This is a genomic window from Methylomonas sp. LL1, assembly GCF_015711015.1.
Lineage (GTDB): Bacteria > Pseudomonadota > Gammaproteobacteria > Methylococcales > Methylomonadaceae > Methylomonas.
The window spans coordinates 2,131,512-2,188,900 of the sequence record NZ_CP064653.1; the positions used below are offsets into that span (position 1 = coordinate 2,131,512).

Sequence of the window (57,389 nt, forward strand, 5' to 3'; positions counted from 1 at the left end):
ATTAAACCTAGCGTGAAACGCTGCCGAGATCAGCCCGGCGGCCAAGTCATGCGTCTGCCGCCCAGCACATGTAAATGCAGATGATGCACGGTCTGCCCGCCATCGTCGTTGCAATTAAACACAGTGCGGTAACCGCTTTCGGCATAACCTTGTTGCTCGGCGATTTTGGCGGCGGTTTGCAGCAATTGCCCGCCCAGCAAGGCATCGTCCAGCCCGTTCAAATTAGCCACATGCCGCTTGGGTACGATCAACACATGCATCGGCGCCTGCGGGTGAATATCCCGAAAGGCCAACACTTGGTCGTCTTCAAAAACCACATCCGGCTTGATCTCGCCGCTTACCATTTTGCAAAACAGACAGTCTGTCATTGCGCTGCTCCTTGTGTTTGTAAATTGCTGATTTCTTGTTTCAAGGGATTTGCCGCACCAACGGCCATCTTCCGAAACCGCACGCTACCACGAGCGATGCACAAAATCCAACCCGAGCAGCCAAATGCCGTTAAAATTTGCCGGAAAACTTTAGCCCATTCATCCACATAAGGTTCTGTCCCAATATGAGAATTCTGATCGTCGGCAGCGGCGGCCGTGAGCACGCACTGGCCTGGAAGGCCAAACAATCCCCGAAAGTCACCCAGGTATTCGTCGCCCCCGGCAATGCCGGCACCGCGCTGGAAGCGGACATCGAAAACGTCGCCATCCAGGTTGAAGACATCGACGGCCTGTTGAATTTCGCCCAGGCCCGCGACATCGCCTTGACCATCATCGGCCCTGAAGTACCGCTGGTCAAAGGCATCGTCGATGCGTTTAGCGCTGCCGGCCTGGCTTGCTTCGGACCGACCGCGCAAGCCGCGCAACTGGAAGGCTCGAAATCGTTCTGCAAGGATTTCATGGCCCGCCACAGCATTCCCACCGCCGATTATGAAACTTTTACCGATACCGAACAGGCGATTGCCTATATCCAACGCAAGGGCGCGCCCATCGTGGTCAAAGCCGACGGTCTGGCGGCCGGTAAAGGCGTGATCGTGGCCCAAACCGAACAACAAGCGATAGACGCCGTGCAAGACATGCTGTCCGGCAACAGCTTCGGCGAAGCCGGCCATCGCGTCGTGATCGAAGAATTTCTGGCCGGCGAGGAAGCCAGCTTCATCGTCATCGCCGACGGTCTGCACGCCTTGCCGATGGCCACTTCGCAGGATCACAAGGCCCGCGACAACGGCGACCAAGGACCCAACACCGGCGGCATGGGTGCGTACTCCCCTGCCCCCATCGTCACGCCGGAAATTCATCAACGGGTGATGGACGAAGTCATCTATCCAACCCTGAAAGGCATGCGCGATGACGGCAACGAATACACCGGTTTCCTGTACGCCGGTTTGATGATAGGCAAAAACGGCAGCATCAAAGTTCTGGAATACAACTGCCGCTTCGGCGACCCGGAAACCCAGCCTATCATGATGCGCTTGAAAAGCGATCTGGTAGAACTATGCCAAGCGGCTTTAAATAAAACCCTGGACCAGATCGGCACCGAATGGGACGAACGACCCGCCTTGGGCGTGGTGATGGCGGCCGGCGGCTATCCGGACGAATACGCCAAGGGCCACGTTATCAGCGGCTTACCAAGCGGCGACAGCGAAGACGGCAAAATCTTTCATGCCGGCACCCGCCAACAAGATGGCCACATCGTCACCGCCGGCGGCCGGGTGTTATGCGCTTGCGCGCTAGGCGAAACGATAGCCGAAGCCCAACAAAAAGCCTATCAGCTTTGTAAACCCATCGATTGGCAGGACGTTTATTACCGCACCGACATTGGCTTCAAGGCAATCGGCTAATCTGGTTGTTGGAATTCGGCCCGCAATCACTACTCAACCACGGAGATACGGAGCATAAAACCTCCGTGCTTCAGTGGTGAAAAATGGTCAATCTAACGCTCATGAAGTCTATGCATCGCCCAGAATACCCTGGGTACTGTTGCTTGCCGGACAGAACACCGTGAATACTTCAGTATAGGCTCGACGGAGGCATCCCTGCCGCCAACGCCTGTCCAACAAGTTACAGTATCCTCCCAATTATTTACTTTCAGAGCAACCTCACTCTGCCGAACCTCTGCCCGATAATCATTGCTATTGCGCCGCCCTAACGCAGTGCGATTGAGTAAACCTCTAGCTCTTGGACGCGGGCTAGACATGCCTTTAAGCCGGTTCTCCAACAAAATGCAATCCTGTAGCTTTTACATCAATCCGTACATACTTTTGTCACAATTGTTATAGCCATGACAATGGCTTTCGGCGTGCCAATTCATTTTTACCACAAATTACAAGGTTTTAATGCACGCAACAATCCAGGCATAAATGTTGCGCTATTAACAACCGACCCATGACGGCTCCGCCATAACCCTGGGCCGAATAATAATATAGCGCGCCCTATTCGGTGTTCGAGTATCGGCAGCGCCGTACCGAAAAGCCACGGCAGTCGATTCCGGCTCGTCGCTTCACAGGTCGCAAACGCCAACGCCAGGAGATTTCATGACCGAAACCTTTTACGATGTGATGCGCCGGCAAGGCATCACCCGCCGCAGTTTTCTAAAGTTTTGCAGCTTGACGGCCGCCTCGCTCGGCCTGAGTCCGGCCTTTGCGCCCAAGATCGCCCATGCCATGGAAACCAAACCACGCATCCCGGTGCTGTGGCTACATGGCCTGGAATGCACCTGTTGCTCGGAATCGTTCATCCGCTCCGGCCACCCGCTGGCTAAAGACGTGATTTTGTCGATGCTGTCGCTGGATTACGACGACACCATCATGGCCGCCGCCGGCCACAATGCCGAAGCCATCGTCGACGAGATCGTCGAAAAATACAAAGGCAATTACATTTTGGCCGTGGAAGGCAACCCGCCGCTAGCCGAAGACGGCATGTATTGCATCATCGGCGGCAAGCCTTTCGTCGAACAACTCAAGTATGCCGCCGAAAGCTGCAAGGCCATCATTTCCTGGGGTTCCTGCGCCTCCTGGGGTTGCGTGCAGGCTGCCAAGCCCAATCCGACCCGCGCCACGCCGGTGCATAAAGTACCCGGTCTGGCCGACAAACCCATCATTAAAGTGCCCGGTTGCCCGCCGATCGCCGAAGTGATGACCGCCGTGGTGGCTTACTTATTGACCTTCGACAAACTGCCTACCCTGGATAAACAAGGCCGGCCGCAGATGTTCTACAGCCAGCGCATCCACGACAAATGCTATCGGCGGCCGCATTTCGACGCCGGCCAGTTCGTCGAGCACTGGGACGACGAAGCCGCCCGCCAAGGCCATTGTCTTTACAAAATGGGCTGCAAGGGGCCGACCACTTACAACGCTTGTTCTACGGTGCGCTGGAACGAAGGCACCTCGTTTCCGATTCAGGCTGGCCACGGCTGTATCGGCTGCTCGGAAGACGGTTTCTGGGATAAAGGCAGCTTTTACGAGCGCCTCACCGACATCAATCAATTCGGCATCGAAGCCAACGCCGACGTGGTCGGAGGTACCGCTGCCGCCGTGGTGGGCGCCAGCATCGCCGCGCATGCCGGTTTGACGGCCTTGAATCGCGCCAAACAATCCGGTGACAAACATCCAGGAGCAGAACAATAATGACAGTCCGAAACACCCCCAACGGTTTTCATTTGAACGATGCCGGCCGCCGCGTGGTGGTCGACCCGGTCACCCGCATCGAAGGCCACATGCGTTGTGAAGTCAACATCGACGAAGACAACATCATCCGCAACGCCATCTCCAGCGGCACCATGTGGCGCGGACTGGAAGTGATCCTGAAAGGCCGCGACCCGCGCGATGCCTGGGCTTTCGTGCAACGTATCTGCGGCGTCTGCACCGGCACCCACGCCCTGACTTCGGTGCGGGCGGTTGAAGATGCACTAAAGATCAAGATTCCGGAAAACGCCAATTCGATCCGCAACCTGATGCAGCTCAGCCTGCAGGTGCAGGATCATCTGGTGCATTTCTATCATCTGCATGCACTGGATTGGGTGAATCCGGTCAACGCCTTGAAGGCCGATCCGGCCGCTACCTCGGCCTTGCAGCAATCGATTTCTCCGCACAATCCCAAATCCTCGCCCGGCTATTTCCGCGATACCCAAAACCGGCTGAAAAAATTCGTCGAATCCGGTCAATTGGGCCCGTTCAAGAACGGTTACTGGACCAATCCGGCCTATCTGTTACCTCCGGAAGCGGATTTGATGGCGGTCACGCATTATCTGGAAGCGCTGGATTTTCAAAAAGACATCATGAAAATCCGCACCATTTTCGGCGGCAAGGACCCGCACCCGAACTGGCTGGTCGGCGGCGTGCCTTGCGCGATAAACATTGACGGGGTTGGCGCCAACGGCGCCATCAACATGGAGCGACTGAATCTGGTGTCGTCGCTAATCGACCGCACTATAGACTTTATCGACCAAGTTTATATCCCGGATTTACTGGCCATCGCCCAATTCTACAAAGGCTGGCTTTACGGCGGCGGCATCTCGGGGCAAAGTTTGTTGGCTTATGGCGACATTCCGGACAATGCCAACGACTATTCGGCGGCTAACCTGCTGATGCCGCGCGGTGCCATCATCAACGGCGATTTAAGCAAGGTGCACGAAGTGGACTTGACCGATCCCGAACAGATCAAGGAATTCGTGCCGCACTCCTGGTACAAGTACCCGGATGAGGCAATCGGTCTGCACCCCTGGGACGGCATTACCGAACCCAATTACAAAATCGGCCCCAACACCAAGGGCGACCGCACCCATATTCAGGAACTGGACGAAGGCGCCAAATATTCCTGGATCAAAGCCCCGCGCTGGCGCGGCCATGCCATGGAAGTCGGGCCGCTGGCGCGTTATGTGGTCGGCTATGCGCAAGGCAACAAGGAAATCACCGAGCAAATCAACTTCGTGTTGAAAACCCTGGACGTACCGGTCAGCGCACTGTTCTCAACCTTGGGCAGAACCGCAGCCCGCGGCCTGGAAGCGCAATGGGCTGCCGGCAAGATGCGCTATTTCATGGACAAGATGATCGCCAACATCAAGGCCGGCGACCTGGCTACCGCCAACGTCGAACGTTGGGATCCGGACACCTGGCCGAGCAGCGTCAAGGGCGTCGGTTTTACCGAAGCCCCGCGCGGCGCGCTGGGTCATTGGCTGAAAATAGAAGATACCAAAATCGCCAATTACCAATGCGTGGTGCCGACCACCTGGAACGGTTCGCCGCGCGACGAGCAAGGCAACATCGGCGCCTTCGAAGCAGCCTTGATGAACACCAAAGTCGAGCGTCCCGAGGAACCGGTGGAAATTTTGCGCACACTGCACAGTTTCGACCCTTGTCTGGCCTGCTCGACCCATGTGATGAGTCCGGACGGTACGGAATTGACTACCGTTAAAGTGAGATAAACCAATGTAGGGCGCATTGCGTACCTTACGGTTCTGGTAATCGAATGTAGGGGCGAATTCATTCGCCCTGCTTCTTAGGAGAACAACATGTACAAATATTTAACAATAGCCACCTTGTTATTATCTTTCGGCAAAGCCGAAGCCCACAGCCATCCCGGCATCGATGCCTTGACGCACAGCCTGGAACATATGCTGACCGCTTACTCGGCCTGGTTGCCGTATCTGTTTACAGCCGGTTTATCGATTGCGGCGGCCGCACTGCTGCGTAGCCTTTGGCTGCGCGCCAAAGCGCCGGATCGGAGCGCAAAATGAGCGCGCCGCTTGCTCCGGTTTACGTTTACGAACTGCCGGTTCGGCTCTGGCACGGCGTCAATGCGCTGGCAATCACCGTGCTGGCCGTGACCGGCTATTTGATCGCCGATCCCTTAGCCTCGCCGGCCGGCGAGGCCTCCGAACATTTTTTGATGGGCTATATCCGTTTCGCCCATTTCGCCGCCGGCTATCTGCTGGCGATAGGCTTGCTGGGGCGCTTGTATTGGGCCTATGCCGGTAACGAGCATGCTCGGCAAATCTTTCTGCCGCCGCTGCTGAGCGCGCATTTCTGGGACGGCGTGCGTCAGGAAATCCTCTGGTACGCCTTTCTGGCCAAGGCACCGCGGCATTACATCGGCCACAACCCGCTGGCGATATTGGCGATGCATTTCGTGTTGGTGTGGGGCACGCTGTTCATGATCCTCACCGGCTTTGCCCTGTACGGCGAAGGCACCGGCCAAGGCAGTTGGCAATGGGTTTTGTTCAGCAGTTGGCTGCTGCCGCTGTTCGGCGACAGCCAAAGCGTGCACAGCTGGCATCATCTGGTGATGTGGGCCATCGTCTGTTTCGTGCTGATCCATATCTATGTAGCGGTGCGCGAGGATAAGTTGTCCGGTCAAAGCATGTTGTCGACCATCGCCAACGGCTGGCGCACCTTTAAAGACGACAAGCCGGTAGACGATGCGCATTAAACGTTGCATTTTTGACGATACCCTCTAGGGCACAAGTGCGCCTCCTAACGTCGGCACATCCTATATGATTCCGCTTGCAATGATTTTATGACTTCATCGCCTCAAATCCTATTGCTCGGCATCGGCAACGTCCTCTGGGCCGACGAAGGCTTTGGCGTACGTGTCGTCGAACATCTGCAAAAACACTACCGCTTCCCGGATAACGTAACGGTGCTGGACGGCGGTACCCAGGGCATGTATCTGGTCGAACACGTGCGGGCCGCCGAAGTATTGGTGGTATTCGATGCGGTCGATTACGGCCTGCCGCCGGCCACCCTCAAACGGGTCGAAAACGACGATGTGCCCAATTTCCTTGGCGCCAAAAAAATCAGTCTGCATCAAACTGGTTTTCAAGAGGTATTGGCAACCGCGCAAATGCTCGGCCAATACCCAAAACATCTGCTGTTGATCGGCGTGCAGCCGGAAGAACTGGACGATTACGGCGGCAGCCTGCGGGCCAGCGTCAAGGCACAAATCCAACCGGCGATAGACATGGCTTTAAGCTATCTGCAAAACTTCGGCATCGTCCCCGCCGCTACCGGCGCCGCTATCGACTTGGCCGATCCTGCCCTGGACATGCAGCGTTACGAACGAGAGCGTCCCTCCTCCGCTCAAGCCTGCCGCATCGGCGACCAGCGCATCCTGGCCTCCGGCCTGTTTGAAGCGCGTCCGCCGCAAACATCCGATCAGCCCAGCCTGCGGGTCGATGTGGATTATCGAGGCAAATACTGATGTGCATTGGCATACCGATGCAAGTCATCGAGCCGCGCGGCGAATCGGCTCTATGCGCTTACCGGGGCCAAACCAGCTTGATCGACATGATGCTGGTCGGCGAACAACCCGCCGGCACCTGGCTGCTGGTTTTTCTGGACGCGGCGCGGGAAGTCATCGACGCCGAAAAAGCCCGGCAAATCGCCGACGCCCTGGAAGCCATGCGCTTGGCAATGCAGGGTGAAACCGCCTTCGACCATTTGTTCGCCGATCTGGCCGATCGTAAACCCGAACTACCGGAGTTTTTAAGATCATGAGCACAGTCATTCTGAACCAGCCACAAACCCTGCACGGCCTGCCGCTGCTGGACGCCGACAATTACGAGATGTTCGTGCACCGTCATGACAATGTGGTGCTGTTTTTCCGCAACGACCCGCTGATGTTTCCGGAAAGCCACGACGTGGCGGTGATATTACCGGAATTGTTGAAGGTGTTTGCCGACCGGCTGCAGGGTGCCGTAATCGCCCAGACCATCGAACGCGAACTACAGGCCCGCTTTCGCTTCACCAGCTGGCCATCGTTGGTGTTTTTACGGCGCGGCGAATATTTGGGCGTGATCACCGGCATACAGGATTGGGGGGAATACGGACAGGAGTTTGCCCGCATACTGGCTTTACAACCTCAGCAACCGCCGGGGTTTGATTTGGGGAAGGTTTGTGGGGGGCATGCCTAGTTTGGTTTTATTTGGCTAAAGCCGTTTGATATAAACCAATGGATATTGGTTATCCAGAAGATTAATCCCCTCTCCTGCTGAACGACTGCATGGATGCCACCACTAAAGGGTGGTCTATGGACAGAGGTAGTGCAACGTCTGGAACAGTTGCCGAGAGGGCTGGCTAGGGTGAGGAGAATCTAAACTTCATCTGCTCTTTAACAATTTGGTGTCGCTATCGCGACGAATATGCGGTTGGACGTATACTATCGACGTCAAGCCAATTCTCGCTTGACGCAATGTTTTACGCAACAGGAGTATCGCCGACATGAATCTCGCTCAACTGGAAGCCGAAATATTTTCCTTACCACTTCAAGACCGGGCTGCTTTGGCACAACGTCTGTTATTGAGCCTCGAAGAAGTTTCCGAGTCGGAATTCGAGCAGTTTTGGGGCGAAGAATCGGCGCGTCGAGTGGCTGAATACGACGCAGGCAAAGTGCAATCTGTTCCCGGTTCAGCGGTTGCCGAGAAAGCCCGAGCATTGCTACGGTGAATTACGAGTTTGTTCCCGAAGCGGAAGCTGAATATCTGGCAGCGATTCGGTTTTATCAAGATCAACAAAATCGACTGGGTGCGTTGCTAATCGACGACTTCGAAAGAGCAATAACCTTAATTATTCAAAAACCGGAAACTTGGCGGCTGGTTCATCCATCAGGAATCCGCCGCCTTGGCCTGTCGCGCTTTCCATATTCGGTGTTTTATCGAAGCGCTTCCGGTCGCATCTTGGTTACCGCGTTTGCTCATCATCGGCGTAGACCAGATTACTGGTTGGCTCGGGTTAAATAAGATGTCGCAATTGTGACGGATTATTTGTATATCGGTTTTCGGACCGACAGCCGAGATACTTTCTTTTGCGGCATCCTTGCCGCTCCCTTATCAGGATATTCTCGCCAAAAGCTGCGATGTTCGGGGCGGAATAACGGGAACAACCCCATCGCGAGATGAAAGGCTGTTAGATGATTTTGAAGGCTAGGATTGTAATTGTGTTGTAGGCTGCCGACGATGGAGGACACATCGCTCGCGACCGATGCGCGTCACTCCGTTCAGCACATCCTACCGTAATTGGAATTTTTATGCGAAAACTTAAAATAGAACAATGCCTTGAAAACATTCAAGCCACCTACCATGAACCAAGCATTTGCTGGGAGCAAGAATGCGCTGAATTTTTGCTAAATGAAAATAGCCCTAATACCGGCCGGTTAATAGTTTGGAAAGATGATGTCCCACCTGAATTAATTGGTATAGAGATAGGTGATCTAAAACTCAAAATTGATCAGTTCTTGCTAGCCATGCAAATCATGGATAACCCCAGAATGAGAAAAGGAGATGAGCCTACTATTAATTACCGCTCAAGCGATGGGAAAGAATTTAGTATTCCAACTAGGTGTCCACAAGAACTATTGAATGTTATCGAAATGCATGAACGTGGCGAGCCATATGGACGTATTTTAGGAGGAGGCTTCAATTCTACCCTCCAAGCTAAGGTAATAATGAGTCCAGTATCTTTACCCAAAACTTTCCCACAGACTTGCTTGGAATTTCAAAGGCTAATCGGAATTTTCAGCGAGGCCGAGTATTTCTCCGGCCCTTATCTGGTTGAGCATCAATTAAGAAATTATTTTTTAATAATGGAAGAATGCTGTGATACTAATAAAGGGAGGGGTGTTTCTAAGCCAGATTTTTATAATGATGTAAAGATGGCCAGAGATTTTGTATCTCATGCTATTATCGATTATCCTAATCCCAGGTCTTTTTTAGAAAAAAATTTTCCTGAATCCATAATTCATGAAAATGGCAACACATACGCCAAATTTGATAGAAGCAAAGATTCTCATATCAATTTTATTCGGATATACAGGGATAAAGCCTATCTTTGGGTAAAGGACTGTTTGAAAAATTTAAGCCATCTAGGGTAGGCATTTTGCCCACCCTTTACGACATTAATCTCTCGGATTCCAAATAATTTTCGATTGCCACATTTCCCCGCGTGGGCACGAAAAGCGTGTGCCCACCCTACATTTATCCAAGTTTCCGCCGAATTTCGGGACGGGTTTCCTCCCGTTATACCGCGCCGAGCACCGGAGGTTTTGAGCGGATCAGCCCGCAGGGGCGATGCAGGGATGCATCGCATTTTACGTAGGGGCTGGGAGGCCCCTTCGGAAAACCCCGTTCAAAAACTTCGGCGCGCAGGATCAACGCGGAATCCGGGTCGCCTTTTCTTTGGATACTTTCTTTTGGCGACGCAAAAGAAAGTATCTCGCCCGTCGGTGCGAGAACCGACTTCAAAAAACATCCTCGCGATAGATAGCGACACCAAATAAAACAAACACCTAAACATAAACAAACACCCAAAACATGACCTCAATATCCCTCCCCATTTTCGGCCAAGGCAGTCAACCCGCCGAGGAAGACGGCGTCGAGCTGGAATATCTGGCGATGCCGGAAGAAATGACCACCTACCGGATGCCGCAGATTTCGGTCGATTTGAACGCAGCGGATTTGGTGCAAGCCAAGACCGTGCTGCAGCAGCTCGAACAGGATTTGGCGGCTTACCCGACAGGCAACGCTACCATCGACCTGATCGGCCTGGATCAGACCAACCGCCGTTTCGTCGACGAACTACTCGGCGAAGGCGAGGTCAGCGTGATTTGCGGCGGCGCGCACCAACTGCGCATCCAGGAATCGGTGCTGGCCGGGGTTTGGCGCTCGCAGCAAAGCGACGGCCAACGCCTGCTCGCCGACGTGTTGGAGGTCGGCATCATGCCGCAAAGCGTCGCCCAAACGGCCTTCGCCGCTGCCGCCGAGCAAATCGATAGCGACATGAGCGCGCTGCCGGACGGGGTGATGAACGCGCCGCCGTTGCTGGCCGAGCTGAATGCCAAAATCGCCGCCTACCGGCCCGGCGACGAGGCCCATATCATCAACCTGAGCCTACTGCCGCAAACCGAGCAGGATCTGGCGTTTCTGGAGCAACGTCTGGGACAAGGCACGGTGACGATCTTGTCGCGCGGTTACGGCAATTGCCGGATCAGCGCCACCGGCAGCCGTAACGTCTGGTGGGTGCGTTATTTCAATTCGCAGGATACTTTGATCCTCAACACGCTGGAAGTCAGCGAAGTGCCGAGTGTGGCTTGCGCCTCGCCGGAGGACATTGCCGACAGCCACCAGCGTTTGCGGGAAATTTTGCAGGTGTATTTGTGAGCGAGGCGTTTTTTGCCGGCGCCTACGGTGTCGATGACTCGCGCCTGCCACCCAATGCCAAACTGGAATGCAAAATCTGCTGGCATGTTTACGACCCGGCCGAGGGTGACGAAGTCTGGCAAGTAGCGCCAGGTACCGCGTTTGCCGAGCTGCCGGATTTCTGGAGCTGCCCGCAATGCGGCGCGCCGAAACGCGACTTTCTGGTGATGGACGCCTGAGCATGCAATGGCTGGATGGCGCCCAAATCGAACAGGCGCTGGAACAAACCTTCAACCAGATTCTGACGACGCGAATGCTCGGCATGCCCTTGCTCAACCCGGCCCTTGCGGTGCGGGCGCTCGGTTTCGGCCGGGTTAACCGCGACTGGCTGGGGGTATTGATCACGCCATGGTGCATGAATCTGCTAATGTTACCGACAACGGACTCCGATTGGATAACACAGCCGCCCGGCAACAAATTCGAGCAAGCGTTTCCTTACGGCAGTTTCGAATTTACCGTGGCGTGCGAGGCGCAACTCGGCACTTACGCGCAATGTTCGCTGTTCTCGCCGATGTTTCAATTTGCAGATCAGGCCGCCGCCGTGACCGCCGGACTGTCGGCTTTGCAAGCGTTGCTAAGCCACCCGGCGCCACGCGCGGTCAGCCGGCGCGACATGCTGCGCGGCCAGTTCGGCGGTCGCTGAGTGACGGCGGTCGGGGAAATTCAGCTGGAATTGACGCATCGTGGCGGGCAAGCCAGCGCGGCGCGCATCGTCTCGACCCGACCGCAAGCGGCGGCGCAGGTGTTGCTCGGCAAAACGCCCGAACAGCTGTTGAGCACAGTGCCGCTACTGTTTTCGCTCTGCGGCAACGCCCAGTCTTATGCCGCGTTGCTGGCCTGCCGCGCCGCGCTGGGCTTGGATGCGGAGCCGGAGGCCGATGCCGCGCGGGAATGTTTGCTGAAATTGGAAACCGTGCGCGAACACGCCTGGCGGATATTGCTCGATTGGCCCGGCCTGCTCGGCCGCCAACCGGATAAAGCCGCCGTCGCCGCCTTGCTGAAACTGACCACTCGTTTCAAGCCGTGTTTGTTTGGCGACAGCGAGGCGTTTAAGCTGGATAGCCATTTGCAAATCGACTCGGACCGGCTGGCCGGCTTGCTGGCGGAATTGAACGAATTGCTCAATCAAACGATTTTCGATGGCGGCATGCGGGCCTTTCATGCCATCGCCGACGAAACGCAATTGACTGGCTGGCTAGTGGGTAACACTGCCTTGTCCGCCGACTTATTGCATGGCTTGTATCGGCTGGATTGGCAGGCGGTTGGCCGCAACGACATCGGCTGTCTGCCGGCATTGGACAACCCAAGCTTGCTGGCGCACTTACAAACACAGGATTTATCGGCCTTCTGCCGCGCCCCGCAGTGGCAAGGCCAATGCCATGAATCGACGCCGCTTGGCCGGCAGCAATCGCAGCCTTTAATCGCCGCACTACAAAACCGTTACGGCAACGGTTTGCTGGCGCGATTCGCGGCGGTTCTGTGGGAGGTAGCGGACATTACGCTAAGGCTGGAGCGATTCGGCGAAACCGAATTTATGCCGGCATCGGCTTATGGCGGCGACGGCATCGGTCTGGCGCAAGTGCCGGCGGCGCGTGGTTTATTGGTTCATCGTCTGGTATTGCGGGATGGCCGGGTGTACGATTACCGAATCGTCGCCCCTACCGAATGGAATTTTCATCCCGCCGGCGTAGTCGCACAAGGCCTAAAAGCCTTGCGCGCGGTCGACGCGGATAGTTTGCGGCGGCAGGCGAAATGGCTGATCAATGCGGTCGATCCCTGCGTGGCCTATAGTTTGATATTGAATGAAAGGTAGGTTACGCAGCGCGTACCATCGATAGCTTCAAAGGTACGCGCTGCGTACCCTACGGCTGAAATAGTTTGACTGGTAACCATCATGCACGAAATGTCGCTCTGCGAGAGCGTATTACAAATCATCGAACATCAAGCCCAAACCCAGCATTACCGCAAGGTGACAGCCGTGTGGCTGGAGATCGGCGCCTTATCCGGCGTCGAGCCGGAGGCAATGCGTTTCAGCTTTGAAGTGGTGATGCAAGGCTCGCTGGCCGAAGCGGCCAGACTGGAAATTATCGAGCTGCCGGGCATTGCCTGGTGCATGCCCTGCGGCCGGGAAGTACCGGTGCAACAGCTATACGACGAATGCCCGCACTGCGGCAGCCATCAATTACAGATCGTCGGCGGCGATCAAATGCGAATCAAGGAACTGGAGGTAGAATAATGTGCGGCATCTGCGGCTGCGGCGAGGGACATGTCCACTCGCACGACGAACAACACGATCATGAGCATCCTCACGATCACCAGCACGGCCATGAACACGGTCATCACCACCATCATGAACACGGCCCCGAACATGCGCATGCTCCCGGCCTGACCCAGGCCCGCATGGTGCAAATCGAGCAGGACATCCTGGCCAAAAACAACCGTTATGCCGACGAAAACCGTTGTTATTTCGCCGATCGCGGCATGCTGGCCTTGAATCTGGTCTCCAGCCCCGGCTCCGGCAAAACCACCCTGCTGACCGAAACCATCACCCGATTGAAGGGCGAACTGGACATCGCGGTCATCGAAGGCGACCAGCAAACCGCCCGCGACGCCGACCGCATCCGCGCCACCGGCGTGGCGGCGGTACAAATCAACACCGGCAAGGGCTGCCATCTCGATGCCCACCGTGTCGGCCATGCGCTGGAAAGCCTGAATTTGCCCAACCACAGCCTGCTGTTCATCGAAAACGTCGGCAACTTGGTCTGCCCGTCGGCCTTCGATTTGGGCGAGGCGCACAAGGTGGTGATCCTGTCAGTCACCGAGGGCGAGGACAAACCGATCAAATACCCGGACATGTTCCATGCCGCCGATTTGATGATCCTGAACAAAACCGACCTGTTGCCGTATCTGGATTTCGACGTCGAGCAATGCATCCGTTATGCGAAACAGGTTAATCCGCGTATCAAGGTATTGTCCTTATCGGCCAAGACCGGGGAAGGCATGGAGAGTTGGTTGAAGTGGTTGAAAGCGGAGTTGGAGTTGCAGCGGATTGATTATGCTTGATGGGTTATTGGTGATAGCTCGATTTGCTATCGGCGGCTAGTGATTCAGTTACCTTTCCCTGTGGGAGAGGGCGAATATAATTGGTCGTGGTGGTTCGGTATTTTGTGTCGCTGTCACGACGGATGGTTTTGAAGTCGGTTCTCGGACCGACAGCCGAGATACTTTCTTTTGCGTTGCCAAAAGAAAGTATCCAAAGAAAAGGCAACCCGGATTCCGCCTTTATCCTGCGCTTCTCGCTTTTGTCGAGGGTTTTCGGAAGGGGCTCCCAGCCCCTCCGAAAACGAGCGGCATCCCTGCCGCTCCCCTATCGGTCTATTCTCGCCAAAAGCTGCGATGCTCGGGGCGGAATAACGGGAGCAAACCCTATCCCGTTATCGATGGTAATTCAATAATTTTGTATATCGGTTAAGCTAATCTGTATTGCCCGCGATGCGCTTCACTTTGTTCATCCTACCAAGCTGAAATATTTTAATTACGGTTAAATCTGATGTCATATAGCGAAATTCGAGAATCGACAAAAGTTATGTTACTCGACAAAGTTCGAAAGCATGACTATGGCAAGTATTTGCTCAAGTCGAGTATTGCCAAAGTCCGTGGATTCACGGGTGAAGACATAACTTTTGAGTTTCCCGTTACCGCATTAATTGGACCAAATGGTAGCGGAAAATCTTCAGTTCTCGGAGCTGCGGGTTGCGCTTACAAACGGATAAAACCTGGCTTATTTTTCCCAAAGAGTGCTATTGGCGACGAGTCTATGTCTGAATGGCGAATTGAATATGAGGTTGTTGATAAAGATATTAATCAACGACAGACCGTAAAAAGGAGCAGTACATTTAGACAATCCAAGTGGGTTCGCGGTGAAGTTCTAGATCGCGATGTATTGTTTTTTGGAATTGAAAGAACAGTCCCAGCTGGCGAGAAACCACGCTTCAAGAAACTAATGCGCTCCACATATCATCATCAGGGTACTCTTTCAGACTTACCCCAAACAGTCGCACAGCAAATCGAGCATATTCTTGGTAAGTCAGTTGAAGGATTTAAAGTCACCGATGTAGGTCATGATGATGATTTTTTTATTGGACGTAACGGAGAAAATCAGTATTCAGAATTCCATTTCGGAGCTGGAGAGTCATCAATTATCCGAATGATTACTGAAATCGAAGCTGCACCAATTAATAGCCTAATTCTTATTGAAGAGATCGAAAATGGGCTTCACCCAGTTGCGACCCGGAGAATGGTGGAATATTTGATTGATGCGGCCGAAAGGCGATCAATACAAGCTATTTTCACAACACATAGTGATTATGCACTATCTCCGTTACCAAATGAGGCGATCTGGGCTTGCATTGATGGGAGGCTAAGACAGGGCAAGTTAAATGTTGAAGCTCTTCGGGCAGTTGCAGGAAGAGTGGATAAAAAACTCGCCATATTTGTTGAAGACGAGTTTGCAAAGTGCTGGGTAAATGCAATTCTACGTGAGAAGCTTGGAAATGATTACGAACAAGTTGAAGTTCATGCTGTTGCAGGCGACGGTAATGCTGTAACCACACATTGTGCGCACATGGCTAACCCTTCTATGATGTGGCTACACTAAACCGGACACACTTTTTAAAATAACCTGAAAAAGCGTGAATCCAAAATGAGCCAAGAAAAACCCAATACCTATACAGCCGAATTCAGAGCCTCAGCCGTCAAGTTGGCGAATGAATCCGATAAACCGATCAGCCAGGTAGCCCAGGATCTTGGCATTAACGTCAATACCTTGCATACCTGGATAGGAAAATACAGTCGCCCCAAAGACAGCAATAAAGCGGTCCGTACCGATGAACATCTGTACGATGAACTCAAGCGCCTTAAGAAGGAAGTGGCCCGATTGACCGAGGAGCGCGATTTACTAAAAAAGGCAGCGGCGTACTTCGCCAAGGAACAAAGATGAAGTACGCCTGGATCAAGCAGCATGCAGAGGACTTTGCGGTAGATACCCTGTGCCGGTTCATGAGGGTATCCCGAAGCGCCTACTACGACTGGCTGAAGCAAGGCCCCTCTGCGGGCGAACAAGACGATGCCGCCCTATCCGAGATGATCCAAAGCACCTTTGGCAAAAGCCGGGCAACCTACGGTACGCGCCGTCTCAAAGCCGCCTTATCCGCTCAGAACCGAACCGTCAGCCGCCGCCGTATCGGTCGTTTGATGCGGGAAGCGGGGTTGGCCTGTAAAACCAAGCGCAAATTCAAAGCCACGACGAATTCGAAGCATCATCAACCGGTTGCGTCCAATCACCTGGATCGGCAATTTGCCGTGGAAAAGCCCAATCAAGTTTATGCCGGCGACATCACCTATATCCATACGCAGGAGGGCTGGCTGTATCTGGCCGTGGTGATTGATCTCTATTCCCGGCAAGTCGTGGGCTGGTCTATGGCCGAACATATGCGGACCAAACTGGTGAACGATGCGCTACTGATGGCGGTTTGGAAGCGCAAGCCCGAGAAAGGCTTGCTATGGCATACCGATCGCGGCAGCCAATATGCATCGGACAGCCATCGAGCCTTATTAACGCAACACGGCATCCGGCAAAGCATGAGTCGTAAGGGAAACTGCTGGGATAATGCCGTCTCGGAAAGTTTCTTTCATACCCTGAAAATCGAGTTGATACATCACCAGACCTATCGAACCCGATCCGAGGCCAGGCAGGCCGTATTCGAATATATCGAAGTGTTTTATAACCGCGAGCGACTTCATTCCGCCAATGGCTACTTGTCGCCCGTTGACTACGAATTGCAGCTTAAAGCTGCTTAGCTGTGTGTCCGGAAAAGTGTTGACACATCACTATTACTTTTCGATCACTTTGCGTAATTGACGGAGACTCCAGACAGACAGAACAAAGTGATACTGGAATTTTTCGCCTTCCCGGCTCTCAACCAGAACTGACAATATTTGAAAACGCTCAAATGCGTTTGGAAACTGATCTTGCCATTCTCACTGTGTCATGCCAACGTGCTCCCGAAGCGCAAGACTTAGTTCGCCGTTCAATGGATGAAGTAATTCGGACTAATCGTGATCCACACCTGCTCTTTAATCAGTTAGGAATTAAGATTGGTTTTGTCCCTGAGGAAATTGTTCGAGGGGCATTTTTAGCACTTTGGGTACGTACTAACGAAGCGTTTTGCACAACGCTTGAATTGACAGTTCGTAAACTCATTCAGGAAAGCTAATAGACATTGTAGCTCCAACAATATTGATACTTGGCGTTGTATTTCATGATTATTCTCTCCCGTTATGCCGCGCCGAGCACCGGAGGTTTTGGCGGGATCAGCCCATAGATACTCTGTTCCAAGTCAACAAAATTCCATCACTTTTTCACTCAGCGATGATGGGTGTCGGAATGACATAAAACCGTGTGTTATCGAACGGCTGGTCGTGCTTTAGCATGCCATGGATCGCATGCAGTAATTTACGCATCACTGCGCAGACGGCCTGTAAAGGTTTCTTGCCGTTGTCGACCAAGTGCTGGAAATAAGCGCTGACATGGGGATCATGCTGTTTGGCGCTCAAGGCCGGCATATACAATGCCGAGCGAATATGCCGGTTACCCGCCTTGGACAGCCGCATTTTCTTATGTACGCTTTTGCCGGATTCAAAGGCTTTGGGATCGAGCCCGGCAAACTTGACCCATTCGCGATGCGACAGGTTGGGTGGCAATAACAGCAGTTCGCCCATCAAAGCAATGGCGCTGGTTTGGGCAATGCCTTTGATGCCGGTCAGCAACTCAAAAACACGCTTGAGTTCCGGGTGCTGGTTGATCAAGGTCATCGCTTCGGCGGCCAAGGTATCGATGCGTTTTTCCAATTGACTGATCGCCAGCTTGGCATCGCGCAGCAACGCCTTTGGAGTTTCCTGAGTCGCACTCAGTGCATGCAGATGGTTTTTCGCGGCAGCTTTCTGACCGGTCAGCGCATCAATGCGGCGGGCAAACCCGCGCAAAGCCAGGGTCTGATTCGATGGCCGGGTCCAGGCGACAAAGTCCATGCGCTCGACGTATTCGGCCAGGGTATTGGCATCAACGGCATCGGTTTTGCTGTTTCTCATCAACACCTTGGCGAAGTTATGCGAGGCCTTGGGATTGACGACCATCACGGGAATACCGGCGTCATGCAACGCAATTGCCAGGTCGAAATGGTAAATGCCGGTGGCTTCCAGGCAGACTTTGATGCCCGGCAGCTTGATCAGCTTGTTGACCAAGCGGGCACGGTCAGAGCGGGTATTGGCATATTTTTGTGGATCGAACGACTTGCCGTTCTTGCGGATCACCAGCACCAATTCATCGGCTCCGACATCCACGCCGGCAAACAGGCGGTGGATAGATTCAGCGATGGCATTGATTGGGAGGTTCGTCATAATCGTTTTTTAATTCAGTTAAAGGTTAAGTACACTATTCACCGGTTCCCGACCCTGCGCATGCACCTACCTTCCTTGTGTATGCAGGCTCTAAGCCTCGGATACTCCACGGTATGGGTGAATAGGGCGGGGGCCAATCTACAGCACAGGCTCTGGTATTTACCAGTCCTCAGGGGCGAACGGCCTCCCAATGAACGATGACAGCTTAATCGGTTCTTCTAGGCTATCGGTTGTTAAAATTCATCATACAAGGGGCGATGCAGGGATGCATCGCGTTGCTTGCAGGGGCTGGGACGCCCCTTCAAGCAACCCCTGCCAAAACTGAGGAGCACAGGATCAAGCGGCATCCGGGTCGCCTTTTCTTTGGATACTTTCTTTTGGCGAAGCAAAAGAAAGTATCCCGCCCGCCGGTGCGGGAACCGGCATTAAAAAAATCAGTCGCATAGCGACACAACATTACTCGACGCTTTGATAAAACGTAATAGGTAAACAGATGAACATAGCAGAACGTATTTACGAAACCGTCAAGACCATGCCCGACCAAACTGCCTGCGAAGTCTTGAGTTTTGCGGAAAATCTAAAGGCCAAACAAGTAGAAGAGGAACAAACGCGCCGGGAAAACGCCTTGGCTACACTGGCCAAATATCGAGGTCGTTTCAAGGCGGAAAAATTCGAGCGCAACGATTGCTATGACCGCTAGAATATTTGCCGACACTAATTTGTTTGTTTATGCCGAGTCGCAAGATCAGAGCAAATCGGAACAAGCGATTGACATCATTCAACACTCGCCGGTCATCAGTACTCAAGTCATCAACGAAACGGTTAGCGTCTTAACTAGAAAATACGGTTTTACATTGCCGGAAGCGCATGAAATTGCATCAAGCTTATTGGATCTGTGCGAGATTGTCGCAGTCGATGCGTTTACTGTTCGCAAAGCCATTGATTTGGCAGCACGTTACTCACTATCGCATTGGGACAGCCTGATAGTCGCTGCTGCGTTATTAGCGAATTGCAACATTCTTTACTCGGAAGATATGCAAGACGGACAAGTATTTGATAATCGCTTGACAGTGATTAATCCTTTTTAGCGTCATCGGCGCTATTTCGAACAACATCAGTAAAATTAAAGACAAACTTATGTGCTTAGCCCTCCCCGCTCAAATCCTGCAAATCCATTCCGACAACACCGGAATGGCCACCGTTTCCGTTGACGGCGTCAAGGTCGAAGTTTCGCTGGCGCTGGTCGACGACGTCCAAATCGGCGACTACGTGCTGGTTCACGTCGGCTATGCGCTGAACAAGATCGATGAAGACGAAGCCATCAAGACCCTGGCCCTGTTCGCCGAAGCCGGCCTGACGGCGACGCCATGAAATACATCGACGAATTCCGCCGGCACGATCTGGCTAAACAATTGGCCCAGGCCATCGCTCAAACCGTCCATCCCGAGCGGCATTACCGCTTGATGGAGTTTTGCGGCGGCCACACCCACGCGATTTTCCGCTACGGCGTGCAGGATTTGATGCCGGCCAATGTCGAGTTCATCCATGGCCCCGGCTGTCCGGTCTGCGTGCTGCCGACCGGCCGTATCGACAACGCGATTCAATTGGTCGAACAACACGACGTCATCCTCTGCACTTACGCCGACTTGGTGCGGGTGCCCGCTACTGGGCGCAACAGCCTGTTGAAAGCCAAGGCCGGCGGTGCCGATATTCGCATGGTCTATTCCACCCAGGACGTTTTGAAAATCGCCCGCGACAACTCTGATCGGCAAGTGGTGTTTTTCGCCATCGGTTTCGAAACCACCACCCCGCCGACCGCCGTGGCGATCAAGCAGGCTCGGGCCGAAGAGCTAAAAAACCTTACGGTATTCTGCAACCACGTGCTGACGCCGGCGGCGATGCAGGCGATTCTCGATGCGCCGGTGCCGGTGGCCATAGATGCCTTTTTAGGCCCGTCGCATGTCAGCAGCGTAATCGGCAGCCGGCCTTACGAAGTATTCGCCGAACAATACGGCAAACCCATCGTCATCGCCGGCTTCGAACCGTTGGATGTAATGCAATCGGCATTGATGCTGATCCGCCAACTCAACGATGGCCGGCATGAAGTGGAAAACGAATACAGCCGCGCGGTGACGCGCGACGGCAACCAAAAAGCCCAAGCCTTGGTCAACGAGGTATTGGAACTGCGTCCAGAGTTCGAATGGCGCGGCTTGGGTTTGATTCCGAATAGCGCTTTAAAGCTCAAGGCCGCTTATGCGGAGTTCGACGCCGAACAGCGTTTCGACATGCCCGCCATTCAGGCCAGCGATGTCAAAGGTTGCGAATGCCCGGCCATTTTGCGCGGCGCCAAAAAGCCGCAAGACTGCAAACTACTGGGCACGGTCTGTACCCCGGAAAACCCGATGGGTTCCTGCATGGTGTCGTCGGAAGGTGCTTGCGCGGCGTATTGGTCGTATGGTCGCTTGAGAGGCAATATCGCCACCTCTGTCGAATCACCGTAAAATGCATTGCATAATCATCACGGAGTCGGCCCATGCCCAGTAGCCAAGAAATTTATCAACAGCTCAGTCAGCTACCAGCGCTGGAAAAGTTGCAGTTGGCGGAATTGTTGCTGGCGGATTTGGATGTTCCGGATGCGGAAATTGATAGCCATTGGCGTCAGGAAGCGGCTAAGCGCTGGCAAGCCTATCGGGATGGAAAACTAAAGACGGTCGGATACGATGCGGTGATGCGGAAATATAAATGAAGGTTGAGTTTCTGGAGGCCGCCCAAGCCGAACTGGATCAGGCATTTGAATGGTATGAAACGCAACAAACTAATCTGGACAGACAATTTATAACCGAATTTGAAGCGACAATCAGACGAATCATTCGTTATCCGCTCGCTTACATCTCAATCGATCAGCAATTAAGGCGCTGTTTAATCAAGCGTTTCCCTTATGCGATTTTATACGGCATTGACGCCGACACGCTGGGTATCGTTGCCATAGCCCACTGTCATCGAAAACCGGACTATTGGCTGAAAAGAATCGCAAGCTAACTCTCATTCAGACACTTAACCCAAAGAAACGCGACAACACAGAGCCCTTTCCGTGACCAAAAAATTCACTTCAAGCTTAAATTTAAAATCCGGCCACGTCGACCTCAGCCACGGCGGCGGCGGCCGCGCCATGGCGCAATTGATCGACGAATTGTTCCTCAAGCATTTCGATAACGATTTGCTGCGCCAGCATAACGATCAGGCCTTGTTCAGCGTGCCGGCCGGCCGTTTTGTGATCAGCACCGACGGTCACGTGATTTCGCCGCTGTTCTTTCCAGGCGGCGACATCGGTTCGCTGGCGGTACACGGCACCGTCAACGATGTCGCCATGTCCGGCGCCAAGCCTTTGTATCTGGCAGCCGGTTTTATTCTGGAAGAAGGCTTGCCGCTGGCCGATCTGGAACGCATCGTCATCAGCATGGCCGCCGCCGCCCAAAAGGCCGGCACGCCCATCGTCACCGGCGATACCAAGGTGGTGGAACGCGGCAAGGGTGACGGGGTGTTCATTACCACCACCGGGGTGGGCATCGTGCCGGAAGGGGTGACGATCTCCGGCGACCGCGCCAAACCGGGGCATGCGATTCTGGTCAGTGGTTCGATGGGTGATCACGGCGTGGCCATTATGGCCGGGCGGGAACACTTGGAGTTCGAGACCAGTATCGTCTCCGATTCGGCGGCTTTGCACGAATTGGTCGCCGCCATGGTGGCGGCCGCGGGCAGTGAAATCCATTGCCTGCGCGACCCGACTCGCGGCGGCTTGGCCACCGCCTTGAACGAACTGGCCCGGCAATCCGGGGTTGGCATGGTGATAGACGAAGCCAGAATTCCGATGAAAGCGCAAGTCAAGGCTGCCTGCGAAATTCTGGGCTTGGACCCGCTGTACGTCGCTAACGAAGGCAAGCTGGTATGCATCTGCTCCGCCATTGCCGCCGAACAACTTTTACATGTCATGCAAGCCCACCCGCTGGGCCGCGACGCCGCCATCATCGGCGAAGTGATAGCCGATGCGCACGGCTTCGTGCAAATGCGCACGGCCTTCGGCGGCAGCCGCATCGTCGACTGGCCGGTGGGCGAACAGTTGCCGCGCATCTGCTGATGCCGGGCAAAACCATCCGGGCGCGCGGCGTGGTGCAGGGCGTCGGCTTTAGGCCGATGATCTGGCATCTGGCCCGTCAGCACGGTTTGCGCGGCGAAGTGTGGAACGACGGCCAGGGCGTGTTGATTCATGCCTTTGGCAGTGAAACCGATCTGGACGCCTTCATCAGGCAAATCCCGCAGCAGCTGCCGCCGCTGGCCAAACTGGAAAGTCTGGAGGTATCGGCCTTGGCCCAATGGCCCGATTATGCGGATTTTCGCATTGCCGACAGCCGCCTGGACGGCGTGCAAACCCCCATCGCCGCCGATGCCGCCACCTGTCCCGCCTGTCTGGCCGACATCGCCGACCCCAATAACCGCCGTTACCGCTACCCGTTCAGCAACTGCACCCATTGCGGGCCGCGCCTGTCCATCGTCCAGCGTGTGCCTTACGACCGCGGCAACACCAGTATGGCGGCATTTCCCATGTGCCCGGCCTGCCAACGCGAGTACGCCGATCCGGCCGACCGCCGCTTTCATGCCCAGGCCAACTGCTGCCCGGCTTGCGGCCCAAATTTGTGGCTGGAAGATAGCGAGGGCCGGTTAGCCGGCATACCAGATCCGATCGAGCACACAGTCGACCTGCTGCGCCAGGGCTACATCGTCGCCATCAAAGGCCTGGGCGGGTTTCACCTGGCCTGCAACGCCGCCGATAATGCTGCCGTGGACAAGCTGCGGCAACGCAAACGCCGTTACGCCAAACCATTCGCGTTGATGGCCAAAGACCTTGCGGCGATTCGCCGGCATGCCGCCGTCAGCGATTTGGAAGGGTGGGCCTTGCAGGATAAGGCCGCGCCGATTGTATTGCTGCGTGCCGCGGGCGAACGGCTGGCCGCCGGCATTGCCCCCGGTGACGACAGGCTGGGTTTCATGCTGCCCTACACACCGCTGCACAGTTTGTTGCTGCAAGCGTTGGAGATGCCGCTGGTGATGACGTCCGGTAATCTCAGCGACGAACCGCAATGCACCGAAAATGCCGAGGCCAGGCGCAAAATGGCCGGCATCGCCGATTATTGGCTACTGCATGACAGAGATATTGTGAATCGTCTGGACGACTCGGTAGTACGCGAGATGGACGGCGAAATACGGCTATTGCGCCGGGCGCGCGGTTACAGCCCGGAAGCGCTGACCTTGCCGCCCGGTTTTGAAGCGGCGGACGGCGTTCTGGCCATGGGCGCGGAATTAAAGAACAGTTTCTGTCTAGTCAAAGCCGGCCAGGCTATCGTTTCGCAACACATCGGCGACCTGGAAAGCGCAAGCGTGCAACTGGATTATCGGCAACTGATCGGACTGTACCAACAGCTATACGGCTTTCAAACCACGCATATTGCCGTGGACCGGCACCCCGGCTATTTATCCAGCCAATACGGCCAAGCGTTGGTCGACGCCGACCATTGCCAGCTGGTCGATGTGCATCATCACCACGCTCATCTGGCCGCCTGTCTGGCCGAACACGGCATTGCCTTGCAAACCAAACCGGTGCTGGCCGCCATTTTCGACGGTCTGGGTATGGGCGACGACGAGGCATTATGGGGCGGTGAATTTTTGCTGGGCGATTATCGGCATTGCAGCCGGCTCGGCCATTTGCAGGCCATCGCCCTGCCCGGCGGTAATCAGGCCATGCGCGAACCCTGGCGCAATACCTATGCGCAATTGCGGCATTATTTCGATTGGCCGGCGTTGCAGCGGGATTATCCAGACTTGGCCGTCGTGCAATTACTGGCCGCCAAGCCGCTGGCTACCTTGGATAACATGATAGGCAAAAACCTCAATTCGCCGCTGTGCAGTTCCTGCGGCCGTTGGTTCGATGCCTTTGCCGCCGCGCTGGGTTTGCATACCGAAGCAATCGACTACGAAGGTCAGGCCGCCATCGCACTGGAAACTTTGGCGACGCCTGGTTTTGCGCAGCAGCAGGCTTATCCCGATGCCTGGACGATGGAAACCACTAACGGCATGGCGATTTTAAGCTGGCGGGGGCTTTGGCTGGCGGTGCTGAACGATCTGAAACACGGCATCGAAAAAGCCGTCATCGCCGCCCGCATTCACCACAGCCTGATCGACGCCAGCGTCTCGCTACTGCTGCAACTCAGCGCCCAAACCGGCACGGACTGTATCGTCCTCAGCGGCGGCGTGTTTCAAAACCGCTTATTATTGGAAGGCGTCGGCCGAGCATTGCGCGCTGCGGGAAAAACCGTGCTGGCGCCGCAACGTTATCCGATGAACGACGGCGGGCTGGCCTTGGGACAGGCAGCGATTGCCGCAGCAAAATCGTTGGGTTCATAGGCCGAACAAATTTGCTCTACAAGCGTACTCTCCGTTCCAGGTCGGCCAATTCTTCGGCGGTATTGATATTGGCAAATATCTCCGGCATGGCGCTGAAATCGACCTTGAGCAATCGCTGCCGCTCGAACCAGCTTTGTAATTTGCGTTCGCCTCGCCCAAGATAATCCTGTAAATCGGCTTGCAGGCTGGTTCTGATTGCCGCAAATACCGGATGCAGACGATAGCCATCGAAGGCCACGGCGATATCGAATTCGTCCGTCAAAGCCGTCAGCAAGCGCTGCGCATGCGCGGTTGTCAACAACGGAGAATCGCAAGGCATCACCAACAACAGCGGGTTTTGCGCCGCCCGCATCGCCGCCAGCATGCCGGCCAACGGGCCGTCGAAATCGGCGTTGCCGTCTTCGAGCACCGCATAACCGAATTGGCGATACCGTGCTTGATTGCGATTGGCGCTGATCAACAATTGGTCGACCAGCGGCGCCATGGCCGCCAGCGCGTAAGCCACCAACGGCTTGTTATCGAATAACAGCAAACCTTTGTCCTGTCCTGCCATGCGTCTGGCCATGCCGCCCGCCAATACCACGCCGCTGACTTTGTTTTGCTCGCGCATAATGATAAGCTTTTGTGATGTTAAGAAAAGTCGTCATTTTCGCAAGCCTGCCGCTGATTGCAAGCTGCGCCGCTCCGGTCGGTCAGGACAATGTCAGCCGCGAACAGCTGGATTTCTATCAGGTGGAAACCGCGAAACCCTACGACGAGGTGCTGGCGGAACTGGAAATTGCCATCGCCGAACACAATTTTCGCATCACCGGCCATAGCCGAGTCGGCAAAGTGATCCGCGATCGCGGCGCCAAGGATTTTCCGGAATACGACACCGTACAGTTTTGTAATCTGACCCTGGCTAAAACCGTGCTGGAAATTACCCCGCACGCCATTGGCTACATGCCTTGCAATGTCGTAACCTATCAATTTGCCGGCAAAACCATCATCAGAACCCATTTGTTGCCGGAAGATGGCGACAATCCGGAACTGAACAAATTCGCTGCCACGATGAACCCACAACTCAAACAGATTGTTGATTTCGCCGCCGAACAATAATTTTTATCACTTAATCTATACAACACCATGAAACAGACCTTACTACTCACTGCTTTATTCATTGCATTAACCGGTTGCGCCACCACGCAGGAAGCCACTTCCGAAGCCGCCGCCGAACCGGCTATTTTGATCAATGATTATCCCACCCGCGACCGGGTCGATTATGTACTGGAATGCGTCGCCAAGCACGGCGGCCTCAGCTACATCAATCAATACGCCTGCGGCTGTAAAATCGACAAAATCGCCGAACAGCTGAGCTTTGCCGAATACGAGTCCGCCCGCACCTTCGTGCAAATGCAAAAAACACCGGGCGAAGCCGGCGCGCCGTTCCGCGATCCGGAACATTCCAAAGACTTGCGTTCCAAGCTAAAAGACGCCGATGCGGCAGCCGAAAAAGCTTGTTTCGTCAAGTAAAGTCCTATCGTTTTTAACCGAAACATCCTGATTTGATTCCGGTGCAAGCCGGAATCAGCCAAAGCAACGCTTGCGAATGAAGCTATCAGGATGAAACCTAATATTCCGAGCATGCTGAATCCATTCTCCGCCTTGCAATATCCCAAATCCAAACTGTTGATACTGGCGCTACTGACGCTGAACGCCGGCATCTATGCCGTTGTCGACACCCTGACCAGTACTATCGACGCCGTGACTTGGTTGATATTACTGGTGATTTACGAACTGGAAACCAACAGCAACAGTTTGCCGCTTTCGGAAGCGATGCTGCACAGAATACGCACGGGACTAATCGCGGTGATTGTGGGTGTGTTTTTCAGCTATCTGCGCGGTAGCGAGTGGCTGGATGTATGCAACTCGCTGCTTTGGTTTGCATTGATCGCGGTCATGGAGCTGGAAGTGCGGCGGCCGGATATTGTGATGCGGCATGCCAGCCTGTGCTGGCTGCTAACCCTAGCCATTTTTGCCGGCCTGATCGCGATGGCCGGCATCTGGCTTTGGCAACAAGCCTGGCTGGACGCCTACGATGCCGTATTATGGATAACGGCATTCGGCTTGATCGAGGTGGATATTTTCCACTTCTTGCAGCGCAAACAACCGGCCGTTTGAGATTTGCCGGCATCAAGCCCGTACCGGACACACGGAACTGAACTGATTTGCAAGCTGCGCCAGCTAAACCCAAAAGTCTGCCATATCGCGGGGCACAAGCGCGGGCCATCCAGTACCCTGGATTTGGATGGCAAGCTTCGACGAAATTACGACTGACGGGATCTGGCTTCGCAATAGCCGATGCAGTTTGCTAATCAGGAAGTGGTATCGCCAGCGCCCTTTGTTTGAGGTCTTGCCAAAGGCTGAGACTATCGGAACTGCCGACAGGGCTGCCTGCCGCCGTGTTTTTTGTTAACCATAAGCTGGTTCCATTGAAGCTATAAATAGGCAATAAGTCATGGCGTTGGGCCGCGGATTGAATCAATGGCACAAGATTATCCAAGATCAACGGCGTTACTTGTGGTGATTCGTAATAAGTCAGCACCATGTGAGCCTGATTGAGTTCCAGCGCCTTTACATAGGTGATTCGCAGCTTGCTTTCGTCAACGCCCATTTCCACCAAGGTGAAATATTTGGCAATCGAATAGTCTTCACAATCGCCGGCCCCTTTTAACAAAAACTCGATGGGCGTTGCCCAGTAATCGGATGCGTTCCACAAAATACTGTCATCAATGAATGCAGTGTTTTGATTAAAAAAATCATTCACTTTCCGCAGTTTTTCCTGGTCTGTGAGTCCCGCATTTGCATTGATAAGATTTGCCCAAGTAACTAGGCGTTGACGCGCCGCCAAACCAAATTGTCTTTCGATTTTGTCCAGCACCGCTATTTCGAAATCCAAAACGGATGCCGTGGCGTCACTGAACAGCATGGCTGCCGTTACGATAATAACGGGACACAAGCGAGTCAAAAACCCCACGTTAGCCGTTGGCGCCTAGGATGCCAATGGTTTTTAAGGTATGTAAGTCGTCAACATCGTTTACCTCCTCGGCCAGAATTTTGCTGTCTATTAAACTGGCGAGGGTTTGCAAAGTTTGCACGAAATCCTGTTTTTGTTGGCTATGGCTGATACCGGTTGTCAACTTTAAAGCCAGCCGAATGTAATCCGGTCTGAGTTTTTTCAAAATAGCCGACCCTAACGACAAGCTTTCAAAGCGCTTGATCATGACTTTGCTACCCCATTGATGCACCAGATCAATAAACTCCAGATAGGTTTCAATGTCTTTACTGACTGCGTAAGCCGACAAACTAAAGACCAGCCGTTTGGCGGATGCGGGATTTTGATCGATCTGCCGGGTTAGCCAGAGACGAAAATGGGCGTCTTTAATCGATTGAGTCGATAAGTTTAGCGCCAAGGCTTGGGGCTCAAGTTTATCGCGGAGATGATTCAGAACCTGACTGAATACACCCTTATCGAGATCAATGATTTTTCCAGTGTTTTCCGCAATTGCGATGAAGGGGGCTATTGCAACAGGCATAGCCTGACGGTCGAATATTTCAATAACAGCTTCCTCGATCAACAGTTTTGCTGATTGCACGTCCTTTATCCGATTTTTATAGACAACCGAATAACGCCGGTTTTCGACACATTCCGAAACCAGTTCAGTCCATTCGGTCATATCGCGAGCGGCGTCTGCGCTTTTCCGAATGAAATGGCGATTGGGGCCAATCAGTTTAGCCTGCTCGTAAGCCTCATAAACAGTCGCCAAGATGTTTTCCAAGCTACTGATCGAGTGAATGGGAACTACACCTATATGAACCAGATCAGGATGCTGATAAGCCTGTCCTAACTCGGAAAATTGCCTGCCGAGCCGTAGAACCAGGTTTTCGATCTGATCCGGGTGACTGTTTGTCACAAGCAGCGCAAACTCGGCCCCATGGAATCGATAGGCTTTTGCCGAATATTCGGTTTGCTGATCGGTTACGTTCCGTAAGATTTCAGCGAAATTCCGCAAGTAGTTGTCAATAGTTTGGCTATCTTTCAGTTTGGCTAATTCGCTCAAGCTATCAAATTTAAGCAATACGCAGAAAGCATCGTCGTTGTTGGGGCTTGTGTGATTAAAGTCGGTTTCAAACACCGATTTTTTGAACAATCCGGTTAGCTCGTCACGCAATAAACCGCTGCCAATGCTTTCCAATTGATTATTCAGGGCGGTAAACATGGTTTGAATTTTTTGGGACATCACGTTCATCGATTTGGCAACGTTTCTGACTTCGCTGGTCCATGGCAAGTTATCAATCGTGACAAAGTGGCCATTAGCCAATGCAAGCGCCATTTGATCAATTTTGATCAACGAGGCCAAGGTGATACGCAATGCAAGCGATAACAGCACGATCGAGGCAATAAAAGCGGCTAACGAGTAATAAAAAGTGGTTTTAGCCTGTGCATAGAGCTTTAGATAGGCATAGTTAACGTTGACAGTCACGTAAACAACGCCTCTGATTTGCCAGTCGGAACTGATTTCACTGCTTGCCGTTGCGGAACTCATAGGCAAATATTCGATGAACCAGTCAGGTACACCCTCTATTTTTTGATCATTCCCGAGCAATACTAAATCGATACCCTTATTGTCGACTAGCCGGATTTCCTTGTAATAGCCCATGTCGAAAATGGCATTGATCATGGCTTTTATACCGTGATCGCTTGGATCGGTGATATAAGGTGCTAACGATAGCCCTAATGAGGTAGCGGTATCTTGGGCATGGATTTTGGCCTCACCTTGCAGATACTCTCTGATGTTGTTAACGCTAAGGATAAAATTAAGGCTAAAAATCAGCAAAAATAGGGCAGATATCAGGGTTAGGAGTTGCTTAGATAAAGACATAAGTTGGAACCTCTAATAATTTACCCGTTCATATGCCAACAAGCTCGGTGCAAATCAGTAAACCTTTGATTTTTCGCGGTATTTTTCGCATTAATTGTGTCGAGGAGCAATTTTTTGAGATTCCCATAAAAGTTTCCATGCCGAAGGCTATTTTTACAAGCAATGGAATTTTGCAATAGACATCTAATATTCAACAATCAATCCGAATTACTATTTTACTTGAAGATAACTTTGAAAGCCGGCTGACAATCGCTAACCAGGGAGATAGCAATGAAAACAACATACACATTATTGGCATCCGCAGTGCTAATCGCGCTGCAGGGCTGCGCGGCGACGCCCGATGAAACCGCGTCGCTTGAATCCGATCTGAGTAAATCCCTCCCGCCCGCCGCGGCCGGCATTGCCGCGGAACCGCTTTATTACTCTTCCGCCGATGCCGCAGCCAAAGCACTATTGGGTTATAACTATGGCTTAGTAAATTTACCTGATGGTGGAGTGCAGGCGTTTGTTTCCGGCTTAGCCGGTTCCGGCACGGATAATGTTGCTCCACCGAACCAGAGAATGACTCAAGTAACCTCTAATACTATTTTGGCGGAACTTTCCCAAGAAGAAAAAGAAATGCCGTTTCCGCGGATAAGCTTGAAGGAGAAAGTAAATGGTCAAGCGGCTATCGATGCACTGGGGGACAATCTTGACGAAGTTGCAAGGTCATATGATATGTCACCGGAACGATTAGAAGAGATTCTGCGTACGGATTCAACTGCCTGGATAGATCAGAGCGGTCGATTGCTTTATATCGACTCCCATACTGAAATACCTACGGACGCAGTGCAAGAGGCCACTACTGCCGTTAATGGAACCGGCAACACAGCTACCACAGCAGCAACCGCCGATCCTTTTGCATTGCACAGCAAACCAGGCTCAAATCGATTGATTTACCTGGATTTCAATGGCCATAGCGCCACCAATACTGCTTGGTATTCAGGCACCTTGACCGCTCAGGCTTATGATATCGATGGCAATCCTGGGGTGTTTAGCGAGACTGAATTGAATAATATTCGTGAAATTTGGCGACGTGTCGCGGAAGATTATGCCCCGTTCGACGTGGACGTCACGACTCAAGAACCTCCATTGACGGCCTTGCAACGCACCAACAGCAGTGACATTCAATATGGTACGCGCGCGGTAATTACCCGCTCCATGCCGCAACTTTGCAGCCAATCTTGCGGCGGTGTCGCTTATGTAAACGTGTTTTCTTTTTATTCTTCCTCAACGCCCGACCGCTATCAGCCTGCCTGGGCTTTTTTCGATAAGTTGGGCAATGGTAACCCAAAGTACGTGGCCGAAGCAGTATCCCATGAAGTTGGCCACAATTTGAATCTCAATCATGATGGTAACGCAACTACTGGTTATTACTCAGGCCATGGCAGTGACGCTACCGGTTGGGCGCCTATCATGGGCGTTGGTTACTATAAACCCGTAACGCAATGGAGCAAGGGAGAGTATTCCGGCGCTAACAACAAACAAGATGATGTCGCGGTGATTCATGCGGCGGGTGCGGCCATACGCGCGGATGATTATTCCAATACGATTACCTCCGCCGCGCCGCTAGCAGGCAGCGCGGGAGCCGTTGCACAGTCCGGTATCATTGAGCGAGACACGGATGTTGATACATTCTCATTTCTGACCGGCGGCGGAAATGTGCAATTCACTGTTACGCCTGACTCAGTTGCGGCAAACCTGGATGTATTGCTGAAAATATTGGATGTATCGGGTAATCTAGTTACTCAGATCAATCCGGTTGATGGTTTAAATGCAACACTCAGTACCACGCTGGCTGCCGGACAGTTCTTTCTGCAAGTCGAAGGGGTGGGCAAGGGAGACTTGGTCACTGGTTATTCTGATTACGGTAGTCTTGGCCAGTATCAAATCACCGGTTCCTATGCGGAAGGTGTGGCGACTTTATCGCCGCCCACGGCCGGTTTATCGGTTACACCCTTAACGGGAGATGCGCCTTTGAATGTTACCTTGAATGGCAGCAGTTCCAGTGATAGCGACGGTTCCATCACGGCCTACAATTGGAATTTTGGGGACGGCACCTCGGCCAGTGGCAGCGCGACCACCAGTCATCTGTATCAGACTGCGGGCAACTACACTGCAACCTTGACAGTCACCGATAATAGCGGCCTGACCGGTAGCGCTTCACAATCGATTCAGGTTGCTCAAGCACCCATCAAGGGCATGAAATCCAGTGGCACGAAAGTTACCCGTAAGATCAGCGGCAGCAATTCTCAATGCGTCGCGACTACAACCATCAAATACGGCGAGGCTATTATGCCCGGCGCCACGGTTAAAGGCTTCTGGCTGGGTTCGTCTACCAGCGGCAACAAAACCGTCCGCTATTTGGCTACGGCTAATGCAGTCACCGCAAAAAATGGCACGGTAACCTTCAATAGTCGTAATGCGCCTAAAAACTCTAAGGGCACATGCGCATTTACCATCATGAGTGTATCGAAAAAAGGTTATACCTATGATGGCAGTGGCTCGGTTTCCTCAAGTTTCAGCTGGTAATTGAGAGCTAGGCGACCATCGGCATTGCCTGCCAGGGCAATCCGATGGTTGCCGACACCACTTCAAAAAAGATCAACGACATCAACTCAACAAGGGCTTAATTGCGTTAAAGAGTGCTAGCCTATCCCGCAAACCGGCCGTGCCTCCATTAATTTTTTTGGTAATAATAGTGAAATCTTCCAAGTCGTTATCATTGGTTTCATCATCAGCCAAGGCATTGAGTCCGTGACCATACCAATAATAAGCCGCACTCATCGCCGCCCAGTTTGGCGACAACAATAAGTCTGGGTCATTGATAAGATCGATACCCAATGCCTTGCCGACATCTAAATAATTGCTTCTACCTGTAATTTGAATCAGACCTCGTCCTCTATAGCGGAAACCATCTCCCGATTCCGCGGGTCCATTTCCCATACGGTTGGCATACACAAAATTGGCGAGTTTTTCTTCGTTTCTGATATAGGGGGTTGCGCTGGCTTGGGTTGGGAAACGTTTAGGCCAAACGGCCATCAATCGGGCAGCTGTTTTATAATATAAACTTTCTATCAGTCTATTGAATTGACTGGACTCGTGTCCGGTTTGAGCTAAAAAACATGCCATCCGCCCAGGCGAATTAATTTCGAACTTTTCCATGGCGGAATTTAGCACTTGAGCCCATTGCTCAGGTGCCTTACAAAGTGGCAATGCGGCTTTAAGTGATGCAGAGGTAATCATTTTTTATCTCCACTGTTCGAAGTTTGAATATATTCAGGCTGAATAGTAAGAAATACGCTGCCTATGGCGTTATAAACCTCAAAAAAGCCATACCTTCTCGTTGACGGAATAATTACATTCAATATTTTTATGTAGCGAACTGCATATCACTGACTGCGCTTCCCGAGTTCAGATTAATTTGAATTTGTTGGCATGCGGCACATAATAACGCGACAATTTTTCCGACTCGGAACTCTCGCCCTGCAATATGGCGATCATGTCGGTGACAACTTTATCGTTATAAACATGGTACGAGTGATAGTCATCGCTGGTTAGGCCGAACACCACGCTACTGGCATCCACTAGAACCACTTTTGCCGGGATTTGATGAGGTCTGCTTGGCCCATCGTGACCGAGCCTATCGGGGTTACCTTTGGCGTAATCACTGATGGTTAGCGCCAGATCGCTATTATTAAAATAGGCGGTAATCCGTTGGGCTAAATCAGGCAACAAGGCCAATTTATGCTCGTGCTCAAAGCTGTCGTTGTCTTCATCGGCTGCCGTCAGAATGATATTATCAAAGATACGAGACAAGGATTTGCCACCGGCAATTTTCTTGGCCTGCTGTAAGGCATGACGTAATACATAGTTGCCCATGCTATGGGCAATCAGATTCACTTTTTGCCGGCAAGCCTCGTCGGTCGAGGTTCCTCTTAAGAAGCCGGCCAATTTCATCAGTCCTCGAGCAAAGGCGTAACCGGAAGCTTCGGCATCATGCCTGTCGTTAACATAGCCACTCAGGCTGCCACCCGAAGATAAAGACACAATCCCGCCGTCCGAAGGCCAGGAAAACACAAAGATATTGGGTGTGTACTTGCCGCCCGACAAGGCATGATACCGATCATACATCCGGCCCGCCGACTCCAACGCCTCTTTGAATGACACATTGAAGCCGTGAATGAAAACCAAGGAATCGGCTTCATCGATCTTCATCTTGCCCCGCAACTCTTGAAGTAATGCCAAGGATCCGGCCTTTTCGTTATTGGGCAGCACTTCAATCGTTGCCGGTTCGAGTTTACCTGCCTTAACTTCCGCTTGACCAAACCGGAGGTCGCCCAATCCTTCCTTGGAAAAACGTCCGTCAAAACCGGTCGGTTTGGTTTTATGGTTAGGATTGCGATTGGTTGCAAAATAAATGGTCGCCATAATTGCCTCGGTATTTGGTATCGGTGATGGTTACAAGTCGCCTAATTCGGTGGAAAACCAACCTCTGTTGATGCATCGGTTTTTCCTGCCATTGCCGGAGCAGGCGAAGTCTCCGGTTGATTGATTTTGGGCGCGAGATAACTGATCTGGCTCAAGCCCATCAAAGCAACTAGCTCCCATGGAACATCCCATAAATCGCCCTCCAGAATGCTTTTGGTCACGAACAACAACAGCGTAAACAGAGTCCAAAACACCATTTGTGCCCGCGTCATCGACAAGTTTCCCTGTCCTCTAACCGAATAATCGACGACCAAATCCGATAGTCTGGGCTGGCGATTAACCCACGCCTCGCCTTCCGCGGGAACATCCAAGGCTTTGGCAGCCTTTTCACCTTGAGCATAACTAATGCCACCGGTTGCCAAGGATAAGCCCATCAACGCAATCAGCGATTCGGGAATCGTAGGCACCTGCAGACGCATCAAGCCATACGCCATCACCATGCAACCGATGGCCAAGGTCCATAACATGACTTGTGCGCGGGATAGCGATAAAGCCCCGTCATTACCGCAGATAAATTGAATAGGCTGTTTGTTGCCGAGCTTTGCCAGACCGATCAATACCGACAACAACAGAAAAACCAACAAACACGGAATAACAAAAGCCGGCACGGTATTGGACAAATACACCTCGCGACCGCCGATCGCGACTTGTTGGTTATTCAGTTCGTCCTGCCAGATCAAGGTCGGCGTCAATCGCACCACCGTTTTGTAAAACGGCACGGGGTAATGGCTCAGATCAAACAACAACAGCGTCCCGGTTAACGCAATCTTGGCCTCATTCACCACCTGTTCGACGGTTTGATGCCGGGCAACGAGCATGGGCTCAATAAAGCGCTGTTCGTCGGGCCGCTTGGGACTGATCACATGGCTGGCGGTCAATACCAGCCTGGGCTTCATACTGTCGGCAATATCCTGGGAAATAAACACCCGGATCGGATGCGACTTGAGTTGCCCATCCGCCATAAACAAGTCCACCGGAACCGACTCCGCATGCAGCAAACTCAAAGGCATTAGCGATAACAGGCTGATGAAAACCAGCAACGTCTTACGCATAGCTCCCCCTGAAGCCGGACTTACTAGAGTTGGTAAGGAAACAAATTGATTAAGGCATTAAGCGCCGGATTCATGGCATTGGCCGAATCGATGGCCTTGGCCATATCCCACAACTTGACCGAAGACGTGTACATGTCCGAACGATCAATCAACGCTTGCCCCCAGGCGCGCACGACTTCATTCAATTCGTCGTCCAAGTAATAGCGTTGGCTCTCGTGCTGCAAAAAACCGTTGGCATGCAGATTATTGCTGGTATCGCTAACATACCATTTGTCGTCGTAAGCCACTTTGGCATGAAGAGTGCCACCGCCTATCCCATCCCATTTCTTTTTCATGAAAATCCGCAGCGAACCAGTGGCATCCGGCATTGCTTGAATCTCATCAAGTAAATGCGCGGCATATTTGACGATAGCCCCGCTGATTTGCGGCACATCGATGGTTTGCGGCGAGTTGGTGACAATATTGACAATACGGCCATCGCGTACCGCCCGCTTGATGGCTTCCAGTGTCGGATCCAGATTGGCGCCGGGAACCGGCGGCAACACGTAGGCCTGAATCAAGGTAAAGCTGAAGCCGGATATTTCCAGGCCGCTCAACACTCCGATCAGGCCATTGAAGGTTGAATCCGGCCCCGGCATGTCATGCGTGGCCAAGCCGATGATGTCACCCTGCTTCGATGGCGTCGCATAGTGTATATCCTCGCGAACGATGTTCGGGCGCATGTGCATTTTGGCTTGCTGAAGCCACATATCATCCTCGGCGCGCTGCAACGACTGCGCCAGTTTGCCGGCAATTTTGAATTCGGCATCCATCCAGTCAAAGAAATAATCGCCATGAATATTACGGCCACCGACTATCGCCGAGGCATCGGCACCATAGCCGTTGGCAATAGCGGATTTGGAATGATTGGAATCACCCGGGGTGCCACGTTCATCGTTATTGAAAAAGCACAGCGTGACGTTGGGATGAGCCGCCAACTCGGCCAACAGGCCACCGAGCACGACATGACTATCAGGATCAACCAACACCACTCCGGGATCGCGAAACGCCACGGTTCTATCGACGGTCATGTGGATTTCACCACCCGCATCGGCCAATTCTTTTAGCTTTGCCGCCAGCCTGGGGCCCAAACCATAGTTATCGACCGGCTTGTTGGCGTAATGCTTCCAGACCGTGTAATCGTAGGTTACCGACTGGCCCGACTCGGCTAACGTTATTAATCGGTCGATGTCCGCCAACCGGGCGGCAAATGCATCGTTGCCTTCGGGCATGAAATCGACCCGATTGCCCCAAACAAATTCCGGCTTGGAAAACCCTGCTTCGGGTTGGACCAATTCGGCAAACTTGGCCAGCACATTCATGCGGATAATCTCATCGCGTTTATAGAAACCATCACGCTGGAACAACTCGATTTGCTTATCTTCGCTGTAATACATCGGCTCCTGCGGGTTAATAGCCAAGGTTTTGCGCAGCTTGTTGAGCGATACCAGTTTGTCGTTGACTTCCTTGGCGATCTGATTCGGCGATTTGTAATAACGCCCGTCGCTAGTGGTGGCTTTCTGATTCAGCAACAATTCGCTGAGTATGGTCGCACGCAAATTATCGGCCATGATTTCATTGCGAATTTTATTGGCCTCGATTTGTTCGGGAGTCGCCGGCGTACCGTCTTTGTTTTGCGTAATAGGCAGGGAGGCATTGACGAAATCTTCCGAAAATTGCGGCAACTGACCGGCATTGTTGATTCTCACCATATCGTTGCCGATTTGCGAACGATCGCCGGTGGTCAAAGCCAATTGCAAGTGGCTAGGCGGAATATCGTATTTCTCACCGGCTCGAGACAAGCGCTCCACGGTTTCCGCCCTTTGCTGAGTTTTACGGATTTGTTCGTCACTGACCGGCGTGGCATTTTGCAAATCCACTCCAGGCTTGGCGGTAAACCTGTACCATTGGTTCGGTAAACCCGGCTGTTCCGGATTGAGCTCCAAATAAAACGAACGTGAATCCGATTTGGAGGCGTACACCTGATAATCATAGCCATTTGGTCCGCCAAGTTGATCCCTGATTTCGCGATTGGGATTCAAACCGACCGCCTTGAAGGCATCCTTTTTTAGTAAACCGGAGGCATCGTTTGGCTTTTGCGCGCCGAAACGCTCGGGCGGCAACACATACCTATCCTTCATGTTCAACCCGAGTAAAGCCATGGCAATATCGGCTTCCGTTAAGGTATGGCCCCCGAGGACTGATCCAGCGCCAAGTGTGTTGTTACCCATATAAACCTCTCCTCGAATCAAGATGATAATTGGCAAAAACCCAGTAACATTCGAGCATCAGAACCGCGTAAATGTGAATGGCTTCACACAATAATAGTAAAATAATCGTATTTCTCAAGTGATGAGAGACTTTATTTCACATGCTGAAAGCCCCGATACGGGCCATTTTGTACCGATTTTTCTAGGCGCCCAAATCAGCCTCATTTTATTCGCGGCCCGTCCCTGGCAGAATCAGATCAGTCCCTAAATACGAGCCTATTTCTCCAATATTTCCGCCAACATTCGATCAACCCCGACTTGCCAGTCAGGCAAGTGCAAACCGAAGCTGCCGGTAAGTTTGGCGGTACTCAACCTTGAATTAAGCGGACGTTGCGCCGGCGTAGGGTATTGCGATGTTGGAATCGCCTGTAACGCATTTTCCGGCAGTTTGAGCTGAACGCCGGAGTGTCGCGCGACATCCAGCACATGATCGGCATAATCAAACCAGCTGGTTTCGCCACCAGCCACCAAATGATACAAACCGGACAGGTCATTGCGACTGATCGCAACACGGATGGCGTGCGCCGTGACGTCCGCCAGCAACTCCGCGCCGGTGGGGGCACCGGCTTGGTCGCTGATCACCGACAACTGCTCCCGCTCTCTGGCCAGTCTGAGCATGGTTTTGGCAAAATTATTGCCTCGCGCGGCGTAGACCCAACTGGTACGAAAAATCAGATGCAGGCATCCCGATTGCCGTATCGCCAACTCACCCGCCAACTTGGTTTTTCCGTAAACACTCAAGGGGTTGACTGCATCGTCTTCGCGCCAAGGCGTTTCGCCGCTGCCGTCGAACACATAATCGGTGGAATAATGCACCAGCCAGGCACCCTGGCGCTTGGCGGCTTCGGCCAATGCGGCCGGTGCGTCGGCGTTGATCACCCGAGCCAACTCGGTTTCGCTCTCGGCCTTGTCGACCGCGGTATAAGCGGCCGCATTGACGATCACATCCGGCTTGAAATCATCCACGGTTTTGGCGATGCCCTCAGGATTTGCCAAATCGCCGCATTCCGGTTGACTGTGGCGATCCAAGGCCAGCAAATTGCCTAACGGTGCCAAGCTACGTTGCAATTCCCAACCGACTTGGCCGTTTTTACCCAACAACAGAATTTTCACAATAAACCGCCCCCGTCAGCCGCCACCTGGGTGACTAGGCCATGCAAATCCGCGCCGCAGCCATTGATCATGCACTGCGCCCCGCATAGTTTTTTTCCAGCCAGGATTGATAATCGCCCGACAGCACATTATTGACCCAGCCCTGATGATCCAGATACCACTGCACGGTTTTGCGGATACCGGTTTCGAAGGTTTCCGCCGGTTTCCAGCCCAACTCGCGCTCGAGCTTGCCGGCATCGATCGCATAGCGTCTATCATGACCGGGACGGTCGGTGACATAGGTAATTTGCTCGGCATAGGATTTGCCGTCCGCGCGCGGGCTGAGTTGGTCCAGAATCACGCACAGGATATTGACCACATCCAGGTTGGCCTTTTCGTTCCAGCCGCCCACGTTGTAAACCTCACCGACACGACCGGATTGCAGCACGCAACGGATTGCGCTGCAATGGTCCTTCACATACAGCCAGTCGCGTATCTGTTGCCCATCGCCATAGATCGGCAAGGCTTTACCGGCCAGCGCGTTTTGGATGCAAAGTGGAATCAGCTTTTCCGGGAAATGATACGGTCCGTAATTGTTGGAACAATTGGTGGTCAAGACCGGCAGGCCGTAAGTGTGATGATACGAGCGCACCAAATGATCGCTGGCGGCCTTGCTGGCCGAATATGGGCTGTTAGGCTGATATTGATGGGTTTCCGAGAACGGCGGATCGGTCTTTTCCAGTGAACCGTACACTTCGTCGGTTGATACATGCAGGAATCGAAAAGCCTGCTTGGCTTCCGGTTCCAGGCCATTCCAATAACTGCGTACCGCTTCAAGCAAGCGGAAGCTGCCGAGGATATTGGTCTGAATAAAATCTTCCGGGCCGTGGATGGAACGGTCGACATGCGATTCGGCGGCGAAATTCACCACCGCCCGAATATTGTGCCGCCGCAGCAAGCTCAAACCCAAATCATAATCGCCGATATCGCCCTTGACGAAGATATGCCGTGCATCGTTTTGCAGCGTGGCAAGATTTTCCAGATTGCCGGCATAGGTCAGGTTATCCAGATTCACCACCGGTTCATCGTTTTGCGCCAACCAGTCCAGAACAAAATTACTGCCGATAAATCCGGCGCCACCAGTCACTAAAATTGTCATAAGCCTATAATTTAAAAGTGTAGTGCCGCCAAAAACCCAATTTCAGTCGGCTGATCAAGAAAAAAGAACGGGTATATTAACCCATGCGCCACGCTTGGCATGCTAAAAACATTCCGAATATTATCAAGGTAAAAACAGGCAAAACCGCGCGCCGCCCAGCCGGCTGCGATTATCGATACGGATGAATCCGCTTTTGTTTTTATTCTTATGAAAACCGGCAATCGCCGCCACGAAATACAATCCGAGACCGGTATTGCCGCTGACCCAATCCAGATCGGACGGATTTGAGAAGTCGGCATTCAGTAAATGTTCGGGATAGCCGTGCCCATCATCCTCGATGCAAAACTTCAGATAACCGTCCTGTTCGCCGGCCGAGATCAGGACCGCTTTATCGGCATAACGCTGGGCGTTATTTAAGATCGTGCCCAACGCATTGCCGACATGTTGGCAATCGCAATAACACAATAAATCCTCGCCGCACTCAACCTTAACCTCGATGTTATTTAATTGCGACAGCCTATCCTGCTGAGCAATCACTTCGTTGATCAGATCGATGGCCGCATATTCTTCCACCAGCAGACTGAATTTATTACAGTCGATTTTATACATCACCAGCAACTGCATCAAACTGTGATTGATTCGATTGGCTTCGAATCCCAATTGCCGAATATCCTCGGCCTGATCGGCAAGTTGCTTGCGCGCCAATCGCTGAATCAAGCTCAACAACGTACCTAGCGAATTTTTAATATCATGCACCGTCGAAGCCAATATGGCCGGAAACAGTACTTCATCCCGCCGTCTGTCCGTCATGCCTTGTTCTCGGCGGTGTACTGGCGCAAGACATTGGAAAATTCCATTTGTAAAACCCCCAGCTTGTGCGGATCGATCCCGATTTGCTTGGCTTTTTTGAACAAGGTTTGAGCGCGTATCAGTTTCTCTTCGTTGGCCCGGTTGGATTTCAGGTCGTGAATAATGATCTTCAGCATATTGAGAATGATGGTTTTGTTCTCCGGCATCACCGACATGGCCTTTTCAAACAATTCCATGGCTTCCTTGAACTTGCCCTGCTTATACAGCGCCACGCCTTGATTATTGGTTGCCACCAAAGCCCGCTTGGTGGTTTGAATCAACACCTCCGAATGATTATCCATGCCGATGCCGCTTTGCATGCGGCGGACATCGTTTAAAAACTGGTCGTCATCGATATGGGTCTTGATCAAACCGTTCAATATTTCTTCAGCCTGAGCATGCTGATTCAACAAATAACAGCTGCGAGTAATATCCAGTTGCAAATCCTTGGGCGCCTTGTTGCCTAGTTGCTTATTCAGTTCCAGCGCCTTCCGCAAGGACTGATTGGCCAATTCCTCGTCACCGCTATTTTTATGCAGTTCCGCTTCCAGGGTCACCGCGCGTAATTCGGCTTCCGGATCGCTACCAAACTCCTTACGCATTTCTTTCAAGGTAGTCAGCGCCCGATCCGAAGCGCTGGTTTTAGAATAGAGCTTAGCCAGGTTGGTAAAATCGCTGCAGGACTTATGGACTGAGTTTTTTCCAAGCGTCACCGCTGCCTTATACGCTTTTTCGGCAATCTCGAGGCTGCCGTTTTTATCGGCGGTTTCGGCCAGTTTTTTTTGCCGCAAAATCGATTGGGGCGACAAATCCACCGCCTGATTCAGCACCTGCAGCATATCATGCGGCTTATCCTGCGCCTCATAAGCCTTGGACAACCAATCGTAGCCTTCCAAATACATCGGATTATCCTTAACCAGCGTCTCGAAAATACCAATGGCCTGCTCCAGACTGCCTTGCTGATACTCGATAATGCCAAGCCCTAAGCGAGCCCAAGGCAAATCACGTTGCTGCAAAATCTCCTGATAAATCCGCCGCGCTGTATCGAAATCGCCGACCAGGATTGCCAATTCGGCGCGCATTTTTAACAAATGCGTATGCATTTTTTTGTTATCGCCCGCCAGCAGCGTGTCACAGTTTTGGATCGCCTGCGATAAATTGCCCCGATCGATTTCCTTTTCGATACTTTGCAACAGACCCTTGCGCTTCAGATTTCGTTCGATCCGGCTGAAGAGTTGCTGAGTGTTAAACGGCTTGGTCAGATATTCATCCGGCTTGCTGTCCATCGCGCCCAACACCATGCTGGCGCTCTGTTCAGCCGCGATGATAATAAAAATGCAGTTATAACTGATCAACTTACGGTAGCGGGCTTCCTCCAGAACTTGCTGGCCGTTCTTGCCCGTTCCCAGGTTATAGTCGCACAACACGATGTCGAAGCGGGTGTTGCTCATTGCGTTGAGGGCATTGATGCCATTGTCGGCTTCGAAAATAGTATCGGCTTCCAAGGAATACAGCATGTCGCGGATGGCTCTGCGCATCGCGGCATAGTCTTCAACGATTAAAATGGATTTGCCTGCCAGGATTGGCTTCATGATTTTTACGATTAAAGGTTCCGACGAGATGGTGCAATTCTAGACTTACAGTTGGAATCTGTCTTTAAACCGGCCAAACTATTTACCTTACGCCTAAACCCGTTATCATCGATCCGGGTATTTTGCGGGCTAAGAATTAGATCACGCTATAAATCCGGCAATTCCGGATGCGACCGCACAATCGGAAAATAATTTCCGCCCCTAAGCGGCCGGCCCGCGACTATCAGCCGACTATATGGGAACGAATTACCGACAACCCTATCCAACACGGCTGAACCGACAGGCCTTCGGCATGCCGCCGAGTTTGTTTGCCCTAACCGATAAAAATCGCCGAAACGATCCAGTATCGACGCGGCCCCAAAATATAGAGGAACAGACGATGAACAAACCGCCCCTAACCGGCATTCCGGCCTCGGACATCACCCCAAAAGCGCTGTTTGATCAACGCCGGCGTTTTATACAACTGGCTGGCGGCGTATCGGCGGCCTTATTGAGTGCAGGGCTGTTCGCCGGGCAAAAACTGTCGGCTACTTCATCCTCATCGTATGGTTTGACCGATACGCCGACGCCGCTGAAAGACATCACCCGCTACAATAACTTTTACGAATTCGGCACCGACAAGGAGTCGCCGGCCAAGTTGGCCGACACTCTGAAGACCCGACCATGGACTATCAGCGTCGAAGGCGAAGTACTCAAACCGCAAACTCTCGACATCGACCAACTGATGAAGCTGGCGCCGATGGAAGAACGCATCTACCGCCTACGCTGCGTGGAAGCCTGGTCCATGGTGGTGCCCTGGTTGGGTTTTTCGCTGGCGGAATTGATCAAACAAGTACAACCAACCGCTTCGGCCAAGTATGTCGAATTCGTCAGCCTACACGATCCCGAGCAAATGCCCGGACAACGCAGCCCGGTTTTAGAATGGCCTTACCGCGAAGGCCTGCGCATTGATGAAGCGATGCATCCTCTGACCCTGCTGACTTTCGGTTTGTACGGTGAACTATTACCCAAGCAAAACGGCGCGCCGGTACGCATCGTGATCCCGTGGAAGTACGGCTTCAAAAGCGCCAAGGCTATCGTCAAAATCCGTTTTGTAAAGGAACAACCACAAACCAGCTGGATGCAAGCCGGCCCGAACGAATACGGTTTTTATGCCAATGTGAATCCGGCTGTCGATCATCCGCGCTGGAGCCAGGCCAAGGAGCGCCGGATCGGCGATTTTCTGAAACGCCCCACCCTGCCCTTCAACGGTTACGCCGAGCAAGTAGCATCGCTATACAGCGGCATGGATTTGAACAAGAACTTTTGATGCCGTGACTCGATTGCCGCCAAGCTATCATGGGCTGGGTTGGGTCAAGGCCGGAATTTTTCTGCTGGCCTTGCTGCCTTTGCTTAACTTAATTAACGCGGGCCTGCGGGATAATCTGGGCGCCAATCCGATCGAGAAAATCACTCATGTCACCGGTTACTGGACTTTGAGTTTTTTACTGATCGGCTTGAGCGCAACCCCTTTGCGCCGGCTGTCGGGCTGGTTTTGGCCTATCCGATTGCGGCGCATGCTGGGCCTGTTTGCATTCTTTTATGCCTGCCTGCACTTTCTGAGTTATCTGGTGCTGGACCAATTTTTCGACTGGCCGGCCATTATCGAGGACATCAACAAGCGGCCCTACATCACCGTGGGTTTCAGTGCCTTTTTGTTGCTGATTCCCTTGGCGCTTACCTCCAACGACTACCTGACCCGCAAAATAGGCGGCAAAAACTGGCGACGATTGCATAGCCTGGTCTATCCGATTGCGATAGCCGGCGTGATACATTTTGCCTGGCTGGTGAAAAAAGACCTCGCCACGCCGCTGATCTTTGCCGGCATATTGACGGTTTTACTGATAGTGCGGCGTATCAACACGCGGATTCTATGACGTTAATGGTAGCGTCTAGCTATCCTTGCCAGCGGGGTTCGCCTGGCATGTGTCCGATTACGCTGTCTACGATGGCTTCCCGGTTATGTTCAGCTTTCCCGTTGAGGCCGTGGGGTTTATCCCGTTATGCCGCGCCGAGCACCGGAGGGTTTGAACGGATTGACCCTTTAGGGGCGATGCAGGGATGCATCGAGTTTTTCGCAGGGGCTGGGATGCCCCTTCGAAAAACCCCGTTCAAAGCCTTCGGCGCGCAGGATCAACGCGGCATCCGGGTGTCTTTTCTTTGGGATACTTTTCTTTGGACAAGCAAAGAAAAGTATCGCGGCTGCCGGTCCGCGAACCGGCGTTAAATTTGGCTTCGCGATAGCGAATCATTTATTCCGCGTGGGCACAAAAAGCGTGCTCACCCTACTGGACTAATTTTATTTTTTCTTCTATTTCTTTCAGCAAATCAATAATGTCTGGCACACCAAAAAATGAACCAAAACATTCAGTTCCATAGAGCGGGTTTTCTTTACCTTTCATCTTATGATCTATTTTTGCCTCCTTCCAAAACGCTGATGAAGAAGGTTCATTGGGGAAAAAGTTAAACATGTTTTGATGAGAACTTGCATTTCTGATGTGTCTTAGAAACTCAAATTCTGGCGATTTATCGTTTTTTTCTTTCACAGCTTCATATGCCGAGTTAGCGAGCATACAGCAACAAGAATTGATATAGGTATATAAGGTAAAATTATCGTTTTTTATATTCGATACAACATCATATGGAAAAAAATGCCTGGGCTTAACCCATTTCCCTTCAATACTAACGTAGTCTTTTTCTTTCAACTCTACTTTATGGTTGTTTAAAATAATAAAAACAGCTGAAAGCGAAGTCGTAAAACTCATGACCATTTCATAAAAGGGTAAACCTTTCCTAAACTGAATATGGTCGTATTCTTGCATGGAATATTTTTTCATATTTCTAATTGTCATTGGTCATCCTAGTTCCAACGGCACTCCATACTCCCTAAACCTGCCCCAACCTCAACCCCACCCGCCACAAATCCTCCTCGGTATCCACTCCGGCTTCCGGCGTCTGCTCGACGATTTTGACCAGCACTTTCTCGCCATGCCAAAGTATCCGCAATTGTTCCAAAGACTCTACGCTTTCCAGCGGCGATGCCGGCCAGCTGCAATAGCGTCGTAAAAAACCGACCGTGTAGGCATACATGCCGATATGGCGGTAATGCGGATGACTGTCATCGCCGATCACATGATGTTCCGGGAAACTGGCGCGGTTCCACGGCATCGGCGCCCGGCTGAAATACAGCGCATAACCGTTCTTATCCAGCACCACTTTCACCGCATTGGGATTGAAGATTTCGTCGGCATCCTGAATTTTCGCCGCTAGCGTGGCGATGCCGGCTTGTTGTTGTCCGGCCAGCGCTACCGCCACATCGCGGATGTAAGCCGGCGGAATCAAGGGTTCGTCGCCTTGCAGATTCACTACGATCTCGTCTTCGCGCCAGCCCAGCTTATCGGCCACTTCGGCGATGCGCTCGGTACCGGATTGATGATTCGGATCGGTCATAACCACTTGTATGCCCAACGCCGAAACGGTGACGTGGATACGCTGATCGTCGGTCGCCACCACCACTTGCCCGGCATCGGCTTCCAGCGCCCGTTCGCAGACGTGAACTATCATCGGCTTGCCGGCGATGTCCAGCAGCGGCTTGCCGGGTAAACGGGTCGACGCGTAGCGCGCCGGAATCACGACTTTAAACGTCTGACTCATTGGTGCAGAGCTTGTGCTTCTTCGAAACTGAGTTGGCGGGCTTCGTCTTCCAGCATCACCGGAATATCGTCGCGTATCGGGAAGGCCAGGTTGTCGGCCTTGCAAATCAGCTCCTGTTTGGCTTTGTCGTACACCAGCGGGCTTTTGCACAACGGGCAGGCCAGAATATCAAGCAGTTTTGTGTCCACGGGTTTTATCCTTGAGTAATGAGAGAAATTTTTCGAAAAAGGCTTCGGGCAGCGATGCTTCGACCGGCAGATACCAGTGATGTGGCTGGGCGAAACTGCTACATTTGACCGCGTCTTTTTCGGTCATGATCACCGGTTTGTCGTCCTTGAAACGCAAATCGGCGGCGCTAAAAGCATGGTGGTCGGGAAAGGCTCGGTTTTGGCAGTTCAAACCGGCTTCGGCCAAGCGCTTGAAAAAACGGCTGGGATTGCCGATGCCTGCCACGGCGTGGCAATCGCTGCCGGCAAACGCCGATAACGGTTTGCGTTCGCCGGTTTGCAGATTGACCAAGCAGTCGCCACTACACAGCATCGCAAATTCGTCTTCCAGCAATTCCCTAGGCTGGTTGACCACTACCAGATCGACGCTTTTGACCCGCTCCGGCGGCTCCCGTAGCGGACCGACCGGCAAGCAATAACCGTTGCCGAAGCGGCGTTCGCCGTCTATCACGACAATTTCGATGTCACGCTGCAAGGCGTAATGCTGCAAACCGTCGTCGGAAATAATCACATCGCAAGCGTTGTCCGCCAGCAATCGGCGAGCCGCGGCGGGCCTATCGACGCCGACCACTACCGGGCAAGCGCAACGCCGGACCAGTACAAGCGCTTCGTCGCCGACCTCGGCTGGATCGCTGACGGCCGTGACCGCTTGCGGGGTTTGACCATCGCTACCGGCATAGCCCCGGCTGATCACTCCCGGCTTGTAACCTTGTTGTTTTAACCACTCAACCAGCCGAATCACCAATGGAGTTTTGCCGGTGCCGCCCACGGTCAGATTACCGACAATGATCACCGGCACCGGCAAGCGGTGAGTTTTCTTGAAGCCTGTTTTGTATAAAAACCGGCGCAAGCGTATCGCATCGACGTACAGCATCGACAACGGCATGAACCAGGCCGAAATATACATTTCCTTGTACCAGGCATCTTCAAACCAGCGAACCAGTGAGGCTTTCATTATTGCTCCGGCGGATTGATCGCAAAGGTGACGTGATGAAAACCCAGCTGGTTAGCCACATCCAGGGCACTGACCACGGCCTGATGCGGCGTCTTGCCATCGGCGCTGATGATGAACGGCAGTTGTTTGGTATCGGCGGAAAAGCCGGCCAAGGCATTTTTCAGACTTTCCAGGTTCTGTTCCGCCAACGCTTGCGGTTTGCCGTCCTCGCCGGCAATCGCGTACTTGCCCTGGGCGTCGATAAACAGATTGATAGCCTTGGCCGATTGTTCTATATCCTCGCCACTGGCTTCCGGCAAATTGATTTTTAAGTCGGTGTGATGGCGAAAGGTGGTGGCCACCATGAAGAAAAACAGCAGCACCAACAACACGTCTATCATCGGGATCAGGCCGATTTCCACCGGCGCCCGTTTTTTGCGGCGGAAATCCATCAGACCTCCTCTCGATTACCCTGCATGATGTCGATCAGACGTAGCGATTCTTCTTCCATCCGCACCACGTGATCGTCGACCAAGCGTTCGAAATAGCGATGGAAAAATAGGCTGGGAATCGCCACCGTTAAACCGGAGGCGGTGCAAATCAAGGCTTCGGAAATGCCGGCACTCAAGATGCCGGGATCGCCCATGCCGCCGACGGCAATATCGGAAAACACCCGGATGATGCCGTCCACGGTACCGAGCAAACCGATCAAAGGCGTCACCGCGGCCAGACTGCCCAGCGCATTCAGATAGCGTTCCAGTTCGTGAGCCACCTGGCGGCCGACTTCCTCGATACTGGATTTCATGATCTCGCGGCCGTGCCTGCGGTTCGCCAGACCCGCCGCCAACACCCGGCCGAGCGGTGAACTGAGCTTGATCCGCCGGATCGCGGCATCGTCCAGCTTATTGTCGCGATGCAATTGCCAGATATACGGCACCAATTCGGCCGGAATGATCCGCTTGCGCTGCAACGACCAGAAACGTTCGCCGATGATCGCCATTGCCGCGATCGAACACAAAATGATCGGCAGCATCATCCAGCCGCCGCTTTTAATGATTTCAAACACTTAACAATTTCCTCATGATCGAATAGCCGACGATTTTAACCCAATATCGGTGATTTTTGCCGGGCCACGCCGATAAAGGCGATCAACAGCGCCAAACCGCAGGCCAATGCGGCAATCACAAACACCGGTCCACCGCCCAGTCTGTCCCAAAAATATCCGCTGTAAAAACTGCCCAGCATGCCGCCCAAACCGAAACTGATACTGCTGTACAAAGCCTGGCCCTTGCTTTGATGGCGCTCGCCGAAATAGCCTCGCAACAACTGCATTGCCACCACATGCGCCACGCCAAAACTGGCGGCGTGCAGCAATTGCGCGGCCACGATGATAGTCATCGATGCCGCGCCATGGGCAATCATCAACCAACGCAACATGCTTAGAGCAAGACTGGCAAGCAACAAACCGCGTAAGCTGACCCGTTTCAACAAGCCATAGATCCAGATGAACACCAAGATTTCGGCGCAAACACCCAAGGCCCATAGTAAACCGGTCACTGTAGCGCTGTAATGATATTGCTGTAGATAGACCGAATAAAACACGTAGTACGGCCCATGCGCGACTTGCAGCAGCATGTATACGCTAAAAAATGCCAGTATCTCCGGTTTTAATATTAGCCGCAGCACGCTGTCGGTGGATTTGTCGTCATGGCTAAGCGTGGCTTCCGGCGTAATCAGGGCCATCAGCCAGTTGCTCAGCAACAAGCCGGTAATGATCCAGGGCAAATAATCGATACTGAAATCATCCAGAAATCGCCCTATCCCAAGCACGGCGGCGATAAATCCCACCGACCCCCACAAGCGGATCCGGCTATAGCACTGTGGTTCGGCTTTCAGATGCAGCAAAGTCGCTGCTTCGAATTGCGGCAGGGTCGCGTTCCAGAAAAAACTGAATGCCACCGTCACCGCCGCCACCCATTGATAATCTCGCCGATACAAAAAACCGGCAAAAAACAGCGTGGCCAACAGCGAGGTGACCCGTATCAAGCGTAAACGATGGCCGGTTTTATCCGCAAGCCAACTCCACAGATAAGGCGCGATAATTTTGGTCGCCACCAGCATCCCGGTCAGCTCGCCGATTTCGGCGGCCGCGAAACCGCTCTGTTTCAGATACAAACTCCAAAAGGGCAGGAACGCCCCCAGAGTGGCAAAGTAACAAAAATAAAAGCCGGATAAACGCCAGTAAGGCAGGTCCATTTAGCGCAGCACGGGCAATCCGCTGTCAACATGCAGATTTTGAGCGCGGTGCCGCAGCAGATGATCCATCAAAATGATTGCCACCATGGCCTCGGCAATCGGCGTGGCGCGAATGCCTACGCAAGGATCGTGGCGGCCTTCGGTGACCACTTCGACCGGTTCGCCTTGGGTGTTAATGCTACGGCCAGGCAAGCGCAGACTGGACGTGGGCTTCAAGGCGATACGTGCCACAATGTCCTGGCCGCTGGAAATGCCGCCCAGGATTCCGCCGGCATGATTGCTCAAAAAACCGTCCAGGGTGATTTCGTCGCGGAATTTTGTGCCCTTGGTAGCTATGCAATCGAAACCATCGCCGATTTCCACGCCCTTGACCGCGTTGATGCTCATCAAGGCATGCGCCAGATCGGCGTCCAGCCGGTCGAAAATCGGCTCGCCCAGTCCGGGCGGCACCTGGCTGGCGATGACTTCAATTTTGGCGCCGATCGATTCGCCTTCCTTGCGCAAGGCATCCATGTAGCTTTCCATTTCGGCCACCTTGCCGGCATCCGGGCAGAAAAACGGATTGTTGTGTATTTCGTTCCAGTCGAATCGTTCGATTTTGATCGGCCCCAATTGCGACAGATAGCCGCGCACCAGAATGCCGTGCTGCTGGAACAAATATTTTTTGGCAATGGCGCCGGCCGCCACCCGCATCGCGGTTTCCCGCGCCGATGAACGGCCGCCGCCGCGATAATCCCTGAACCCGTATTTTTGTTGATAGGTGTAATCGGCATGACCTGGGCGGAAGCTTTCGGCGATTTTGGAATAATCCTTGGAACGCTGGTCGGTGTTTTCGATCAGCAAACCGATCGGACAACCGGTGGTCTTGCCTTCGAACACGCCGGACAGAATCTTGACTTCGTCGGCTTCGCGGCGTTGGGTGGTATGGCGGGAAGTACCGGGTTTGCGCCGGTCCAGATCGATTTGCAAATCGGCTTCCGACAGTTCCATCCCCGGTGGGCAGCCGTCGACGATGGCTCCCAAGGCCGGGCCGTGGCTTTCGCCGAAGGTGGTGACGGTGAATAATTTACCTATGCTGTTTCCGGACATGCTTATACCGCGCTTGCAAATAATGAGTGAAAATCGTTGACTTGGTCGGCCGTCAGCAGAAACACACCGTCACCTCCACGCTCGAATTCCAGCCATTGGAACGGCACGCTGGGGAACAAGTCTTGCAAGGTCTGCGCGCTGCTGCCTACCTCGACGATCAGTATGCCCTGCTCGGCCAGATAATGCTTGGCATCGGCCAGAATCCGAATCACCAGATCCAATCCGCTATCGCCACCGGTAAAGCCCATTTCCGGTTCGGCATGAAATTCCGCCGGCAGGCTTTCCCATTCGCTGATTGCCACATAGGGTGGATTGCTGACGATGATGTCGTATGGTTTGGCCGGTAAATCGGCGAACAAATCCGATTGATAGAGATCGACCTGCTCGGCCAGATCGTGCTTTTCAACGTTGATTTGAGCCACGGCCAAGGCATCCTCGGACAACTCCACCGCGTCGACTTGCGCATCCGGAAAAGCGTAGGCGCAGGCAATCGCAATACAGGCGCTGCCGGTACATAAATCCAGAATGTTGAACACTTGCTCTTCATCGACCCAGGGTTCGAAGCGTTCTTCAATCAACTCCGCGATCGGTGAACGCGGCACCAGCACCCGCTCGTCGACATAAAACGATAGGCCGGCAAAAATGGCTTCATGGGTCAGATAGGCGGAAGGCTTGCGTTCGATGATACGGCGCTTGATCAACTCCAGCACCGCTTGCCTCTCCGGCAAAGTCAGCACACTGTCCAGATAGGCGTCGGCCAAGTCATAGGGCTGATGCAGGGTATGCAAGACGATGGCCGCCGCTTCATCCAGCGGCGTGACGGTACCATGTCCGAGAAAAAGTTGATGTTCGGCAAACCGGCTGGCACCCCAGCGAATATAGTCTCTGATGCTGCTCAGGGTTGTGATAACATCCGGCGAAATCGTATTCATATGCTGCCTACAGAAAAAAGGCTTTAAATTTTAAACCAAACCCTGCTCGCTTGTCCGAATAAAGCAAACACCGATGACCGAGGCCGTTCCCGACTCCAAAACCAGCACGCTGGCAAAAAACCGTTTATATCTGGATTGCTACAAATACATGCAATCGGACAAACTGGCCTTACCGACTATCCCGGATGTTTCGGTCAAAATCCGCCGCGCCATCAACGAACCCAATGCCAACAGCAGCAAAATCGCCCGCGTGGTGCAAATCGACCCCAGCATTACCGCGCGGCTGATCAAAATCTCCAACAGCCCGCTGTATCGCGGCCGGCGCAAGATCGAAAGCTGCCCCGAGGCGATTACCCGGCTGGGTTTGAAAGCCGCGCAGGACATCATCACCGTGTTTGCGTTGAAAGCCGTGTTCAATGCCCGTTCCGGCATCATCCGGCGTAAGATGCAGGAGCTATGGGCACACAGCAGCCATGTCGCCGCGATCAGCGCGGTGCTGGCCCATAAAACTCCCGGTTTCGATCCCGACCGGGCCATGCTGGCCGGTTTGATTCACGACATCGGCATCGTACCGATCTTGGCCTATGCCGACCGCCAGCCGGACATCCTGGCCTCCCCCACCGATCTGGCCGAAACCGTGCGGGAGTTGCGTAGCGATATTGGCGTGCAAATCATCCGTAAATGGGATTTTCCGGCCGACTTTGAAGACGTGGTGGTCCACGCCGAAAACTGGTTCCGCAACAGCGGCGACCAGGCCACCTATAGCGACATCGTGATGATTTCGCAGCTGCACAGCTTCATCGGTAAGGTCGACATCAAGAGAATGCCGAAAATGGACGACCTACCGGCTTATAGAAAGCTGGCGGCCGGCAATCTGGACGCCGACTTGAGCATCAACATTTTGGATCAGGTCAAGGATGAAATCGAAAACATTCGGATGATGCTGAATTAATTTTAGTTTAATGTGAATACCGGCCGACCGATCCCGGCAAAAACCGAGCTGCTCGATGTGGCACACCGGAAACATCCCCGCGCCAAATAGGCACGAAACTGGCTTAGCGGACCCGTTATATTATATAATAGTAATGTATAGCACTATCCGGCCCTACCGGCAGTAGCTTGATCTCCATCCATTCCACCAAAGGTTCAAAAATGGCACGCGTCACCGTCGAAGATTGTTTAGAAAATATTGAAAACCGTTTCAAACTGGTTTTACTGGCCGGCAAGCGGGCAAGACAGCTGGAAAAAGGCGCCGACGAATTTGTACCGCGCGGCAAGGATAAGGACACCGTGGTAGCCTTGCGCGAAATCGCGGCCGGCTTTGTCACCGAGGAAAATGTCGACCGTCTGCATCGTGGCGGCTATGTTTCCGACACGCATCTGGAAATCTGATTGCCAAATGGCCAAGGTAGCCGCCAATTCGCCAGTGCTTGAAGTAGAGCATCCCGAGGAAAAACTTCTTCACCAGCTCTGCGACATCCTTGGCGGCTACCTCGACCAGGAACATATCAACAATATAATCCGCGCCTATCATCTTGGCGCGGCGGCCCATTCGGGCCAATTCCGCAAAAGCGGCGAAGCCTATATCTGCCACCCGGTATCGGTCGCCATCACGCTAGCCAGCATGCACATGGATGCGCACGGCATCATGGCCGCGATACTGCATGACGTGATTGAAGACACCCCGATCACCAAGGAACAATTAGCCAAGGAATTCAGCCAAGAAGTGGCTGACTTGGTCGACGGCGTCACCAAGCTCTCCAAAATCGACAGCCGCTCCCGCGCCGAGGCCCAGGCCGAAAACGTCAGGAAGATGTTCCTGGCCATGGCCCAGGATCTACGGGTGATCGTGGTCAAACTGGCCGACCGGCTGCATAACATGCAAACCCTGGGCAACATGCCGTTGGACAAAAAACGCCGTATCGCCAAGGAAACCCTGGAGATTTACGCGCCGATCGCCAATCGCCTGGGCATGAACGATATTCGCCATCAACTGGAATCCCTGGGGTTCAAGGCGCTCTACCCCAACCGCTACACCGCCATCAGCAATGCGGTGAAAAAATCGCGCGGCAACCGCAAGGAAATCGTCGACACCATCCAAAGTTCGATTCAAAACCGGCTGAAGGAAATCGGCATGGATTGCACGGTGGCCGGCCGGGAAAAAAACATTGCCAGCATCTACCAAAAAATGCTGAACAAAAAAATCTCGTTTACCGATGTGTTTGACGTTTACGCCTTCCGGATTTACTGCCATCAGGTCGATGACTGCTACCGTGCCCTGGGCGGAGTGCATAACCTGTTCAAACCGATACCCGGCCGCTTCAAGGATTACATCGCCCTGCCCAAGGCCAACGGCTACCAATCCTTGCACACCATATTGATCGGACCCTACGGCGTGCCGATCGAAATTCAGATTCGCACCCACGAAATGCACCGCTTGTCCGAATCGGGCATTGCCGCGCACTGGCTCTACAAATCCGATAACGATAAAAGCGAAACCATTCAGGCCCGCGCCAACGAATGGCTGCGCGACCTATTGGAAATTCAGAAATCGGCCGGCGATTCGCTGGAGTTTATCGATAACCTGAAGGTCGACCTGTTCCCGCAGGAGGTATTCGTCTTCACTCCCAAGGGCAAGATCATCAAACTGCCGCGCGGCGCCACCATCGTCGACTTTGCCTATTTAGTACATACCGACGTCGGCAATGCCTGCATCTCCGCGCGCATCGATAAAAAACTGGTGCCCCTGCAATCCAAACTGGAAAACGGCATGACGGTGGAAGTCATCACCGCCAGCTGGGCCCGGCCCAATCCGTTGTGGCTGAATTATGTGGTCACCGCCAAGGCCCGCAGTTGTATCCGCGCCTATTTGAAAAACTTTAACCAACTGGAAGCCATCAATCTGGGCCGGCGTTTGCTGGAGAAGGAACTGCAGAGCCTGAATATCCAGCTGGATCAAGTCGACGATGCCCGTATCGTGCAGGTGTTACATTCCCTGAAAAAACATTCGCTGAACGACCTTCTGGAAGACATCGGCCTGGGCAACCGCATGCCGTTCCTGGTGGCCAAACGGATTTGCCAGACCGACCTGAATGCCGCCGTCAAACTCGACGACATCGAACACCGCGCCAAAACCCCGCTGATCATCAAGGGCACGGAAGGCATGGTGGTCAATCTGGCCAAATGCTGCCGGCCGATTCCCGGCGACCCCATCATCGGCTTCTTCAATCCGGGCCGGGGCATCGTCGTGCACCATCACGAATGCCGCAACAGCAACGAAGTCAGAAAAAAACAAACCACCTGGCTGGATGTGGAATGGAGCAGCGAGGCCTCCGGCGAATTCCCGGCCGAAATCAGGGTCGAGCTGCTGAATCAACGCGGCTCGCTCGCCACGATCGCCTCGACCATCTCGTTCATGGATTCCAACATCGAAAACATCAACGTCGTCAGCCAGGACGACCGGGTTTCGGTTGACTTGTTGACGTTGGCGGTTCGCGACCGGGTGCATCTGGCCAACATCATCCGCAAGCTAAAAAAATTATCCATAGTGTTGAAAATTACCCGTATCAAAGCATGAGCATGAAAAAAACCATCATCTCCACGCCTTTGGCCCCGAAAGCCATCGGCACTTATTCCCAAGCCATCAAGGTCGACAACACGGTTTATTTATCCGGCCAAATCGCCCTGGATCCCGCCACCATGGAAGTAGTCGGCGGCGACATCAGCGTCCAGATTCGCCGGGTGTTCGACAACCTGAAGGCCGTGGCTCAGGCCGCCGGCGGCGATTTTGCCGACATCGTCAAACTGAATGTGTTTCTGACCGACCTTGGCAACTTCCCCATCGTCAACGAAATCATGGCCGAATATTTCAGCCAACCCTACCCTGCCCGCGCCGCCGTCGGCGTGGCGGCTCTGCCCAAGGGCGTGGGTGTCGAAATGGATGCCATCATGGTACTGCGGGAAGGATATTACTGATCGCGCCGCGCCTATCCGGTGCGACGCCTGAAATATCATGACTCGTCAGGCGCCTCATAAGCTGCCGGTCACGGCACTGGCCGGCATCGGCGCCCAAACGGCGGTCCGCCTGCAAAAACTGGGCATTCAAACCCTACAGGATTTGTTGTTCCACCTGCCCCAGCGTTATCAGGACAGGACTCGAACTGTCCCGATCGCCTGTTTGTTGCCCGGCATGATCGCGCTGGTGTGCGGCACGGTTGAATTTACCGACATGATGCAACGCGGCCGCAATAGCGTGGTCTGCCGCATCAGCGATCCGAGCGGCATGCTGTCTTTGCGATTTTTTCATTTCTCGGTACAACAGAGCCAGCAACTCAAACCCGGCACGCGGCTCGGCTGCTACGGCGAAATTCGACAGGGCTATTACGGCCTGGAAATGATTCATCCGGAATACAAAGTCATCGCCGACGACATCACCGTAACCGAGACCACGCTGACGCCGGTTTATCCTCTGACCGAAGGTTTGACCCAATCCACGCTGCGCAAGGCCGTCAAGCAGGCCTTGGCTTTGTGTCTGCAAGACCCTGAATCGTTGAACGACTGGCTACCCGACTCAATTCGGCAAACTCAAGGCTATCCGTCGCTGAGCGAAGCGGTGCAAACCCTGCATAACCCGCCGCCGGACATCACCAGCGAAACTCTGCAAAATGGCGATCTGCCGGCCCTGAAACGCCTGGCTTTCGAGGAATTCCTCGCCCATCACCTGGCCTTGTTGCTGGGCAAGCACCAATATAAAACCTGGCGCGCACCGGTCTTTATTCTGGATATCGCCGCCAAACGCCAATTCCTGGCTAATCTGCCGTTTCAATTGACCGATGCCCAGCAACGCGTGATCGCCGAAATAGAAACCGATTGCGGCCGCCATCATCCCATGTTGCGCCTGGTGCAGGGCGATGTCGGCTCGGGTAAAACCCTGGTCGCCGCTATCGCGGCTTTAGCCGCGTTGAGCTCCGGCTATCAGGTGGCGCTGATGGCGCCCACCGAATTGCTGGCCGAGCAGCATTACCGGAACTTTAGCCAGTGGTTTGCTCATAGCGATACTCGGATCGTATATCTGACCGGACAATTAAAAGGCAAGGCCCGCCAGACTTGTTTACAAGCACTGGCCGACGGTTCCGCCGGCTTGGTGATAGGCACGCATGCCCTGTTTCAAGACAGCGTCAATTTTCACAACCTGGCCTTGGTGATCATCGACGAGCAGCATCGCTTCGGCGTCCAGCAACGGCTGGCGTTACGGGCCAAGGGCCAAAACCGGGGACTGGTGCCTCATCAACTGGTTATGACCGCCACTCCGATTCCGCGCACGCTGGCCATGTTGCAATATTCAGATCTGGATATTTCGGTGATCGATGAATTGCCGCCGGGCCGCAAACCCGTCACCACCAGCGTGATTCCATCCGAGCGCCGCGACGAAGTGATAGCCCGCATCGAGCATTGGGTGGCGCAACACAAACAGGCCTATTGGGTCTGCACCTTGATCGAGGAATCCGAACAACTGCAATGCGAAGCGGCCGAGAAAACCGCGAGTTATCTGCAACAAGTCCTGCCGAATGTGCGCATCGGCCTGGTGCATGGCCGCATGAAAGCGGCGGACAAGGACCAAGTGATGCAAGCCTTCAAGCAAGGCGAGTGCGATTTGCTGGTGGC

62 protein-coding genes (1 of these 62 only partly in view) are annotated in these 57,389 nt (G+C 53.2%); 40 read left to right on the forward strand and 22 right to left on the reverse strand.

Annotated elements, in window-relative coordinates:
* Positions 1-29: 29 nt before the first annotated feature.
* The gene (locus tag IVG45_RS09920; protein ID WP_196437651.1) at positions 30-368 is read right to left on the reverse strand and encodes a histidine triad nucleotide-binding protein; all 339 of its coding nucleotides are present in this window, start codon (positions 366-368) and stop codon (positions 30-32) included.
* A gap of 185 nt (positions 369-553) precedes the next feature.
* On the opposite strand from IVG45_RS09920, the gene purD reads away from it, so the two are divergent.
* From purD to IVG45_RS10025, 21 genes are all read left to right on the forward strand, one after another.
* Positions 554-1,828 (forward strand): phosphoribosylamine--glycine ligase, encoded by a 1,275-nt coding sequence (gene purD, locus IVG45_RS09925; protein ID WP_196437652.1) that lies wholly within the window; start codon positions 554-556, stop codon positions 1,826-1,828.
* 693 nt (positions 1,829-2,521) lie between these two features.
* A complete protein-coding gene (locus IVG45_RS09930; protein ID WP_196437653.1) occupies positions 2,522-3,613 on the forward strand; it encodes a hydrogenase small subunit in 1,092 nt (363 codons plus the stop codon).
* Positions 3,613-5,409 (forward strand): nickel-dependent hydrogenase large subunit, encoded by a 1,797-nt coding sequence (locus IVG45_RS09935; protein WP_196437654.1) that lies wholly within the window; start codon positions 3,613-3,615, stop codon positions 5,407-5,409. The genes IVG45_RS09930 and IVG45_RS09935 overlap by 1 nt, the downstream gene beginning before the upstream one ends.
* Before the next feature lie 87 nt (positions 5,410-5,496).
* A complete protein-coding gene (locus IVG45_RS09940) occupies positions 5,497-5,721 on the forward strand; it encodes a hypothetical protein (RefSeq protein WP_196437655.1) in 225 nt (74 codons plus the stop codon).
* Positions 5,718-6,413 (forward strand): Ni/Fe-hydrogenase, b-type cytochrome subunit, encoded by a 696-nt coding sequence (gene cybH / locus IVG45_RS09945; RefSeq protein ID WP_196437656.1) that lies wholly within the window; start codon positions 5,718-5,720, stop codon positions 6,411-6,413. Before IVG45_RS09940 ends, cybH begins: the two co-directional genes overlap by 4 nt.
* An 87-nt stretch (positions 6,414-6,500) precedes the next feature.
* On the forward strand, positions 6,501-7,184 hold the full coding sequence (locus tag IVG45_RS09950) for a HyaD/HybD family hydrogenase maturation endopeptidase (RefSeq protein WP_196437657.1): 684 nt from the start codon (positions 6,501-6,503) through the stop codon (positions 7,182-7,184).
* Positions 7,184-7,480, forward strand: coding sequence for a HypC/HybG/HupF family hydrogenase formation chaperone (locus tag IVG45_RS09955; RefSeq protein WP_196437658.1), 297 nt, complete (start codon positions 7,184-7,186; stop codon positions 7,478-7,480). The genes IVG45_RS09950 and IVG45_RS09955 overlap by 1 nt, the downstream gene beginning before the upstream one ends.
* Positions 7,477-7,896, forward strand: coding sequence for a hydrogenase (locus IVG45_RS09960; RefSeq protein ID WP_196437659.1), 420 nt, complete (start codon positions 7,477-7,479; stop codon positions 7,894-7,896). Before IVG45_RS09955 ends, IVG45_RS09960 begins: the two co-directional genes overlap by 4 nt.
* Positions 7,897-8,203: 307 nt before the next feature.
* On the forward strand, positions 8,204-8,428 hold the full coding sequence (locus IVG45_RS09965) for an addiction module protein (RefSeq protein ID WP_196437660.1): 225 nt from the start codon (positions 8,204-8,206) through the stop codon (positions 8,426-8,428).
* A complete protein-coding gene (locus tag IVG45_RS22990; protein WP_196437661.1) occupies positions 8,425-8,721 on the forward strand; it encodes a type II toxin-antitoxin system RelE/ParE family toxin in 297 nt (98 codons plus the stop codon). The genes IVG45_RS09965 and IVG45_RS22990 overlap by 4 nt, the downstream gene beginning before the upstream one ends.
* A gap of 287 nt (positions 8,722-9,008) precedes the next feature.
* Complete coding sequence (locus tag IVG45_RS09975; RefSeq protein ID WP_196437662.1) at positions 9,009-9,851, forward strand: hypothetical protein; 843 nt, start codon at positions 9,009-9,011, stop codon at positions 9,849-9,851.
* 439 nt (positions 9,852-10,290) lie between these two features.
* Positions 10,291-11,136 (forward strand): hydrogenase expression/formation protein, encoded by an 846-nt coding sequence (locus tag IVG45_RS09980; protein WP_196437663.1) that lies wholly within the window; start codon positions 10,291-10,293, stop codon positions 11,134-11,136.
* Positions 11,133-11,354 (forward strand): rubredoxin, encoded by a 222-nt coding sequence (locus IVG45_RS09985; protein WP_196437664.1) that lies wholly within the window; start codon positions 11,133-11,135, stop codon positions 11,352-11,354. The genes IVG45_RS09980 and IVG45_RS09985 overlap by 4 nt, the downstream gene beginning before the upstream one ends.
* A 2-nt stretch (positions 11,355-11,356) precedes the next feature.
* Complete coding sequence (gene hybE / locus IVG45_RS09990; protein WP_196437665.1) at positions 11,357-11,818, forward strand: [NiFe]-hydrogenase assembly chaperone HybE; 462 nt, start codon at positions 11,357-11,359, stop codon at positions 11,816-11,818.
* Complete coding sequence (locus tag IVG45_RS09995) at positions 11,819-12,988, forward strand: nickel-dependent hydrogenase large subunit (protein ID WP_196437666.1); 1,170 nt, start codon at positions 11,819-11,821, stop codon at positions 12,986-12,988. It abuts the gene before it with no gap.
* A gap of 81 nt (positions 12,989-13,069) precedes the next feature.
* Positions 13,070-13,411, forward strand: coding sequence for a hydrogenase maturation nickel metallochaperone HypA (gene hypA / locus IVG45_RS10000; protein WP_196437667.1), 342 nt, complete (start codon positions 13,070-13,072; stop codon positions 13,409-13,411).
* Entirely contained in the window at positions 13,411-14,238 is an 828-nt protein-coding gene (gene hypB / locus IVG45_RS10005) for a hydrogenase nickel incorporation protein HypB (protein ID WP_196437668.1), read from the forward strand. The genes hypA and hypB overlap by 1 nt, the downstream gene beginning before the upstream one ends.
* 487 nt (positions 14,239-14,725) lie before the next feature.
* Complete coding sequence (locus IVG45_RS10010) at positions 14,726-15,832, forward strand: ATP-dependent nuclease (protein ID WP_196437669.1); 1,107 nt, start codon at positions 14,726-14,728, stop codon at positions 15,830-15,832.
* 45 nt (positions 15,833-15,877) lie between these two features.
* Positions 15,878-16,174 carry a transposase gene (locus tag IVG45_RS10015; protein ID WP_196433868.1) on the forward strand — a complete coding sequence of 99 codons (297 nt, stop codon included), beginning with the start codon at positions 15,878-15,880 and terminating at the stop codon, positions 16,172-16,174.
* On the forward strand, positions 16,171-17,034 hold the full coding sequence (locus IVG45_RS10020) for an IS3 family transposase (protein ID WP_196433927.1): 864 nt from the start codon (positions 16,171-16,173) through the stop codon (positions 17,032-17,034). The genes IVG45_RS10015 and IVG45_RS10020 overlap by 4 nt, the downstream gene beginning before the upstream one ends.
* Before the next feature lie 152 nt (positions 17,035-17,186).
* Positions 17,187-17,450, forward strand: coding sequence for a hypothetical protein (locus tag IVG45_RS10025; protein ID WP_196437670.1), 264 nt, complete (start codon positions 17,187-17,189; stop codon positions 17,448-17,450).
* A 145-nt stretch (positions 17,451-17,595) separates the two neighbouring features.
* Here IVG45_RS10025 and IVG45_RS10030 read toward each other — a convergent pair whose 3' ends face one another.
* Complete coding sequence (locus tag IVG45_RS10030; protein ID WP_196434802.1) at positions 17,596-18,633, reverse strand: IS110 family transposase; 1,038 nt, start codon at positions 18,631-18,633, stop codon at positions 17,596-17,598.
* A 493-nt stretch (positions 18,634-19,126) separates the two neighbouring features.
* Here IVG45_RS10030 and IVG45_RS10035 point away from each other — a divergent pair, with 493 nt between their 5' ends.
* From IVG45_RS10035 to hypF, 8 genes are read left to right on the forward strand one after another with little or no spacing between them, the layout of a single operon-like run.
* Positions 19,127-19,333 carry a DUF2281 domain-containing protein gene (locus IVG45_RS10035; RefSeq protein WP_196437671.1) on the forward strand — a complete coding sequence of 69 codons (207 nt, stop codon included), beginning with the start codon at positions 19,127-19,129 and terminating at the stop codon, positions 19,331-19,333.
* Entirely contained in the window at positions 19,323-19,721 is a 399-nt protein-coding gene (locus tag IVG45_RS10040; RefSeq protein WP_196437672.1) for a PIN domain-containing protein, read from the forward strand. The genes IVG45_RS10035 and IVG45_RS10040 overlap by 11 nt, the downstream gene beginning before the upstream one ends.
* Before the next feature lie 49 nt (positions 19,722-19,770).
* Positions 19,771-20,004 carry a HypC/HybG/HupF family hydrogenase formation chaperone gene (locus IVG45_RS10045; protein WP_196437673.1) on the forward strand — a complete coding sequence of 78 codons (234 nt, stop codon included), beginning with the start codon at positions 19,771-19,773 and terminating at the stop codon, positions 20,002-20,004.
* Complete coding sequence (gene hypD, locus IVG45_RS10050) at positions 20,001-21,134, forward strand: hydrogenase formation protein HypD (protein ID WP_196437674.1); 1,134 nt, start codon at positions 20,001-20,003, stop codon at positions 21,132-21,134. The genes IVG45_RS10045 and hypD overlap by 4 nt, the downstream gene beginning before the upstream one ends.
* 32 nt (positions 21,135-21,166) lie before the next feature.
* The gene (locus tag IVG45_RS10055; RefSeq protein WP_196437675.1) at positions 21,167-21,379 is read left to right on the forward strand and encodes an addiction module protein; all 213 of its coding nucleotides are present in this window, start codon (positions 21,167-21,169) and stop codon (positions 21,377-21,379) included.
* A complete protein-coding gene (locus tag IVG45_RS10060) occupies positions 21,376-21,672 on the forward strand; it encodes a type II toxin-antitoxin system RelE/ParE family toxin (RefSeq protein ID WP_196437676.1) in 297 nt (98 codons plus the stop codon). Before IVG45_RS10055 ends, IVG45_RS10060 begins: the two co-directional genes overlap by 4 nt.
* A 52-nt stretch (positions 21,673-21,724) precedes the next feature.
* Positions 21,725-22,768, forward strand: a complete 1,044-nt coding sequence (hypE, locus tag IVG45_RS10065) for a hydrogenase expression/formation protein HypE (protein WP_196437677.1) — start codon at positions 21,725-21,727, stop codon at positions 22,766-22,768.
* Entirely contained in the window at positions 22,768-25,089 is a 2,322-nt protein-coding gene (gene hypF / locus IVG45_RS10070; protein ID WP_196437678.1) for a carbamoyltransferase HypF, read from the forward strand. Before hypE ends, hypF begins: the two co-directional genes overlap by 1 nt.
* A 16-nt stretch (positions 25,090-25,105) precedes the next feature.
* Here hypF and mobA read toward each other — a convergent pair whose 3' ends face one another.
* Positions 25,106-25,699: a molybdenum cofactor guanylyltransferase MobA gene (gene mobA, locus IVG45_RS10075; protein ID WP_196437679.1), complete on the reverse strand. Its 594-nt coding sequence runs from the start codon at positions 25,697-25,699 to the stop codon at positions 25,106-25,108.
* 17 nt (positions 25,700-25,716) lie between these two features.
* On the opposite strand from mobA, the gene IVG45_RS10080 reads away from it, so the two are divergent.
* From IVG45_RS10080 to IVG45_RS10090, 3 genes are all read left to right on the forward strand, one after another.
* Complete coding sequence (locus IVG45_RS10080; RefSeq protein ID WP_196437981.1) at positions 25,717-26,187, forward strand: DUF302 domain-containing protein; 471 nt, start codon at positions 25,717-25,719, stop codon at positions 26,185-26,187.
* A 27-nt stretch (positions 26,188-26,214) separates the two neighbouring features.
* On the forward strand, positions 26,215-26,601 hold the full coding sequence (locus tag IVG45_RS10085) for a hypothetical protein (protein WP_196437680.1): 387 nt from the start codon (positions 26,215-26,217) through the stop codon (positions 26,599-26,601).
* A gap of 90 nt (positions 26,602-26,691) precedes the next feature.
* Positions 26,692-27,249, forward strand: coding sequence for a hypothetical protein (locus IVG45_RS10090; protein WP_230874827.1), 558 nt, complete (start codon positions 26,692-26,694; stop codon positions 27,247-27,249).
* 190 nt (positions 27,250-27,439) lie between these two features.
* Here the strand turns inward: IVG45_RS10090 and IVG45_RS10095 are convergent, their stop codons facing one another.
* Both IVG45_RS10095 and IVG45_RS10100 read right to left on the reverse strand, forming a co-directional pair.
* Positions 27,440-28,009 (reverse strand): transglutaminase-like cysteine peptidase, encoded by a 570-nt coding sequence (locus tag IVG45_RS10095; RefSeq protein ID WP_230874828.1) that lies wholly within the window; start codon positions 28,007-28,009, stop codon positions 27,440-27,442.
* Between the two features lie 97 nt (positions 28,010-28,106).
* Positions 28,107-30,011: a bifunctional diguanylate cyclase/phosphodiesterase gene (locus tag IVG45_RS10100; RefSeq protein WP_196437682.1), complete on the reverse strand. Its 1,905-nt coding sequence runs from the start codon at positions 30,009-30,011 to the stop codon at positions 28,107-28,109.
* A gap of 270 nt (positions 30,012-30,281) precedes the next feature.
* Here IVG45_RS10100 and IVG45_RS10105 point away from each other — a divergent pair, with 270 nt between their 5' ends.
* Positions 30,282-32,582, forward strand: coding sequence for a PKD domain-containing protein (locus IVG45_RS10105; RefSeq protein WP_196437683.1), 2,301 nt, complete (start codon positions 30,282-30,284; stop codon positions 32,580-32,582).
* A gap of 81 nt (positions 32,583-32,663) precedes the next feature.
* On the opposite strand, the gene IVG45_RS10110 is transcribed toward IVG45_RS10105, so the two are convergent.
* The 8 genes from IVG45_RS10110 to IVG45_RS10145 all read right to left on the reverse strand — a co-directional run bounded on the left by IVG45_RS10110 (position 32,664) and on the right by IVG45_RS10145 (position 42,594).
* The gene (locus IVG45_RS10110) at positions 32,664-33,296 is read right to left on the reverse strand and encodes a glycoside hydrolase family 19 protein (RefSeq protein WP_196437684.1); all 633 of its coding nucleotides are present in this window, start codon (positions 33,294-33,296) and stop codon (positions 32,664-32,666) included.
* 168 nt (positions 33,297-33,464) lie between these two features.
* Positions 33,465-34,481 carry an alpha/beta hydrolase gene (locus IVG45_RS10115; protein ID WP_196437685.1) on the reverse strand — a complete coding sequence of 339 codons (1,017 nt, stop codon included), beginning with the start codon at positions 34,479-34,481 and terminating at the stop codon, positions 33,465-33,467.
* 41 nt (positions 34,482-34,522) lie between these two features.
* On the reverse strand, positions 34,523-35,593 hold the full coding sequence (locus tag IVG45_RS10120; protein WP_196437686.1) for a hypothetical protein: 1,071 nt from the start codon (positions 35,591-35,593) through the stop codon (positions 34,523-34,525).
* A gap of 23 nt (positions 35,594-35,616) precedes the next feature.
* A complete protein-coding gene (locus tag IVG45_RS10125; RefSeq protein ID WP_196437687.1) occupies positions 35,617-37,863 on the reverse strand; it encodes a phospholipase D-like domain-containing protein in 2,247 nt (748 codons plus the stop codon).
* Between the two features lie 255 nt (positions 37,864-38,118).
* Positions 38,119-39,015, reverse strand: a complete 897-nt coding sequence (rfbD, locus tag IVG45_RS10130; RefSeq protein WP_196437688.1) for a dTDP-4-dehydrorhamnose reductase — start codon at positions 39,013-39,015, stop codon at positions 38,119-38,121.
* A 67-nt stretch (positions 39,016-39,082) separates the two neighbouring features.
* The gene (rfbB, locus tag IVG45_RS10135) at positions 39,083-40,153 is read right to left on the reverse strand and encodes a dTDP-glucose 4,6-dehydratase (protein WP_196437689.1); all 1,071 of its coding nucleotides are present in this window, start codon (positions 40,151-40,153) and stop codon (positions 39,083-39,085) included.
* 123 nt (positions 40,154-40,276) lie between these two features.
* Entirely contained in the window at positions 40,277-40,963 is a 687-nt protein-coding gene (locus IVG45_RS10140; protein ID WP_196437690.1) for a sensor histidine kinase, read from the reverse strand.
* Entirely contained in the window at positions 40,960-42,594 is a 1,635-nt protein-coding gene (locus IVG45_RS10145) for a tetratricopeptide repeat-containing response regulator (RefSeq protein ID WP_196437691.1), read from the reverse strand. The genes IVG45_RS10140 and IVG45_RS10145 overlap by 4 nt, the downstream gene beginning before the upstream one ends.
* A 379-nt stretch (positions 42,595-42,973) precedes the next feature.
* Between IVG45_RS10145 and msrP the strand changes: the two genes are divergently transcribed.
* Positions 42,974-43,903, forward strand: a complete 930-nt coding sequence (gene msrP / locus IVG45_RS10150) for a protein-methionine-sulfoxide reductase catalytic subunit MsrP (protein WP_196437692.1) — start codon at positions 42,974-42,976, stop codon at positions 43,901-43,903.
* Positions 43,904-43,916: 13 nt separating this feature from the next.
* The gene (locus tag IVG45_RS10155; RefSeq protein WP_230874829.1) at positions 43,917-44,510 is read left to right on the forward strand and encodes a sulfite oxidase heme-binding subunit YedZ; all 594 of its coding nucleotides are present in this window, start codon (positions 43,917-43,919) and stop codon (positions 44,508-44,510) included.
* A gap of 408 nt (positions 44,511-44,918) precedes the next feature.
* Here the strand turns inward: IVG45_RS10155 and IVG45_RS10160 are convergent, their stop codons facing one another.
* Genes IVG45_RS10160 through prmB form a run of 9 tightly spaced genes read right to left on the reverse strand, consistent with a single transcriptional unit; the run spans position 44,919 to position 51,725 of the window.
* The gene (locus IVG45_RS10160) at positions 44,919-45,485 is read right to left on the reverse strand and encodes a hypothetical protein (protein ID WP_196437693.1); all 567 of its coding nucleotides are present in this window, start codon (positions 45,483-45,485) and stop codon (positions 44,919-44,921) included.
* A gap of 34 nt (positions 45,486-45,519) precedes the next feature.
* Positions 45,520-46,287, reverse strand: coding sequence for a 3-deoxy-manno-octulosonate cytidylyltransferase (gene kdsB / locus IVG45_RS10165; protein ID WP_196437694.1), 768 nt, complete (start codon positions 46,285-46,287; stop codon positions 45,520-45,522).
* Positions 46,284-46,475, reverse strand: coding sequence for a Trm112 family protein (locus IVG45_RS10170; protein ID WP_196437695.1), 192 nt, complete (start codon positions 46,473-46,475; stop codon positions 46,284-46,286). Before IVG45_RS10170 ends, kdsB begins: the two co-directional genes overlap by 4 nt.
* Positions 46,456-47,469 (reverse strand): tetraacyldisaccharide 4'-kinase, encoded by a 1,014-nt coding sequence (gene lpxK, locus IVG45_RS10175; RefSeq protein WP_196437696.1) that lies wholly within the window; start codon positions 47,467-47,469, stop codon positions 46,456-46,458. The genes IVG45_RS10170 and lpxK overlap by 20 nt, the downstream gene beginning before the upstream one ends.
* A complete protein-coding gene (locus IVG45_RS10180; RefSeq protein ID WP_196437697.1) occupies positions 47,469-47,900 on the reverse strand; it encodes an ExbD/TolR family protein in 432 nt (143 codons plus the stop codon). The genes lpxK and IVG45_RS10180 overlap by 1 nt, the downstream gene beginning before the upstream one ends.
* Positions 47,900-48,514 carry a MotA/TolQ/ExbB proton channel family protein gene (locus IVG45_RS10185; RefSeq protein ID WP_196437698.1) on the reverse strand — a complete coding sequence of 205 codons (615 nt, stop codon included), beginning with the start codon at positions 48,512-48,514 and terminating at the stop codon, positions 47,900-47,902. Before IVG45_RS10185 ends, IVG45_RS10180 begins: the two co-directional genes overlap by 1 nt.
* A 35-nt stretch (positions 48,515-48,549) precedes the next feature.
* Entirely contained in the window at positions 48,550-49,704 is a 1,155-nt protein-coding gene (locus tag IVG45_RS10190; RefSeq protein WP_196437699.1) for an MFS transporter, read from the reverse strand.
* Complete coding sequence (aroC, locus tag IVG45_RS10195; protein WP_196437700.1) at positions 49,705-50,793, reverse strand: chorismate synthase; 1,089 nt, start codon at positions 50,791-50,793, stop codon at positions 49,705-49,707.
* A 2-nt stretch (positions 50,794-50,795) separates the two neighbouring features.
* Complete coding sequence (gene prmB, locus IVG45_RS10200; protein WP_196437701.1) at positions 50,796-51,725, reverse strand: 50S ribosomal protein L3 N(5)-glutamine methyltransferase; 930 nt, start codon at positions 51,723-51,725, stop codon at positions 50,796-50,798.
* A 73-nt stretch (positions 51,726-51,798) separates the two neighbouring features.
* Between prmB and IVG45_RS10205 the strand changes: the two genes are divergently transcribed.
* The 5 genes from IVG45_RS10205 to recG all read left to right on the forward strand — a co-directional run.
* Complete coding sequence (locus tag IVG45_RS10205; RefSeq protein WP_196437702.1) at positions 51,799-52,677, forward strand: HDOD domain-containing protein; 879 nt, start codon at positions 51,799-51,801, stop codon at positions 52,675-52,677.
* Positions 52,678-52,877: 200 nt separating this feature from the next.
* Positions 52,878-53,117 (forward strand): DNA-directed RNA polymerase subunit omega, encoded by a 240-nt coding sequence (gene rpoZ / locus IVG45_RS10210; RefSeq protein ID WP_196437703.1) that lies wholly within the window; start codon positions 52,878-52,880, stop codon positions 53,115-53,117.
* 7 nt (positions 53,118-53,124) lie between these two features.
* A complete protein-coding gene (locus tag IVG45_RS10215) occupies positions 53,125-55,302 on the forward strand; it encodes a RelA/SpoT family protein (RefSeq protein ID WP_196437984.1) in 2,178 nt (725 codons plus the stop codon).
* 2 nt (positions 55,303-55,304) lie between these two features.
* Positions 55,305-55,700 (forward strand): RidA family protein, encoded by a 396-nt coding sequence (locus tag IVG45_RS10220; protein WP_196437985.1) that lies wholly within the window; start codon positions 55,305-55,307, stop codon positions 55,698-55,700.
* 37 nt (positions 55,701-55,737) lie between these two features.
* Positions 55,738-57,389, forward strand: the 5' portion of a protein-coding gene (recG, locus tag IVG45_RS10225; RefSeq protein ID WP_196437704.1) for an ATP-dependent DNA helicase RecG. It continues 460 nt past the right edge of the window; only the first 1,652 of its 2,112 coding nucleotides appear in the window; the start codon lies at positions 55,738-55,740; its stop codon lies off the right edge, out of view.

Coding starts and splice junctions, on each gene's coding strand:
- hypD (WP_196437674.1), top strand. CDS start 20,001: ATGAAATACATCGACGAATTCCGCCGGCACGATCTGGCTAAACAATTG.
- IVG45_RS10040 (WP_196437672.1), top strand. CDS start 19,323: ATGACCGCTAGAATATTTGCCGACACTAATTTGTTTGTTTATGCCGAG.
- IVG45_RS10160 (WP_196437693.1), bottom strand. CDS start 45,485: ATGACAATTAGAAATATGAAAAAATATTCCATGCAAGAATACGACCAT.
- IVG45_RS10215 (WP_196437984.1), top strand. CDS start 53,125: ATGGCCAAGGTAGCCGCCAATTCGCCAGTGCTTGAAGTAGAGCATCCC.
- IVG45_RS09960 (WP_196437659.1), top strand. CDS start 7,477: ATGAGCACAGTCATTCTGAACCAGCCACAAACCCTGCACGGCCTGCCG.
- IVG45_RS10110 (WP_196437684.1), bottom strand. CDS start 33,296: ATGATTACCTCTGCATCACTTAAAGCCGCATTGCCACTTTGTAAGGCA.
- IVG45_RS10045 (WP_196437673.1), top strand. CDS start 19,771: ATGTGCTTAGCCCTCCCCGCTCAAATCCTGCAAATCCATTCCGACAAC.
- hypF (WP_196437678.1), top strand. CDS start 22,768: ATGCCGGGCAAAACCATCCGGGCGCGCGGCGTGGTGCAGGGCGTCGGC.
- IVG45_RS10085 (WP_196437680.1), top strand. CDS start 26,215: ATGAAACAGACCTTACTACTCACTGCTTTATTCATTGCATTAACCGGT.
- IVG45_RS09950 (WP_196437657.1), top strand. CDS start 6,501: ATGACTTCATCGCCTCAAATCCTATTGCTCGGCATCGGCAACGTCCTC.
- IVG45_RS10025 (WP_196437670.1), top strand. CDS start 17,187: ATGCGTTTGGAAACTGATCTTGCCATTCTCACTGTGTCATGCCAACGT.
- IVG45_RS09920 (WP_196437651.1), bottom strand. CDS start 368: ATGACAGACTGTCTGTTTTGCAAAATGGTAAGCGGCGAGATCAAGCCG.
- IVG45_RS10035 (WP_196437671.1), top strand. CDS start 19,127: ATGAACATAGCAGAACGTATTTACGAAACCGTCAAGACCATGCCCGAC.
- IVG45_RS10115 (WP_196437685.1), bottom strand. CDS start 34,481: ATGGCGACCATTTATTTTGCAACCAATCGCAATCCTAACCATAAAACC.
- IVG45_RS09975 (WP_196437662.1), top strand. CDS start 9,009: ATGCGAAAACTTAAAATAGAACAATGCCTTGAAAACATTCAAGCCACC.
- mobA (WP_196437679.1), bottom strand. CDS start 25,699: ATGCGCGAGCAAAACAAAGTCAGCGGCGTGGTATTGGCGGGCGGCATG.
- IVG45_RS10145 (WP_196437691.1), bottom strand. CDS start 42,594: ATGAAGCCAATCCTGGCAGGCAAATCCATTTTAATCGTTGAAGACTAT.
- IVG45_RS09940 (WP_196437655.1), top strand. CDS start 5,497: ATGTACAAATATTTAACAATAGCCACCTTGTTATTATCTTTCGGCAAA.
- purD (WP_196437652.1), top strand. CDS start 554: ATGAGAATTCTGATCGTCGGCAGCGGCGGCCGTGAGCACGCACTGGCC.
- IVG45_RS10015 (WP_196433868.1), top strand. CDS start 15,878: ATGAGCCAAGAAAAACCCAATACCTATACAGCCGAATTCAGAGCCTCA.
- kdsB (WP_196437694.1), bottom strand. CDS start 46,287: ATGAGTCAGACGTTTAAAGTCGTGATTCCGGCGCGCTACGCGTCGACC.
- IVG45_RS10105 (WP_196437683.1), top strand. CDS start 30,282: ATGAAAACAACATACACATTATTGGCATCCGCAGTGCTAATCGCGCTG.
- aroC (WP_196437700.1), bottom strand. CDS start 50,793: ATGTCCGGAAACAGCATAGGTAAATTATTCACCGTCACCACCTTCGGC.
- rfbB (WP_196437689.1), bottom strand. CDS start 40,153: ATGACAATTTTAGTGACTGGTGGCGCCGGATTTATCGGCAGTAATTTT.
- IVG45_RS10090 (WP_230874827.1), top strand. CDS start 26,692: ATGAAACCTAATATTCCGAGCATGCTGAATCCATTCTCCGCCTTGCAA.
- hypA (WP_196437667.1), top strand. CDS start 13,070: ATGCACGAAATGTCGCTCTGCGAGAGCGTATTACAAATCATCGAACAT.
- IVG45_RS10205 (WP_196437702.1), top strand. CDS start 51,799: ATGACCGAGGCCGTTCCCGACTCCAAAACCAGCACGCTGGCAAAAAAC.
- IVG45_RS10100 (WP_196437682.1), bottom strand. CDS start 30,011: ATGTCTTTATCTAAGCAACTCCTAACCCTGATATCTGCCCTATTTTTG.
- rpoZ (WP_196437703.1), top strand. CDS start 52,878: ATGGCACGCGTCACCGTCGAAGATTGTTTAGAAAATATTGAAAACCGT.
- IVG45_RS09930 (WP_196437653.1), top strand. CDS start 2,522: ATGACCGAAACCTTTTACGATGTGATGCGCCGGCAAGGCATCACCCGC.
- IVG45_RS10055 (WP_196437675.1), top strand. CDS start 21,167: ATGCCCAGTAGCCAAGAAATTTATCAACAGCTCAGTCAGCTACCAGCG.
- lpxK (WP_196437696.1), bottom strand. CDS start 47,469: ATGAAAGCCTCACTGGTTCGCTGGTTTGAAGATGCCTGGTACAAGGAA.
- msrP (WP_196437692.1), top strand. CDS start 42,974: ATGAACAAACCGCCCCTAACCGGCATTCCGGCCTCGGACATCACCCCA.
- IVG45_RS10125 (WP_196437687.1), bottom strand. CDS start 37,863: ATGGGTAACAACACACTTGGCGCTGGATCAGTCCTCGGGGGCCATACC.
- IVG45_RS10140 (WP_196437690.1), bottom strand. CDS start 40,963: ATGACGGACAGACGGCGGGATGAAGTACTGTTTCCGGCCATATTGGCT.
- IVG45_RS10030 (WP_196434802.1), bottom strand. CDS start 18,633: ATGACGAACCTCCCAATCAATGCCATCGCTGAATCTATCCACCGCCTG.
- IVG45_RS09955 (WP_196437658.1), top strand. CDS start 7,184: ATGTGCATTGGCATACCGATGCAAGTCATCGAGCCGCGCGGCGAATCG.
- prmB (WP_196437701.1), bottom strand. CDS start 51,725: ATGAATACGATTTCGCCGGATGTTATCACAACCCTGAGCAGCATCAGA.
- IVG45_RS10020 (WP_196433927.1), top strand. CDS start 16,171: ATGAAGTACGCCTGGATCAAGCAGCATGCAGAGGACTTTGCGGTAGAT.
- IVG45_RS10220 (WP_196437985.1), top strand. CDS start 55,305: ATGAAAAAAACCATCATCTCCACGCCTTTGGCCCCGAAAGCCATCGGC.
- IVG45_RS10120 (WP_196437686.1), bottom strand. CDS start 35,593: ATGCGTAAGACGTTGCTGGTTTTCATCAGCCTGTTATCGCTAATGCCT.
- IVG45_RS10180 (WP_196437697.1), bottom strand. CDS start 47,900: ATGGATTTCCGCCGCAAAAAACGGGCGCCGGTGGAAATCGGCCTGATC.
- IVG45_RS09980 (WP_196437663.1), top strand. CDS start 10,291: ATGACCTCAATATCCCTCCCCATTTTCGGCCAAGGCAGTCAACCCGCC.
- IVG45_RS09965 (WP_196437660.1), top strand. CDS start 8,204: ATGAATCTCGCTCAACTGGAAGCCGAAATATTTTCCTTACCACTTCAA.
- cybH (WP_196437656.1), top strand. CDS start 5,718: ATGAGCGCGCCGCTTGCTCCGGTTTACGTTTACGAACTGCCGGTTCGG.
- IVG45_RS10080 (WP_196437981.1), top strand. CDS start 25,717: ATGTTAAGAAAAGTCGTCATTTTCGCAAGCCTGCCGCTGATTGCAAGC.
- hybE (WP_196437665.1), top strand. CDS start 11,357: ATGCAATGGCTGGATGGCGCCCAAATCGAACAGGCGCTGGAACAAACC.
- IVG45_RS10190 (WP_196437699.1), bottom strand. CDS start 49,704: ATGGACCTGCCTTACTGGCGTTTATCCGGCTTTTATTTTTGTTACTTT.
- IVG45_RS10010 (WP_196437669.1), top strand. CDS start 14,726: ATGTCATATAGCGAAATTCGAGAATCGACAAAAGTTATGTTACTCGAC.
- IVG45_RS10060 (WP_196437676.1), top strand. CDS start 21,376: ATGAAGGTTGAGTTTCTGGAGGCCGCCCAAGCCGAACTGGATCAGGCA.
- hypB (WP_196437668.1), top strand. CDS start 13,411: ATGTGCGGCATCTGCGGCTGCGGCGAGGGACATGTCCACTCGCACGAC.
- IVG45_RS09935 (WP_196437654.1), top strand. CDS start 3,613: ATGACAGTCCGAAACACCCCCAACGGTTTTCATTTGAACGATGCCGGC.